Below are 54955 nucleotides of genomic sequence, written 5' to 3'. Positions count from 1 at the left end.
TGGTCGCGGCGCGACCGCGCTGGTCGTCGACGGGCGGCCGATCAAGCTCGAGGGCTCGGCCAACCATCCCGCCAGCCTGGGCGCGACCGACCTGTTCGTCGAGACCGCGATCCTCGATCTCTACGACCCGCAGCGGCTGCGCGCGCCGGCGGACCCCGAGGGCATTTCGGGCTGGCCGATGCTCGAGCGCACGCTGATCGCACGGCTGGCGGGGTCGGCGGGCGCGGGTGCGGTGCTGCTCACCGGGCGGCTGACCTCGCCGACCCTGCTCGCGCGCATTGCGGAGGCGAAGACGCGGCTGCCGGGGCTGCGCCATGTCCGTGCCGAAGTGATCGACGACGATGCCGAGCGCGGTGGCGCGCAGCTGGCTTTTGGCCGGCAGTTGACGATGCGGCCTCGACTCGCCGAAACCGACGTGCTGGTGCTGCTCGATGCCGATCCGCTCGGGCCGGGGCCGGACCAGATCGCGTTCGCGCGCGGCTGGGCGGATCGCCGGCGCGCGGCGGGCAAGCCGCTGCGCACCTATGCCGTTGAGCCATCGCTGACCCAATCCGGCATCTGTGCCGATCGGCGCACGGCCTTGCACCCGGCGTTGATCCCCAACGTGCTGCTGACGGTCGCCGCTGCATTTGGGGCGGGCGGCGCTGTGCCCGCATTGCCGTCCGAGGCCCATCAATTCGTCGTCGGGCTGATTGCCGATCTCAAAGCCGCGCAGGGCCGCGCCCTCGTCATGATCGGGCGCGGCCAGTCGGTCGAGGCGCATTCGCTGGCGGCGTGGATCAACCATGCGCTTGCCGCCCCCGTCGACTGGATCGCGCCGGTCGATCCCGATCCGTCGAGCCACCATGAAAGCCTCGCCGATCTCACCCGCGACATGGCGGCGGGGCGGGTGACGTCGCTGATCATGCTCGACGCCAACCCGGTGCTCCACGCGCCGCCGTCCTTCGGTTTCGCCGACGCACTCCGGCGCGTGCCGCTGAGCGTGTCGTTCGCCGCCTTCCCCGACGAGACCGCGATGGCGACGACCTGGCGCGCGCCGCTCGCGCATGGTCTCGAAGGCTGGGGCGACCTGCGCGGGCCCGACGGCAGCGCCAGCCTCGTCCAGCCGATGATCAAGCCGCTGTTCGGGGCGCGCTCGGCGCTGGCGGCGCTCGATCTGGTCGACGCGGGCGGTCCGCGCATCGACGAGCATGCGCGCGTGCAGCAGCAGTGGCGTGCGCAGGCTGGCGGCGATCCGGATCGCTGGTGGCGCGACACGCTGGTCGCGGGCGTCATCGCGGATACGGCGACAAAGGCCGAGACGCCGGACGCGCCCAAGCTCCTGCGTCCCGCGCCGGGCCGCACGCCCGTCGCGATGATCGTCACGCTGCCACCATCGCCGACGCTATGGGACGGGCGCGGCGCGACCAATGCCTGGGCGCAGGAATGTCCGGATCCGGTGACGCGCCAGATGTGGGGTGCGCCGCTGCGGCTGTCCGCCAACGACGCCGCGCGGTTCACGCTCGCGGAGGCGGACCTTGTGTCGCTGGGCGGCGTCGAGGTCGCGGTCACGATCGTGCCGGGACAGGCGGACGGCGTCGCGACGCTGCCGCTCGGCCATGGCCGCCGCGCGGGCGGTCCGATCGCAGTCGGGCGCGGGACGCTCGGGCCGGGTGCGGACGGCTTTCGCCTGCGCGGCCCGCGCGGTGGCTGGACGAGTGCGCCGCTGACGCTCACCGCCACCAGCCGCCGAGCCTATGTCCCGCGGAACCAGCGCGACTTCGAACTCGATGGCGAGATCAAGAAACTCTATCCCGTCGTCCGCCCTGGCCAATCGACGGACAAGCCCGCGCCGCACCCCTCGCTGCTCGGCGCCGGGCCGCCGCGGCCGCCGGCCGCGCCGCAATGGGGAATGGTGATCGACGCCTCGGTGTGCATCGGCTGCAACGCCTGTGTCGTTGCCTGCCAGGCCGAGAACAATGTGCCGGCGATCGGACCCGACCAGATCGACCGCGGCCGCGACATGCACTGGCTGCGCGTCGACCGCTATCAGCACGACAAGGGCGGCGGTTTCCAGCCGGTGCCGTGCATGCAGTGCGAAACAGCACCGTGCGAACCGGTCTGCCCGGTCGAGGCCTCGGTGCACGATGCGCAGGGGCTCAACAACCAGGTCTACAACCGCTGCGTCGGCACGCGGACGTGCCAGGCGAACTGCCCGTATAAGGTGCGGCGGTTCAACTTCCTCGACTATGCCGGCGCCGAGCTGTGGGGCGAGCTCGATCCCGCGCCGGCGACCGCGCAGCGCAACCCCGATGTCACCGTGCGGTCGCGCGGGGTGATGGAGAAATGCACCTATTGCGTGCAGCGGATCGAGACGGTGGTCCACGAGGCGGACGCCTCCGGCACGCCGATCGGTCGGGTGGTCACCGCCTGCCAGGCGGCGTGCCCGACACAGGCGATCGCATTCGGGGATATCGGCGATCCGGCGTCGGATGTCGCCAGGCTGCGCCAGGATCCCCGCCACTATGCGCTGCTCGAGGAGCTCGGCACGCGGCCGCGCACGACCTATCTGGCGAAGGTCGTCAATTATGGCCCCGGTCCTGGGGGCGAGGCGTGACGCCTGTCACTCACCGTTCCCCGGCGAAGGCCGGGGCCCAGGCCCGCACTTTCGAATCTGCGCCGCCCGACAATAGAATGGGCCTGGGCCCCGGCCTGCGCCGGGGAACAAGCAAGGGGGTCGCGCGATGACCGACGCCGCCCGCTGGCTGTTGCCGTCGATGCTGGACATGCAGGCGATCACCGATGCCGTCTGCGCGCCGCTCACCGACCGGCGCGCCGGCAAGCGCTGGTGGATCGCGGTGCTGGTCTCGCTCGGCGTCACCGGGCTCGGCGCGATCGCGGTAGGTGTCTCGCTTGCCTACGGCCCCGGCATGTGGGGCAATAATTCGGCGGTCGTCTGGGGCTTCCCGATCGCCAACTATGTCTGGTGGATCGGCATCGGCAACGCCGGCACGTTGATCTCGGCGCTGCTGCTGCTGACGCGGCAAACATGGCGCAATGCGATCAACCGCTTCGCCGAGGCGATGACGATCCTCGCGGTGTCGATCGCCGGGCTGTTCCCGATCCTGCATCTCGGCCGCCCGATGTACGCCTATTGGCTGGGACCCTATCCCAGCACGATGGGTGTGTGGCCGCAGTGGCGCTCGGCGCTGGTCTGGGATTTCTGGGCGATCCTCTCCTATCTGCTGTTCTCGCTGATCTTCTTCTATCTCGGGCTGATCCCCGACCTGGCGACCTTGCGCGATCGGCCCGGCGACAGGGGCTGGCGTCGCATCTGGGGCGTCGCCGCGCTGGGCTGGCAGGGGACGCCCGGCCAGTGGCGCGCACACCAGCGCCTGCAGCGGACGATGGCGGTGATCGCGACGCCACTAGTCTGCTCGGTCCATTCGATCGTCGGGCTGGATTTTGCCGCCTCGCTGATGCCGGGCTGGACCGAGAGCATCTTCCCGCCCTATTTCGTCGTCGGCGCCTATTTTTCGGGTTTCGCGATGGTCGTGCTGCTCGCACTGGTGATCCGCGCGACGCTGCGGCTGGAGGGCGTGATCCGCCCCAATCATCTCGACGCAATGGCCAAGATGCTGCTCGCTGCCGGATCGATCATGCTGCTCTCCTACGGCAGCGAGTGGATGTCGTCGCTGTGGACGGGCGAGGCGGCCGACCTGCGCTTCCTCCGCTTCAGCTTCACCGGCCCCTATTCGGGCATGACCTACGGCATGATCCTCGGCAATTGCCTGCTGCCGCAGCTGTTCTGGTCGCCCGCGCTCAGGCGCTCGACGCCGGTGCTGGTGATCGTGTCGCTGGGCGTGCTGGTCGGCATGTATTTCGAGCGCATCCTGATCCTCTGCAACACGCTGTCGATCGGCTACGAGCCGACGATGTGGACGCTGTACGTGCCGACGATCGTCGACGGGCTGATCCTGTTCGGCACCGGCGGGCTGTTCGTGCTGCTGTTCCTGCTGCTCGCGCGCGTCATCCCGCTGGTGCCGATGTACGAGATCCGCGAACTGGCGGAGAGCGCGCGATGACCGCGCTCGCGCTCGCCAGCTTCGCGCATGAGGCGCCGTTTCGCGAGGCGGTCGCGCAGGCGCGGGACGACGGGCGGCGGATCGTCGGGCTGTGGTCGCCGATGCCGATCGAACTGGGCGAGATCGGCGAGGTGGAAGCCTATCCGATCGCCTGGATCGCGATCGCCGCGGGGCTGCTCTCGGCGGCCGGCTTCTACGCGTTCATCTGGTGGACCGCGACGCAGGCCTACCCGTTCGACAGCGGCGCGCGGCCGCTGCACTCCTGGCCGGTGTTCCTGATCGCGCCGATCGAATTCGGCGCGCTCGCGGCGGGGATCGCGGGCATGCTCGCCTTCGTCGTGCGGGCGAGGCTGACGCGGTTGCACGACGGCGCCTTCGATCTCGACGAGGTGGCGCGCGCCTCGTCCGACCGATTCGTCCTTGCGCTCGCCTGCGACGAGGACGATGCGCCCGACATCATCCGGATGCTGACGGAAGCCGGCGCGGTGCACAGTCGGATGGTGACGCGATGAAGGCCGCGCTGCTCGCCATGCCGCTGCTGCTCGCCGGCTGCGACCTGTCGATGACCAAGCAGGCGCGCCACGACGCGCAGGGCGGCGCGACCTTGTGGCAGGATGGGCCGGCGGCGAGCGACGACGCGCCTGCCGGGACGGTCGCGCAGGATCAGCCCGCGCGGGATGCCGCCGCGACGACGCCGCCGCACGTCACGCCCGCGCTGCTAGCGCGGGGCGAGGATCGGTATCGGATCTTCTGCACGCCCTGTCACGCCGAGACGGGCAACGGCCTCGGCCGCGTCGTCCAGCGCGGTTTTCCGCGGCCGCCGGCGTTCGGAAACCAAGACAATCCGCGCCGCACCGCCGACGCGATCACGCGCGGCTATGGCGCGATGTACCCGTTCGCCGATCGCATCGAGCCCGACGACCGCTGGGCGATCGCCGCCTATGTCGAGGCGCTCAAGACGCTCCAGCCGGGGCAGGGCAAGTGAGGGTGGCGTCGCTGCTTCGCGCGCTGTTGGGCGCGGCGGCGGTCGCCCTGCTCGCGATCGCCGATCCGCGCGCTGCGGCCGATGGCTGGCGGGCGGCCTTCCTCCTGCTGAGCGCCCCGCCGATCGGCGCGGTGGCCTTGCTGCTGATCGCGCGCGTCGTCGGCGCCGATTGGGATGCCGCGCTGGTGCCAATGCTGCCGGCGATGCCCTGGCTAGGGCTGCTCGCGGTTCCGGTGGTGATCGGACAGGCGCTGTTCCACCATCCCGAGGGCCACCTCCAGCTGTGGCTATCGCCTATAGCCTTCGCCGTCCGATCGGCGCTGGCCTTATTGGTCTGGTCGTGGATCGGCCGTGCGCTGAGGCGGGGCACGCTGACGCAGGCGGGGCCGCTGCTCTTGCTGCACGGGCTCATCGTGTCCGTGATGGCCTATGATTGGCTGCTCGGCGTCGCACCCGCGCAGCCCGAGTCCGTGGCGCCGATGGTGCTCGCGGTGATGCAGATCGGTGGGTCGGCCGCTCTGGCCTGCGCGGCAGGCCTGGGAACGGTGTCGCAGCGTCGCGATCTCGCTTATCTGCTTGTCGCCTGCGCGCTCGGGCTGAGCTATTTTCTCTACATCGACTTCGTCATCGTCTGGTTCGGCAATCTGCCCGCGCATGTCGGCTGGTATGTCGATCGTCGGACGTTGCCAGCCGCGCTGCTGCCGGGCCTCGCGCTAGTATTCGGGCTGATCGCGCCGATCCTGCTGATCGGACTGAGCCGCAGCGATGGCGCGCGTGGCTGGGCGGGGCGTGCGGCGTTGCTCGCGCTCGGGCTCATTGGGGTGTGGATCGTCGCGGGGCCGGGTGGCCGGATCGGGCTGGCCATGGGGCTGGCGGCAACATTGGCGGTCGGCGGACTGGCGCGGGAGGCGTGGGCATGAGCCAGGACTATGAGGGCTGGAGCGTCCGCGCCAAGCCGGCGGTGATCGCTCTGGCCGTCTTCGTGATCACGCTGGTCGCACTCGTCGTCGTCACCGGTACCTTTTACAACCATCGCTACGCCGCGCAGACGCGGGCGGTGCCCGAGCATTTCGCGGCGCCCGTGCTCGAGACGATCGACACCGCGCCGAGCGACTGGCGCCAGGTCCAGGCACCGCGGCCGCCGGCGGCGATCGGCAATGCGATGGCGGTGACGGCGGCGCAGGGCGATGCGCTATGGGGTAAGCCGTGAACCGCGCGGCGATTCTCGCAGTGGCGCTGCTCGCAAGCCCCGTGGCCGCCGCACTGACCCCCGCCGAACTGTCGCGCGTCGGCGCGACGCCGCCGACAGGCGCGGTGCTGCCGGCGGGGCTCGGTTTTGTCGACCAGCGTGGCGCACGCGTCACCCTTGCCAATGGTTCGATGCCGACCGTGCTGCTGTTTGCCGATTACAGCTGCAAACATATCTGCGGCCCCGGCATCACGCTGACCGCGGGGGCGCTGCACGATGCCGCGCTGGTGCCAGGTCGCGACTATCGCATGGTGGTGATCGGGCTCGACGGCGACGGGCCGGCGGTGGCGCGCCGGCTGATCGGCGAACGGCTGCAGAGCCTGCCGCGCGAGGCGCGGAGCGTGGAACTGCTGACCGGCACGCCCGCGGCGATCGCGATCGCGGAAAAGGCGCTCGGCTATCACGCCGAATATGATGCCGAGGCCGATCAGTTCGCGCACGACGCGGCGCTGTACGTCTTTGCGCCGACGGGCACCCTGGCCGCGCTGTTGCCGGAGACCGCGACCACGGCGCCGCAACTGGCGTCCGCGATTGCGCGTGCCAAGCTGGATGCCGCCTATGTCGCACCGTCGCCCAAAGCCGACGACAGCCTCGCGGGGCGGATCAGCGCGATCTGCTACGGGTTGGCCGCGGCGCAGGGAGTCTATGCCAAGCCCGCGATCCTTGCGCTGCGTCTTGGCGGGATCGCGCTGGTCGCGGCGTTCGCCGGCTTCCTGGCGTGGAGCCTTCGCCGGCAGCGGAGCGCCGTCTGATGCTTGAATCCGCCTCCACCATCGCGCCGTCGGTCGATCGCATCTTCTGGGTGCTGGTCGGCTTGAGCGTCGTCATCATGACCGTGGTCGGCACGCTCGTGCTGTCGTTCGCGATCAAATATCGCGCTGGCACCAAAGCCTATCGCGGGCCGCTTCCCGACTGGATGAGTCGCGAGGTGGAGATCGGCTGGACGGTGGCGACCCTGTTCGTCGCGCTGTTCGTCTTCTGGTGGGCGGTGTCGGCGCAGCTGCCGCATTTCCTGCTGCCCAAGCGCGCGCTCGAAATCCACATCGTCGCCAAACAGTGGATGTGGAAAGCGCAGCACCCCGAGGGGGTGCGCGAGATCGACGCGCTGCATATCCCGCAGGGCGTGCCGGTGCGGCTCGAGATGACTAGCCAGGACGTGATCCACAGTTTCGGCGTGCCCGCCTTCCGGATCAAGCAGGACGTGCTGCCGGGCCGCTATACCGCGACCTGGTTCGAGGCGACCAAAGCCGGAGACTATCACCTGTTTTGCACCGAATATTGCGGCACCGACCATGCCCGGATGACGGGCACGATCACCGTGATGCCGCCCGAATCCTACGCGACCTGGCTCGCCGCGCAGCCGCATGGCGAGGATCTGGCCGGGGAGGGCGCGCAGCTGTTTACCAAATTCGGCTGTTCTGGGTGCCACGGTGCCGGCGCCCGCGTGCCGGCGCCGCCGCTCGCCGGGCTCTACGACCGACCGGTGACGCTCGCCGACGGCAGCACCGTCACCGCCGACGAGGATTATCTGCGCACCAGCATCCTGCGCCCCGAGGCGCAGGTCGTCGCCGGCTATCCGTCGGTGATGCCGAGCTATCAGGGTGTCGCGAGCGAGGAGCAGGTCGTCGCGATGGTCGCCTATATCAAGGCGCTCGAGCAGGGCCGGAGTGAAGCGCGATGACGGGGCCACGATGAGAAGCGACGACACCGGCCTGCTGGCGCGCGAACCCGGCGAGCGCACCTATCTGACCGAGGGTACGACGCTGCGCTCGTGGCTGCTCTCGACCGACCACAAGCGGATCGCGATCCTCTACGCGGTCTCGATCACGATGTTCTTCTTCATCGGCGGCGCGGCGGCGACCGTGATCCGGCTCGAGCTGTTCACCCCCAAGGGCGATCTCGTCACCGCCGACACCTACAACCGGCTGTTCACGCTGCACGGCGTGATCATGGTGTGGTTCTTCCTCGTCCCCTCGATCCCTGCGACGCTGGGCAATTTCCTGCTGCCGCTGATGATCGGTGCCAAGGACGTCGCCTTCCCGCGGCTCAACCTGATGAGTTGGTACCTCTACGTCATCGCCGGCTGCTTCACGCTCGCCGCACTGCTGCTCGGCGGGGTCGATACGGGGTGGACCTTCTACACGCCCTTCTCGACGCTCTACTCGAACAGCTATGTGCTGCTCGCCGCGTTCGGCATCTTCGTCGTCGGTTTCTCGTCGATCGCGACCGGGATCAACTTCATCGCCACCGTCCATCTGCTGCGCACCAAGGGCATGACCTGGATGCGGCTGCCCTTGTTCTGCTGGTCGATGTACGCGACCAGCCTGGTCATGGTGCTGGCGACGCCGGTGCTGGCGATGGCGATGGTGCTGATCTGCGCGGAGCGGCTGCTCGGCCTGCCGATCTTCGATCCGCGCGCGGGCGGCGACCCGCTGCTCTTCCAGCACCTATTCTGGTTCTACAGCCATCCGGCGGTCTACATCATGATCCTGCCGGCGATGGGCGTGGTCTCGGAGATCATCGCCTGCGAGGCGCGGCGGCGCGTGTTCGGCTACCAGTTCATGGTCTATGCGATGCTGGTGATCGCGGTGATCGGTTTCCTGGTGTGGGGCCATCACATGTTCGTCTCGGGACAATCTCCGTTCGCGAGCATGATCTTCAGCTTCCTGAGCTTCGTGATCGCCGTCCCTTCCGCGATCAAGGTGTTCAACTGGACGGGCACGCTCTATCGCGGGACGATCCGCTTCTCGGCACCGATGCTCTATGCGCTGGGCTTCGTCGGGCTGTTCACGCTGGGCGGGCTGACCGGCCTGTTCCTCGCCTCGATCCCGGTCGACGTGCATCTGTCCGACACCTATTTCGTCGTCGCGCACTTCCATTACATCATGGTCGGCGGATCGGTGTCCGCCTTCTTCGGGGGGCTGCATTTCTGGTGGCCCAAGATCACCGGGCGGCTCTATTCGGAGACCTTTGCGAGAAGCGCGGCGCTGTGGCTGTTCTTCGGGTTCAACTTCACCTTCTTCCCGCAATTCATCCTCGGCTATCTCGGCATGCCGCGGCGTTATCACGAATACCCGCCCGAATTTCAGGTCTGGAACGTGATGTCGTCGACCGGTGCGGTGGTGCTTGCGGTGGGCTATCTGATGCCGCTCTTCTACCTGGGCTATTCGCTCTTCTACGGCGAGCGCGCGCCCGACAATCCGCATCAGGCGACCGGTCTCGAGTGGACGACCACGTCGCCGCCGCCGAAGCATAATTTCCTCGTCTTCCCCGTCGTTCGGACCGAGGCCTATGCCTATCATGATTGGGACGAGGCCCCGGGCAAAGCCGACGAGACGATGCAGGACGAACGGGCGTGAGTGGCGCCCGATTCCCCGGCGGGCGCCCAGAGACGCACGCCTCGCGCTTCGCAGCGCTGGGCCCCCGCCTGCGCGGGAGAACGGGCGGAGTGTGGCGGTGAGCGTCGCACCCCCCACGCCAATGCTGGTCGAGCCGTTCGAGCAGGCCGACCGCCAGCACGAGGCGATGGTGTTCGGGCTGTGGCTGTTCCTGGCGACCGAGATCCTGTTCTTCGGCGGCTTCTTCTTCCTCTACGCCGTGGCGCGTCTGCAGGACCCGGGCGGGTTCGCAGTCGGCGGCCATAAAGCCAATCTCCTGCTCGGCACGATCAATACCGTCCTGTTGATGAGCAGCAGCGCAACGCTGACCGTCGCCGAGCGTGCGATCAAGGCCGAGTGGCGGCGCGCGGCCCGCGTGGCGATCGTCGCGACGCTGATTCTCGGCACCGCCTTCCTGGCCGTCAAGGGCTTCGAATATCATGAGGACCTGTCCGAGCATCTTTTCCCGACGGTCCCCGGCTTTCCCTTCACCGCGGTAGGCGCGATCCGCTTCTGGTCCTTCTACTGGCTGATCACGCTCATCCATGCGGTCCACCTGACGATCGGGCTGGCGTTCGTCGCGCGGCTGTTGTGGCTCGACCGGCTGGGGACGCTGGGGCCGCGCTGGATGGTGGCGGAGGTGACGACGCTCTACTGGCATCTCGTCGACATCGTCTGGCTGCTGCTGTGGCCGCTGCTTTATCTGATCGGGCGGTGATGGCGGAGGATCGGCCGCCCGACGCTCGCACGATCGTGCTGAAACCGCTGCTGGTCTGGGCGGCGCTGTTCGGATTGGGCGCCATCAGCCTCGGATATGCGCTGGTTCCTGGCGCGCCGCTCAAACCGCTGCTGTCTCTCGCGATCGTGCTGGTACAAGCGTCGCTGGTGCTGGGCGCGTTCATGAAGCTCGGCAAGGCGAGCGCGCTGGTCCGGATGACTGCGCTGATCGGCGTCGTCTGGCTGAGCTTCCTGTTCCTGATGGCGTTCGCGGACCTGGCGACGCGCTGAGCGGTTCGCCGTTCAGGGGCGCGTTGCGGGCGGGGGGGCATCCCCGATCGCCATGATCAGCTTGGTCAGCAGATACAGTCGCGGCGTCACCGTCGTGAGATCGAGATATTCGCGCGCGCTGTGAAAGCCGCCGCCGACCGGGCCCAATCCGTCGAGCGCGGGGACGCCCGCGGCCGCAGCCAGCGCGGATTCCGACGCGCCGCCGTTTCCAGCCATGCCGAGCTCGCGCCCGAGCCCGGCATAGATCGCCTTGGCCTGACCCGCGAGCCGCTGCGTTGCCGGGTTTTCGGGCAAGGGCGGAAAGGCGGGCGTGGTCGACACCTCGACCGTCGTGTCCGGCACGAGCGTCTGCTTGGCCGATGCCGCGAAGGCGGACTGCACGGTTGCGAACTGGTCGGCGCTGCGCACGCGATAGTTGATGTCGGCGCTGGCGAGGTCGGGGATGACGTTGACCCGGTCGCCCGCCTTGAGCGTGGTCAGGTTGACGGTCAGCCCGTCGCCCGACTGCGGGAAGCGGTCGATCGTCTTCAGCTGGTGGATCAGCTCGACCGCGGCGTTGCGACCGTCCTGTGGTGCGACGCCGGCATGCGCGGCGCGGCCGTGGACGGTGAGGTGGATCGTCGCCGATCCCTTGCGCCAGACCGTGATCGCATCGGGCGCATCGCCCGGTTCCATGTTGAGCTCGACATCGGCATCGTGAAGCAGGCGGTCGATCAGATGACGCGTGCCGGGCGAGCCCTGTTCCTCGCTGGTTTCGATCAGCAGCGTGATCCGCTTGTAATTCCGCGCGCCAAGATCGTGGAGCAGCTTGAGTGCGACCACGGCCTCGATCGCGCCGGCCTTTTCATCGGAGACGCCGGGACCGTAGGCCCGTGCACCGTCGCTTCGATAGGGTCGCTCGGCGGCGGTGCCGGCGGGGAATACCGTGTCGACATGTGCGATGATCAGGATGCGCGCGCTGCCGGTGCCATCGATCCGCGCGACAACATTGTCGCCGAGCCCCGCGGCCTCGGCGGCGACCGTCTCGATCGTCGCGCCGAGCGCGCGCAGGCGGGGCACGAGCAGCGCCTGGACCTTGGCGGCACCGGCGGCGTCCCCCGTGCCGGAGTCGATGTCGACGGCGCGTTCGAGCAACGCGAGCTGGTCGGCGCGGGCGGCGGTCGCGGCAGCCAGCACGCGCGTGTCGGGCCTGGCCATGGCCGCCTGCGCGATGCCGGCTGCGAGCAGCATCCCGACCATCGTCCGTGTCCGTCCGCTTCCCCGCATCGCGCTACTCCCCGCCCCAAGACGATCGCGACGATCGCCGACCTGCGTCACAATGTCGAGCGGCAGCGTCCTGTCCTACAGGCCGAGGTCGCTCAGCCCCGGATGATCGTCGGGGCGGCGCCCCTGCGGCCAGTGATACAGCCGCTCGTCTTCGCGGATCGGCAAGTCGTTGATGCTGGCGATGCGGCGCTTCATCAGCCCGTGTGCGTCGAATTCCCACAACTCGTTGCCATAGGAGCGGAACCAGTCGCCGCGCGAGTCATGCCATTCATAGGCGAAGCGCACGGCGATCCGGTCGTCGCGGAAATCCCACAGCTCCTTGATCAGCCGATAGTCCTGCTCCTGCGCCCATTTGCGGGTAAGGAACGCGACGATCGCGTCGCGGCCCTGCAGAAACTCGGCACGGTTTCGCCACTGGCTGTCGACCGTATAGGCGAGCGAGACGCGGGCAGGATCGCGGCCGTTCCATGCGTCCTCGGCGAGCCGCACCTTGCGCGCCGCGGCCTCGGGCGATGCGAAGGGCGGCAGCGGCGGACGCTCGGTCTCCGGCGTCACGCGCCGACCCCCGCCAACGGCCCGGTGCCGTTGAACTTGCCGGCCTGATAGTCTTGGATCGCCATGCCAATCTCCTCGCGCGTGTTCATCACGAACGGTCCGTGCGACACCATCGGCTCGCCGATCGGATCGGCGTGGCCGAACAGCAGCGTGGCGTCGGTCCCGGCCTCGACCAGCACGGTGTCGCCATCGTCGTTCATCCGCACGAGGTGCCAGCGGTCCACCGCACCGCCGCCGACCGCGATGCGACCCGCGACCACATAGAGCAGGATGCTTCGTCCCTTGGGTGCAGGCAGTTCGACGCGCGCGCCGGCGGACAATTGGAGTGTCGCCATGAAGACGCCGGTCAGCGATGCGATCGGCCCGACGACGTCGTCGAACGTGCCGGATGTCAGATACAGCATGCCGTTGCCGTCCGCGATCGGAATGGCGGGGATCTGCTCCGCTTGGACGCCGGTATAGGCAGGCGTGGTCATCTTGAGGCGGGCGGGCAGGTTGACCCACAGCTGCAGGATCTCGAGCGCGCCGCCTTGCCGTTTGAACGACGGCGGCGACACCTCGGCATGGATCAGCCCCGAGCCGGCGGTCATCCACTGGACGCCGCCTGCCTCGATCACGCTCTCATGGCCGCCGGTATCGTGGTGCGCGAGATTGCCGGTAAGGATGAAGGTGACCGTCTCGAAGCCGCGGTGCGGATGTGGCCCGAACGGCAGGCCATCGTTGCCCGGCCGATAGGTTTGCGGGCAGTGATGGTTGAGGAACAGGAAGGGGTCGACCTGCTCGAGCCCAGGGCCGGGCACCGGACGCCGCGTGGTGAGGTCGCCGATGTCGTCGCGGAGGGCGGGGTAGGCGCGGGCGATGCTGCGGGGCGTCATCACGGTCTCCGGCGTGTGTGTCGCGCCCGAATAGAACGAACGCCGGGATGGCGGAACCGCAAAAGGCGGATGACGCGGCGCCACGCGGCGAGAGGCCGGGAGATTGCGACGTCTCGGCCGCGATGGATCGGATCATGTCTGGCGGAGCCGGCGCGCGATCCCTACATCGTCGCAGATAGGAGACTTGCCGTGATCTACCGTTCCCATCGTTTGGCGTCTGCCCTCGCTCTTGCCCTGGCGCTGGCCAGCACGGTCGCGATGCCGGCCGATGCCCGGCGCGGCGGAAGCTTCGGCAGCCGCGGCTCGCGAACCTATTATGCGCCGCGCCCGACCTATAATGCGAGCCGGCCGGTGGCGCCGATCGAGCGGTCGATGACGCCGCGGACCCAGGCCAGTCCGGCCTATGCGCCGAGCTTCGGCTCGCAACCCAGCTATCGCCCGGGCGGCCGCTTCGGCGGTTTCGGCGGCGGGCTGTTGGGCGGCCTCGTCGCCGGCGGGCTGCTTGGTCATTTCCTTGGCGGGGGCATGGGCGGCGGCGGCTGGGGTTCGAGCGGCGGTGGTGGACTGCTGGCCTCGCTGATCCAGCTCGCCCTGCTCGGCGGGATCGTCTGGCTGGTCATCGGCTTCTTCCGTCGACGCTCGGCGGGGCAGAGCGGATCCGCTCCGGGCGGCTTCGGCGGCGCCAGCGGCTTCGTCCCGCAGGCGGATGGCGGGCCCTGGGGCGGCGGCGGCGCACAGACGCAAGGCTATGCCGCACCGGCGACGGACATCCCGCTGAGCCAGGCCGATCAGGCCGCGTTCGAGCGGCTGCTGATCGACGTGCAGGACGCATTCGGCCGCGAGGATTATGCGCGGCTGCGCCAACTGACCACGCCCGAGATCATGTCCTATCTGTCCGAGGAACTCAGCCAGAACGCGACGCAGGGCGTCCGCAACGAGGTAAGCGGGACGCGGCTGCTCGACGCCGAGGTTTCCGAAGCCTGGCGCGAGGCGGACGCGGATTATGCGACGATCAGCCTGCGCTACGAAGGTATCGACGTGATGCGGAATCGCACCACCGGGATGATCGTCAGCGGCTCGGCCAACATGCCGAGCGAGACGACCGAATTGTGGACGTTCGTCCGCGATCGGGGCGGCGTCTGGAAGCTGTCGGCGATCCAGGATAGCTAGGGGCGTGATGTCTGGAACGACGCGACCGACCAAACACGCAGGTCTGCGGCCAGACCGCTAGGAAAATCGCAGCCCCCGTAGTAGGGGCGGGCGATGCAGAGACCAAAAGGCAAGTGGCGCGCCGATCACGACGCCCGCGTGGTGCGCAATATGCACGAGATCGAGGCGTCGGTTACGCGCCTGAATGACGAAGATCTTCTGGATCTCCATGATATTTTCGCGGGAGACCCCGGGTCGCCGCTCGATATCCTCGCCGCCGCCGAAATGAGCCGGCGCGATCTGAAACCCTGATACGGGCGTCTCACCGCGCTGGCGCCCGCGGCTATGCCACCGCGCCGATGCGCGCGACCACGTCATGCTCGCCGATCACCGCGATCCCGTGCCCGCCTTTGCGCAGCGCCGCGGCCTTGGCGAGCAGCCGGGACCGTCGTTCGCCCTCGAATGGCGACGGCGGTTCGGCCAACACCAGCAATGTCGTCGTTGCCCCGACCGACGACACGATCCTGCCGCCGGCGGCGGCAAGGCGCCGGGCGAGGCGGCCGTCGCGCGGCTCGCCCGCGATCGCGATACGCTCGCCGCGCAGCGGCCCTATGGCCGCCGGGGTCGGCGCCGGGCCGGGCTTGGTCGTGGGTGCCATCCAGCCAAGAAGGTCGATCCCCGTATGGTCGATGGCCTTGACGATCACCATGCCGGCCGCGCGCGCGTCGCTGAGCGCGTCATGATGCTTGTGGGCAACGCCCAGATATTCGGACAGGACGTTCAGCCGGTGGCTCGGCAGATCGGGCCAGGCGCGTTTGGCGACGCGCACGCTGTCGAGCCAGCGCGTCTCTATGACCGGCCGATCGTGGACGCGGCAGGCAGCCGCCAGCGCACCTTTGTCGAAATAGCTGTGGGCGACCGTGATGCGGTCCGACAGGTGCCCGTCGAGGAGGCCGTGAATATCCGCAAAGGTCGGATGCCCGACCACATGGTCGGGGCCGATACCGTGGATGCGGATGTTGAAGTCGTGGAAATCGTCGCAGGGATCGACCAGCGTCTCGTAGCACCATCGTTCGCGGCCGCCGGCGAAGCCGACGATCCCGACCTGGCATATGCTGCTCACGCGCGAGCAGGCGGTCTCGACGTCGATCACGACGAAGTCGACGGATTGCGGGATCGGGGCGGCGGGGTCTGACAGCGAAGGCTGCGTCGTGACGGTCATGTCCACGACCTAGCAGGCCCGGGGGCGATCCGCAGCCGGGAACCGGGGATCGCCGCCGTTCTCCGTTCGCCGTTGGTCAGGCGGAGCGATCGAACGCCCAGCGCAGCGTGCCTGCGACGCCCAGGGTGCCGGTACGGATCAGGGGGAGGCTCAGACCGGCAGGCGGCAGACCATGCATCCGCTGCGCCCAGGCGGGGAGCAGATCGACGCCGGCTTTCAGGATCAGCCGCTGCATGGGTTCTGCCATCGCATTGCTGGCGCGTTGCTCGAGCACGAGCCGCGCGACCTCGCGGGTTCGGTGGTCGGCGCGCAACCGGCCTTTGGTCTCGGCGACGAGCCGCTCCGCGGCCGATCGCGAGTGCGGCGCCCGGGCGGCGCCGAGCGCCTCGGCCACCTGCGCCATCTCGGCGAAATAGCGGTCCTGATCGCGCATCGACATGCGCGGCTCGGCATAGCGGATCCAGCCGTCGAGAAAGCTCTTCGCGCCGGTGACGTGGACCCAGTCGAGCAGATCGGGATCGTCGGCGGCATAGGGCGTCCCATCGGGCAGGGTGCCGCGGACACGGTGGTGGATGGATCGGACCAGCGCGATCGCGTCCTCCGCATCCGATTTCGATCCGAACGTCGTCACCGCAATGAAGCGGGCGGTCCGGCGCAGCCGGCCGTGCATGTCGCCGCGAAAAGTCGAATGGTCCCATACGCCAGCGAGCACCGCCGGGTGCAGCATCTGCAGCAGAAGCGCAGCAATGCCGCCCGCCATCATCGACGTCACGTCGCCATTGACCCGCCAGGCGACGGACTGCGGGCCGAACAGGCCGTCGGCGCGGCGCTCGACCGGCCGTTCTCCCTGGGCGCGATCATTGAATAAGGAGGAGACCTCGGCAGCGATCGATCGGCGCAGCGGTTCGGTCAGGGCTCTGATCACTGCATATATGTCCTACGCCAACCGGGGCTTCGCGTGGCGACAACGGCTCAAGGTCGGCCGGAGTGCCGTCGCCGCGGACGGCGGCGCCCATCGCACCGGATCACGACGGCACGGCCATGCAGGTATCGGTGACGCGATGACGGGCCTGCAACCCAGGATCCTCGCGCGATCCGGCCCATGCGACCGGATCGATGACCGGCGGTCCCGCATTGAACGGCGGGAACCCGGAGGCGATGATGACGAAATTCGGATATAAGCTGATGACCGAGGAACATGGTCCGAAGGCGCTGATCGACAATGCGGTGCGCGCCGAGGCGGCGGGCTTCGACTTCGTCTCGATCTCGGATCATTTTCACCCGTGGCTCGAGGCGCAGGGGCATGCGCCTTTCGCGTGGAGCGTGCTCGGCGCGATCGCGCATGCGACGTCGCGGATCGGCATCGCGACCGGTCTCACCTGTCCGATCATCCGCTATCATCCGGCGATCATCGCGCAGGCCGCCGCCACCATCGCCCTGATGAGCGACAACCGCTTCACGCTCGCGGTCGGTGCCGGCGAGCGGCTCAACGAACATGTCACCGGCGCGCGCTGGCCGTCGATCCCCGAGCGGCACGCGATGCTGGGCGAGGCGATCGAGATCTTCCGCACGCTCTGGCAGGGCGGCGTGCACAGCTGGAAGGGCGAGTATTTCGTCGTCGACCACGCCCAGCTCTATGACCTTCCCGACGCGCCGATCGACATCGTGCTGGGGGTGAGCGGGCCGGCATCGGTGGCGCTGGCAGTCGACAAGGCGGACGGAATCATGACCACCGAGCCGAGCGGCAAGCTGGTCGACGATTTCCGCACGAGAAAGCCGGGCTCGGCCTATTCGGAAGCGGTGCTGTCCTACGCCGAATCCGAACAGGCGGGCCTCGACCAAGCGCGTGAGACCTTTCGCTTCTCGGCGCTCGGCTGGGCGGTGAACAGCGAGCTGCCGACCGTCGCCGGATTTGAGTCGGCGAGCGCATTCGTCCGGCCGGACGATCTCGCGGATGCGATCGCGGCAGGCCCGGATGTCGACGTGCATCTCGCGCTGATCCGCAAATATGTCGATGCGGGCTACGACCATATCGTGCTGACCTGCCCCGGCCAGCAGCAGGCGCGCTTCATCGACTTCTTCGAATCCGAATTGCGGCCGCGGCTGTAGGCGTCCTCCTCGGCGACCGCTGCGCATGAACAAACGCCCATCTTGGTCAACGGCATAGGCGCGCGAGGACCCCATCGGCAGCCGCCGCGTTTGGAGCTGGTCCGCCTGGAAGGCAGGGCGCCTGCCAGCGAAGGAACACGGGACGATGACGGACAAGATCTATGATGGCGTCGGGCGCCGCACCGTCCTGGCCGGTGCCGGCGTCGGGTTCGCCCTTGCGTCGGCAAAGGCGGTCGCAGCGCCCACGATGCCGGCTGCGGCGCCGATCGACGAGGGTTCGAGCACAGGCGGCCATATCAGCTTCCCGCCGATCCACGCCGACACCGAACGGCCGGACGGCACCCCGCCGAACCAGGATCCACCCGCGCGCCGCGTCGGCTTCGCGATCGTCGGCCTCGGGCGCCTGGCGCTCGAAAACATCCTGCCCGCCTTCGCGCAGTGCAAGCATGCCAGGCCGGTCGCGCTGGTCAGCGGCGATCCGGAGAAGCTACAGACGGTCGCGGCGCAATATGGCATCGCGCCGTCGGCCTGCTACGACTACGCGGGCTTCGACCGCATCCGCGACGATGCGGCGATCGAGGCGGTGTACATCGTCCTGCCCAATGCCCTTCACCACGACGCCGTCGTTCGCGCCGCGCGCGCGGGCAAGCATGTCCTGTGCGAGAAACCGATGGCGACGTCACCCGCTGAAGCGCGCTCGATGGTCGAGGCGTGTGCCAAGGCGGGCAAGCGGCTGATGATCGCCTATCGCTGCCAATATGAGATCAATAATCGCGAGCTGTCCAAGCGCGCGCGGGCCGGCGAGTTCGGCCAGATCCAGCTGATCGATGCGATCAATACGCAGAATCAGGGCGATCCCGCGCAGTGGCGACAGAAGAAGGCGCTGGCGGGCGGCGGCTCCTTGCCCGATGTCGGGCTCTATTGCCTCAACACCACGCGCGCGCTGCTCGGCGAGGAGCCGACCGAGGTGCAGGCGACGATCTACAGCCCGTCGGGCGACCCGCGCTTCGCCGAGGTCGAGTCGACCGTGTCGTTCACGCTGCGCTTCCCTTCGGGAGCGGTCGCCAATTGCGCATCGAGCTATTCGGCCCACGAGCATCGCAACCTGCGCGTGATCGGCACGAAGGCGGTCGGCGAGATCGAGAATGCCTTTGGTTACGAGGGTCAGAAGCTCCATATTTCCAAGCGAGAGGGCAAGGCCGAGAGCGACAGCGCTTTGTCCTTCGGCCAGAAGAACCAGTTCAGCCTCGAGATCGACCATATGGCGGAGTGCGTCCGCTCGGGCGCACGGCCGCGCACGCCGGGCGAGGAAGGGCTGCAGGATCAGGTGATCATGGCGGCGATCTATGAAAGCGCGCGGACCGGCCGGCCGGTCAAGCTCGCCGCGGAGACACAGGTCGACGCGTTCCGCGGGCCGATGCCGGCGGACGCCTGACCAACTTTCCGCCACGCAATTTAAGGACGGCGCCCGCCGCGGCGTCCGTCTGGAGAGAAATGTTGCCCGATCCCGGCCAGACTCCGCATTTCGACGCGCCGCCGCCCCGGCGTGATGCCGACGGCTATCTTCCGCTCGAAGGCTATGGAGCACTTGGCGACGGCCGGTCGCTGGCGCTTGCCGGGATGGACGGTTCGATCGACTGGTGGTGCGTCCCCAATCTCGATTCCCCGCCATTGTTCGACCGGCTGCTCGATCCCGACACCGGCGGCTATTTCGCGATCACGCCGAGCGAACCCTGCCGGATCGACCGCGCCTATCGCACCGACAGCAATGTGCTGGAGACAATCTTCACCACGGCCGGTGGCCGCGCCAAGCTGACCGAGTCGATCAACAGCGGGACGGCGGGGCGGCTGCCATGGGCGGAGCTCGCGCGGCGGATCGAGGGGCTCGACGGCCATGTCCGCTTCGATATCCGGGTCCGTTTCGGGCGGCGCGCATCCGCGGTCAATCCCTATACCTCGATGATCGGCGGACAGCATGTCTTCCATGCCGGCCGCGTGCTCGGCATCTTCCGCCTCAGCGACGAGGTGGCGGTCGAGACGCTCGACGACGACGGGCTGGTCGCGTCGCTGTCGGTCGCGCCAGGCGAGCGGCGCGTCGTTGCGATCGTGGCGGGCGCGGACGAGCCGCTGGTCGTTCCCGCGATCGCCGAAATCGACGCGCGGATCGATATTTCGGACCGCGAATGGCGACAATGGTGCGCCAACCTCGCCTATCGGGGGCGGCATCGCGACCTGCTCGTCCGCTCGGCGCTTGCGCTCAAACTGCTGCTCTTCTCGCCGAGCGGCGCGATCGCCGCGGCGGCGACGACCTCGCTTCCCGAGCGGATTGGTGGCGACAAGAATTACGACTATCGCTTCGCCTGGGTGCGCGACGCGGGCTTTACCATCAAGGCGTTCCTCGCCGTCGGTGCGCAGGCGGAGGCGAAGGCGGCGTTCACCTGGCTGCTCAAGCGGCTCGAGCAGCATGGCACGCAGGTCTGCTATACGCTCGGCGGCGACCGCGTCGATCCGGTGCGCACCTTCGACGTGCCGGGCTATCGCGGGTCGACCCCGGTGGTCACCGGCAATGCCGCGACCGCGCAGCATCAGCATGGCGTCTATGGCGACATCTTCGGCACGGCGGCGCGCTTCGTCCGGGCGGGCAACATCCTCGACGCCAACAGCGCGCAGATCCTCGTCCGCATTGCCGACGAATGCGCCGACCGCTGGCGGCAACCCGATGCCGGCATATGGGAACTGCCCGAGGCGCGCGATTACACGATGTCCAAGCTGAGCTGCTGGCAGGCGCTCGCGCGCGCCGTGGAGCTCGCCGATACGGGGCAGCTGCCGACGACCTATCGCGATCGCTGGGCGCGCGAATGCGACAGGATTGCCGAGTGGATCAACACGCATGGCTGGTCGGACGCGCTCAAGGCCTATGTCTTCTATCCGGGCTCGGAGCGGATCGACGCATCGATGGCGCTCGCCGTGCGCTTCGGCTTCGACGGTCCCGATCGTCTCGCCAGCACGCTCGATGCGATCGATCGGTCGCTCGGCGCCGGTCCTTATCATTATCGCTATAGCGACGCGAAGGACGAGGAGGGGTGTTTCCTCGCCTGCTCCTTCTGGATGATCGAGGCGCGCGCGCTGCTCGGCCAGCACGACCGGGCGGAGGCCGCACTCGACCGGCTCGTCGCCGCGCTCGATCGCGGCGTCGGGATCTATACCGAGATGGCGGACCCGACGGACGGCACCTATCTCGGCAACCTGCCGCAGGGCCTGACGCATCTCGCACTTGTGATGGCAATCACCGCACTGACCGGCGAGCCGACGGGCTGAGATCGCCCGAGCCGCGTGCGGACGACCTTATCGCCGGAGGATCATCATCAGATTGTTGGCCGGCATCGCGACGATGCGCTGGAGCGCGAGGCCCTCCGCTTCGGCGCACGCCGCGATGGCGTCGACCGTGCGCAAGCCCCAGCGCGCATCCCGCATGCGAAGATCCGCATCGAAGGCGGCGTTGCTCGGGGCGAGCGGCCGATCGGCCTGCCGGAACGGTCCGTAGAGGCAGAGCGGCCCTCCGGGGGGCAACAGGCGGCCGGCGCCGCGCATCACGCCCTGCGTCGCCGACCAGGGGCTGATATGCACCATGTTGATGCACAGGATCGCATCGACCTGCGCAATCGCCGCAAGCCCGGTCTCGGCGTCGAGATCGAGCGGGGCGCGGAGGTTGGGCAGCGGATCGGCCGCGATCCAGCCGGCGATCGACTCCCGCGCCGCCGCCGACGGATCGGAGGGCTGCCAGTCGAGCGCCGGCAAAGCGCGCGCGAAATGGAGCGCATGTTCGCCGCTTCCGCTGGCTACCTCCAGGACGAGACCGTTCGGCGGCAGCTCGATCCGGAGCACGTCCAATATCGCATCGCGGTTGCGCGCCACCGCTGGCGACGACCGACGCGGATCGAGCGGCGGCGCATCCATGGTCAGGCGGCGGCCGGGTCCGCGGGGGCGAGCTTGTCCTGTGTCCGCGTGTCGAAATCGCGCGCGTCATGGCGTTCGTGCAGCTGTTCGGCGGGGTCGCCGGTGATCCGATTGACCATGCGCCCACGCTGCACCGCGGGGCGCGCCGCGATCGCCGCCGCCCAGCGCTGGACGTGTTTATAATCCTGGACCTGGAGGAACTCGCCCGCATTATAGGCCTGGCCCAGAACGAGATTGCCGTACCACGGCCACACCGCGATGTCGGCAATCGTATAAATGGCCCCGCCCAGATACTCGGTCTCGGCCAGACGCCGATCGAGCACGTCGAGTTCGCGCTTCACCTCCATCGCGAAGCGGTCGATCGCATATTCGATCTTGATCGGGACATAGGCGTAGAAATGGCCGAAGCCGCCGCCAAGATAGGGCGCGCTGCCCATCTGCCAGAACAGCCAGGACAGGCATTCGGCGCGGGCCGCGGTCTCGGTCGGCAGGAAGGCAGCGAATTTCTCGGCGAGATGCATCAGGATCGCGCCGGACTCGAAGATGCGGATCGGGGTCGGGCCGGAGCGATCGAGCAGCGCCGGGATCTTCGAGTTGGGATTGACCGCGACGAAGCCCGAACCGAACTGGTCGCCCTCGCCGATCCGGATCAGCCAGGCGTCATAGTCCGCGCCGCTGTGCCCGAGCGCGAGCAATTCCTCGAGCAGGATCGTCACCTTCTGGCCGTTGGGCGTCGCCAGCGAATAGAGCTGCAGCGGGTGCGTGCCGACGGGCAGGTCCTTGTCGTGCGTCGCGCCCGCGATCGGGCGATTGATGTTGGCGAACTGGCCGCCATTGGCCTTGTCCCAGGTCCAGACGGCAGGTGGCGTGTAGGCGGTCTCGGTCATGATCTGCTCCGCTGGGTCCAATTCGCCCGCTCTATCGCCTCGCCGCGCATTCGGTCCACCCGTTCGGTCGTTTGTCGCGCGCAATCCCTGCTTGTGCGTCCGCCGCGGCGCAGGGCTATGGAGAGCGACCAATAGGAGGATCGATCGCATGTCACAGCTTCCCCCCGCCTTCGCCGCCGGCGGCGTGGCCGTCGTCACCGGTGCCGCGAGCGGAATCGGGCATGCGGTCGCCTCGCGGCTGCTCGGGCTTGGTCTCAAGGTCGCGCTGGCGGACCTGGCCGGCGAGATGCTCGACCAGGCGGCGCACCGCCTCGCGGGGATCGGCGAGGTGTTCGCGGTTGCGACCGATGTGTCGTCGCGACCGCAGGTCGAGGCGTTGCGCGATGCGGTCGTCAGCCGCTGGGGACCGGTCTCGGTGCTGCTCAACAACGCCGCGACCGGCGCCAACCCTGGCATGCCCTGGGCGCAGCCGCGTGGGAGCATCTGCTCGGCGTCAACCTAATGGGGGTGCTCCACGGCGTTCAGGCGTTCGTGCCGGCGATGGTCGAGGGCGAGCGGCCGGGGGTGGTGATCAACACCGGATCGAAGCAGGGCATCACCAGCCCGCCCGGCAACCCGGCCTATAATCTGTCGAAGGCGGGGGTGCGCAGCTACACCGAATCGCTGGGGCAAGCGCTGCGCGAGGCGACCGGCACGCGCGTCTCGGCGCATCTGCTAATTCCCGGCTTCACCCACACGGGTATGACCGGTCGCGCGGAAAAACCCGATGCCGCCTGGACTGCGGAGCAGGTCGCCGACTTCGCGCTCGAGCGCGTCGGTGCCGGCGACTTCTACATCCTGTGCCCCGACAACGACGTCGATCGCGCGACCGACGAGAAGCGCATGCGCTGGGCGATGGACGACATCATCGAGAACCGCCCCGCGCTGTCGCGCTGGCATCCGGACTATAAGGCGGCGTTCGATCGCTTCATGGCGGAGGGCTGACTTGGCGACGCGGGCCCGGCATTCCCGCGCAGGCGGGCATCCTTAGCGTGCGTCACGGGTCACGCGCCGCATCGTCAATTCCGGAACGCGTCCGGGATGCCGGCAAAGGCGCGGGCCGTGCCCGCTCAATCCTTGGGCGTCACCCAGACGTCGACCGGGGTGATGAACTTGCCCGGCGCCGGCTTGCCGATGTCGACCCGCTGCGCGGTGACGCGCTCGCCCGTCTCCAGCGTGAAGTCGGTACCAGCATAGGGCCGGCGGCCGAACAGGAAGGTCTGGATCGGCTTGCCGGTCGCGGTGCTCATGATCGTGGCTTTGATGCTCATTGCGCCGCTGATAGCGAAGCCTCGCGGGCTGTCGACCGATCCCGTGACTTATCCCCAGTCATGATCGCCGCGAGCGTCACCGGCGCATAACCATGGACGTCGACGCCGACGTCGAATTGACGAAGCACCGGCTTCAGCCGGCCATGGCTGTGGCCATGCAGGTTGATCGCGCCGCGATGCTGCCCGTTCCAGCTGCGGAACGGGTAGTGGCACAGCACGAGGCGATGCCCGTCGTGCTCGATTTCGGCATAGTCGCCGACGCTCGACCAGCCGGCCGCCGCGAGCGTTGCGTCGGTATCGTTGTTACCGCGCAGCAGATGCTTGGTGCCATTCAGCCGCGCGAGCAGCGCGGCGACGTCGGCCGGACGTCGCGCGACGTCGCCGAGATGCCAGACCTCGTCGTCCGCCGTGACGGTCGCGTTCCAGCGCGCGATCAGCAGCGCATCCATCTCGCCCGTATCCGCGAACGGCCGGCGCCAGATGTTGATCGTGCGATGGTCGCCGAAGTGCGTGTCGGCGGTGAAGAAGGTCGTCATGTCCAGTAGAGGATCCGTGCCGCCGGCAGCGCGTCCGCGATCCGCCGTTCGAAGAACCCGCGCAGCGCGCGCATCGTGTCGGCATCATAGACCTGCTTCTCGGTGCCGAACTTGGTCCGCTTGGTCACGCGCTTGTCCGCGCCCATGTCGAGCGCCGAGCCCGGATACCAGCTATCGAGCATCGCCTTCGAGCCGGTGGTGAAGCGGTGGGTGATTAGCTCGACGGTGAGGTCGGCCACCCCGTCGAGCGCCGCGCCGGCGGCATCGATGAGCGCGCCATAGGCGTCCTGCCAGCCCTCGGCGGCGATGATCGGTGCGATGGTGAGCCCGACCGGATAGCCGGCCTCCGCCATTCGGCGCAGCGCCGCCAGCCGCGCGGCGACCGGGGCGGTGCCGCCCTCGAAACGGGCGAAGGCCCGCGGATTGATCGAGGCGCGCATCCGTGTCCGGCCGCCATGGTCGAGACCGAGGAGTGGTTCGACGTCCGCGAATTTGGTCGTGAAGCGCAGCTGCGCGGCGGCGTCCCAGCGGCCGAACCAGGCGATCGCGGCGGACAGGGATCCGGTCAGCGGCTCGATCGCCAGCGGATCGGTGTAGCAGGAGGCCTCGAAGGTCGTGCCTTCCAGTGCGCGCGTACGGCTGCGCGAGGTGATCATGCCTTCGCCGAGATAGGCCGGCAGCCCCGTCAATATCTCGTCGAGATTGGCATAGGCGCGGGTGATCGGCGGTCCCTTGAGCGAGCCCGCGAGATAGCAATAGCTGCAATGCGCCGGGCAGCCTTCGGCAAGATCGACACGCCAGTCGGCGCTCGGCGCGATCGGCTGCAGCCGGAGTTTGGACGGCGGTGCCACGACCACCGCCAAGGTCCGCTTGGCGTCGGCATAGGCCTGTTTCGGATCGTCGGGGACGGCGAGGTTGAGCCGGTCGCCCGGCAGTTCGACGACGGCGATGCCGAGTGCCGCCGCCCGCTCGACGATCGCGCGGCCATGCGCGAAGGCCTGCGCCGCGCGCGTGATCAGGACGCGTCGTGGCCGCCAGCCAGGACTGCTCGGCGCACGCGAAGGACGGGGAGTCTGCACGAAATCCGAACGAGCCTGAAAGCCGGATGTTCAAACGCCGCGTCGTGGCGCCGTTGCCGGCGCACGCCTAGTCCAGCGATTTCATCTTGCCGTCGGCCCAGCTCTTGCCCGCGTCGCCACCCATAACAGCCAAGCGATGAAGCCCGCGGACGGATCGCTGTTCGAGTTCCAGCCGTGCGTGCCGGTCTGCTTGTCGACCTCGTGGCGCGCGAAGAAGCTGTGCATCGCCTTGACGTCGGCGGCATCGAGCGCCTCGCGCTCGGCAAGCTGGTGCGCGCGCTTGACGCCGACCTCGGTGCCGCCGCGATCGAATGTCGCGCGCAACCGCAGCCCGCGGCGCGCGGCGGCGGCCATCTTCAACGTCGGACGAAAGACGGTATCGGGCATCTGCGGATCCTCTCGGCGAAGTCGGTCGGTCGGATCGTTGAACGGTGTTGATCGGAAAAAGGGTTCCTCGGGCGCCATCGTCTCGATGCCGCTTGGCCCGCGGCTCTTCGCATCGGTCCGCGCGTTGTACCGCTTCCGCAGCTGGAGACGCGCATGACCCCGTTGGACATCAACACCGCGACCGCAGCCGAGCTCGACGCCGCCGACGGGTTTCGCGGTCACGGCTTCGAGATCGTGCGGTATCGCGAGGAGCGCGGCCGCTTCACCGATACGCGCCAGCTCGACGAGGTGCCGGGCTTAACGGGCGTACTTTCCGACCGCCAGCGCCGCGGCGTCTCGGTCGGTGCTAGCGGCGCTGCATGACCGTCACCGTCTGGCACGATGGCGGCTGCCCCTTATGCCGGCGCGAGATCGCGCTGATGCGCCGGCTGGACCGGCACCGGCGGATCAGCTTCGTCGACGTGCAGGACGGCGCGAGCCAATGTCCGCTCGACCGCGCGTCGCTGCTGGCGCGTTTCCATGCCGAAGAGAATGGACAGATGCTGTCGGGCGCGGCGGCCTTTGCCGCGATGTGGCGGGCGATCCCGCTGTTGCGCCCGCTCGGGATCGTGGCGCGGAGCCCCGTCGTGCTGGCGGCGCTCGAGCGCGCCTATCGGCTCTTCCTGCGGCGGCGGCCGGCGCTGCAGCGACTGGCGCGTCGTCTCGAAGGCCGGGTGGCATGATACGCCCGACGCCGGAGCAGGCCGCGCCTGGGCAGGAGAGCGTCTGGGACTTTCCGCGCCCGGCGATCGCGCAGCCGACCGCCGCGCATCTGGTGGTCCTGCTCGCCGGCCGGACGATCGCCGAGACCCGACGCGGCGTACGCACGATCGAGACGAGCCACCCGCCGACCTATTATTTCCCTCCGGCCGACGTCGCGCCTGACGTGCTGCGACCCGCGGGCGGCGGCAGTTTCTGCGAGTGGAAGGGCAGCGCGGTCTATTTCGACGTCGTCGTCGGCGATCGGTTTCTGCCGCGCGCCGCCTGGTCCTATCCCGATCCGTCGCCTTCCTTCGCCGCCATCCGCGATCATGTCGCCTTCTATGCGACCGACATGGAGGGCTGCTTCGTCGATGGCGAATGCGTCGTGCCGCAACCCGGCGGCTTCTATGGCGGCTGGATCACCTCGGCGGTGGTCGGGCCGTTCAAGGGCATCCCCGGTAGCCGTTTCTGGTGACGACCGCGGTGGTGATCGGCGCCGGCGGCGGGATCGGCGCGGCATTGGTTGCGGCAATCTTGGCGTCCGGTCGGTACGCGCATGTCCATGCGCTCGCGCGCGATCCGGTCGCGAGCGGCGGCGTGCTGGTCGGCGGCACGCTCGACGTCACCGACGAGGACAGCATTGCGGCGGCGGCAGGCGCGATCGCGACGCCGATCGATCTGCTCCTCGTTGCGACCGGCATCCTGCACGAGGGAGGGCGGATGCCCGAGCGCGCGCTACGGGAGCTCGACGGCGCGGCGCTGGCCCGTATCTTTGCGATCAACACGATCGGCCCGGCGCTGGTGCTCAAACATTTCACGCCGCGGCTGGCGAAGGACCGTCGCGCGGTCGCGGCGACGCTGTCCGCGCGGGTCGGCAGCATCTCGGACAATCGCACCGGCGGCTGGTATGGCTATCGAGCCTCGAAGGCGGCGCTCAACATGATCGTCAAATCCGCGGCGATCGAGCTGGCGCGCGCCAGGCCGGAGGCGATCTGCGTCGCGCTGCATCCGGGGACGGTCGATACCGCGCTGAGCAAGCCCTTCCAGCCGCGCGTCCCGAAGGAAAAGCTGTTTTCGCCCGAACTGGCGGCGCGCCAGCTGCTCGACGTCGTCGACGGGCTGGGCACCGCCGACACGGGGCGCGTCTTCGCATGGGACGGCCGGGAGATCGCGCCCTGATCGCGGGGGCGCGCGATGCGCGCGCGCTCCGGCCATCGTCACCGTTTGCGGACGAATTCCGCGCGTAGCACGAGGCCTTTGATACCGTCGTAGCGGCAATCGATCTCCTGCGCGTCGCCGGTCAACCGGATCGACTTGATCACGGTGCCCCGCTTGAGCGTCTGACCCGCGCCCTTGACCGCGAGATCCTTGATCAGTGTGACCTGATCGCCGTCCATGAGCAGGTTGCCGACCGCGTCGCGCACCAGGATCGCGGCGTCCGCTGGCGGCATCCGCGCCGCGCGGTCGCTGGCGGGCATCCATTCGCCGCTGGCCTCGTCATAGACATAGTCGTCGTCCGCCATGCTATTGCTGACTGTTGCCCGCGCTGTCCGACGCGTCGGTCTCGCGGTTGGCATGCGAGGTCATGCCGGTCGCATCGGCGTCGTCGAGCATCTGCTCGTCGGCCGACGGCTTGGGCGCGGCCTTGGGCTTCGGCGCGACGGGCTTCGGAGTGGGCGCCGCGACCGGCTCTGGCTCTCGGACCGGTTCCGGCACGACCGGCGCGGGCGTTTCCGTCGTCTGGTTTTCGGGTTCCGGTTCGCGCTGCTTGTGGCAGCCGCCGAGCAACAGGCCGGCGACGGCGACGACGAGGAGGGGCGTGCGGATCGACATAAGGCGCGTGTCCATCAGTTGGATGCCGTCATCTGCTTGGCCCGATCGGCGCTGGTCGTCAGCCGGTCGGCGAGCTGGCCGTCCCAGCCATAGGGATCGCCGAGAAAGGTCATCTTGCCGTCGGCGCTGGCGTAGGCGGTCCAATAGAACAGATAGACCGACACCGGATCGCCGAGCGGCGCGCGCACCGTCTGGCCCTTCGCGAGCGCGGCGTCGATCGCATCGCTGGTCCACAGCGGATCGGCCTGCAGCATCAGCTTGGCAAGCGCGACCGGATGAGCGAGGCGCACGCAGCCATGGCTGGCAAGCCGGCTGTTGCGATCGAAGGTGCCCTGCGTCGGCGTGTCGTGGAGATAGACGCCATAGGGGTTGGCGAAGTCGAACTTGACCTTGCCGAGCGCGCTGCGCTTGGGGCTCTGCTGCAGCCGCGCGCTGCCGCCGGTGCCGATCACGCTGAAGCCGTGCGCCCTGAGATAGCCGGGATGCGCATGTTCTTTGGGCCACAGCTCCTTGGTCGCGATCGAGCTCGGCACGTTCCAGGGCGGATTGAACACGATGCTGTGGATCGTCGAGGACAGCATCGGCGTCTCGTCGCCCGGCCGGCCGGTGACCGCGCGCATCGACATGATCGGCTTGTCGGCGTCGAACACGGTAAGCACGGCGGCGGCGATGTTCACCTGCACGCGGTGCGCAGGCAGCGTCGCCGGCAGCCAGCGCCAGCGCTCCATATTCGCCTCGATCTGGCGGACGCGATCATGCGCGCTGACGTTGAGCGCGGCGACGGTGGCCGCGCCGAGCGTGCCGGTGGGCTCGAGCCCGTAGCGGCGCTGGGCACGCTGGACGGCGGCGACCAGCGCGTCGTCATAGCGGTCGGCCCCGGCGGCGAGGCCATGATCCTCAATCGCGAGCCGCGCGCGCAGCGCCGCGACACGCGCGCCGCTGGCGCCCGGGGCCAGATCGGGGCCTGCCTCGATCGGGCGCCAGCCGCCGGCCTTGTCGATCCCGCGGTAGCTGGCCAGCGCCTTCTTGAGCGTATCATAGCCCGACCAGGGCGGCGGCAGCGACGCGATCCAGGCGGACAGCCGGTCGGCGCGAACCGCGGCAACGAAGGCGGCTCGCGGATCATAAGGCGGCGGCTTCAGTCCCCAATTGCCCATGAAGTCCGAGTCGGCGAGGCGGCCGTGGTGGAGCGCGCTGGCATAATCGAGCGCCGCCCGCACGACCGCGTCGGGATCGGCATCCGCGGGCGCCGCACTGGTCTGCCCGCCGGCGGCGATCCCGTCGGCCGCGGCGCCGTCGAGCATATGGCGGAGCTGATCGAGCTGCTCCGTGCTCAACGACGGCATCGGCGGGGCAGGCGCGACGACCGGGGGCGGCGCGACCGGCAATGCCGCAGGCGGCGAAGTCGCATTGTCCGGCAATTGCGTCGCCGCCAGCAGCGCAGGCGCGAACAGCGTAGCCGACAGGGCACGACGCAGGACAGGCTTCACGCGCAACTTCCAATCACAATAATAGGCGATGACGCCCTGCCAGATCGCCGCCGGGCGACGATCTGGACGGACGCCTCAGATGGCATGCCTAACGGGTCGACGCGTCAGCGCAAGCCGCACGATCAGTCGCGCCGTATGCCGGCGACCATCCGCTCCCAATTGCCGTGCGCAATGGCGTGGCGATCGGTCTCGGACAGATCCGCCGCGTCGAGGAACCGGCGCGCGCCGGAGTTCGGCGTGAATCGATAGGGATAGTCCGACGAGAACAGGATGCGCTCGGGACCGAGCACGTCGAGCGCCCAGCGCAGATAGCGTTGGCTCCACATCCCGCTCGGGGTCACCGAGACATGGCGCCGAAACGTCTCGGAGATCGGCCGTTCGAGCGTGGTGACGCGCGACAGCCCGTCGATCCGTTCGAGATAGAATAGCACCACCTCGCCCCAATGGCCGGTGATCAGCTGGAGGTCGGGATAGCGGTCGAACACGCCGGCGAGGATCATGCGCAGGATCTGCACGCCGGTCTCATAATGCCAGCCGAGCCCGAAGGTCGCGAGCGCCGCGTCGACATCGTCGCCGAAGCCGCTGTACAGCGCGTCGCGCACGGCGGGCACGGGCGCCTGCGGATGGATGTAGAGCGGCGCACGCAATGCCGCCGCGGCCTCGAAGATCGGCCAATTGTCGGGATGATCGAGATTGCGGTCGCGCGTCCGGCCGAACAGCATCGCGCCGTTCAGACCCAGTTGCGTCACCGCACGCCGCAACTCTGCCGCCGCCGCCTGCGGATCGGGCGTGGCGAGCGTCGCGAGACCCTGCAGCCGGTCCGGCCAGCGGCGGACGGTCGCGGCGAGCAGGTCGTTGCTCGCGGTCTGCTGCGCGACCGCGTCGCCGGGTTCGAGACTGTGTACGCCGGGTGCCGTCAACGAGAGCACCTGCACGTCCATGCCGGTCTCGTCCATGTCGGCGATGCGCCGCTCGGCCAGATCGAGTAGCCGCGCACCGATCTCGCCGCGCTCGTGATGCTGCAGACCCGGGTCCTGCCATCGCGGATCGAGCGCGTGCCACGCTGCGAGCACGTCGGGGGTAACGAAATGCTCCTCGAGCCCAATGATCTTCAATTCGCGTCCTTTCATCCTATGCGAACGGTCGCCGTTCCTGAGGAACGCACCGCCTCGTTTCACGGTCACCTAAGATAGAGCGAAACGAAGAGGACAGCGTTCCGTTCGCGCTGGCGTCCACGCTGCGGCAAACCGATGACAGCCCGACGGCGCGTGTGCGGTCGGCGCTATATCGGCGATGCGGATGATCCGACGCCAGGCGACGTCGGCGCCGGCTTACGCGTTGACGGCGCGGCCAGGAATGTGGCACTCGCCGCTCAGATCGCACGACGTTGCCCCGGATTCGAAATCGCGGGCACACAGGCGGTCCGATCGGCGCCAGGCCGGTGATGTGCGGGTGTAGCTCAATGGTAGAGCAGAAGCTTCCCAAGCTTACGACGAGGGTTCGATTCCCTTCACCCGCTCCATAAAAACCATTTCAGACAGCATTCTAGGCGTGGATCATGGTGCGGGACGTCCTGCCGCCCCGTCGCTCGATCCATATTCGTGATGCGCGGTCGGCGGCGCGGTGCCGCATTCAATCGGCCGCGCAGGCCCGCGGCTCGTGGCCGAATTTCGGCGCGCCCGATGGGACCAGACCAAATCCGCGGGTAATCAGCGTCACGTCGGCGTGGCCGAGCGGCGCGATGAACTGACAGCCAATGGTCGTATCGGTCTGCCAGACGACGATCGCGATCGCTTCGCGGTTCGTCGCATAGCGGAGTTTGACGACGGCCCCCATGGCGATCTGGCCGTTTACCGCGGCGCGGAACCCGGATGAGGAGACGTCCATCAGCGCGGCCGGGAAATGCATGCAGCCCGCCGCTTCGACATACACCTGCTGGGCGCAGGCGGTCCGAAACGTCGACCGCTCGTCTTTGATGATTGTCACCGGCGCGTTCATATCGGTTTCCTCGGCCACCCGCGGCCGGCCTAGACGGCAATCTCTAAGGAAGTGCGAACTGCGCCGCCGTCGTGGCCGGATGCTGCGATTGGCGCTTCGGTCGCCTCACCGTCGCCTGTCCCAGCCCGATACAGGCGCCGCCACGGCATGGTTGAGATGCCCGCCTTCACAGTCATGATGGCGGCAGATCAAGCAGGGAGTCGGGATATGGTGACGATGCGCTCAATCGAAGTGGCCAGTGACCGGGTCAAGGACATTCGGTCGGTCGTGCCCGTCGGGACCGAACATTATGTGCTGGTATCCCGCGGCAGTGTTCACATCAACGTGCGGACCAGCGATGATCGCTTATTCCGCACGCTTGAGGACCAGTTGAGGCCCGCGTCCTGCGCTCGACAGGATGGCGCGCCCTTCCGGGCCTGACGGCTGCGTGCCGCGGGGTAAGAAGCCCGCTGGCGGCAGGACAGCAACCAGCGGGCTTCATGCTGAGGGTGCAGCGGGACTGCTCTATCGCGTGAGGGGTGAAGACGCGCTTAACGTCTGGTGTCGGGGTCAGAAGATCCGGCTCACCGCCCATAGGATCGGCACCCAGAGCATGATGGCGATCGGGCTCGCATAGATCATCCCCCGGATTGCGCTGCTCCCGTTCCCGGTAACGCCGTCCGGCTTGCGCGCGGCGGCAGGCGGCGCGGACGACAGGCGCGCTTCGCAGCGGGTGCGCCACGGCGCGGCGCCGGCCTTCGGCGCATAGCTCACATAGAGTTTATAGCTTGCCGACGCCATCTTGCCTCTCCGCGTCTGTCGCGCCTGGATGCGTCGAGAAGACATCCCGGAGCGTGGTCGCGCAAGACCGATTTAGGTCGCGCGACCAATGGATGAGTGGCGACGGCCGCGGCAGAGCGACGCGTTGCGCAACGCCGCCTGTCAGCGCGGCGCGGCGGATCGTGCGCGAACGGAGGCAAGGCCGGCAGGACCCCTAAGCCTGTCGTCATAGAGGGCGAAGAGCCTCTCGCCCCATGCGGCGGGCGAGAGGCCAAGCCCGCGCGTATCCGAGAACGCCTTCGCCGACATGTCCGCGATCGTTGCGTCGTCGGCCGCCAGCCGCGCGATCTGTGCGGCAAATCCAGACGTATCGAGCGGATCACATGCGAAGCCGGCGCCGGCCGCGACGATCTCCGGCGCCAGCATCGCCGTCTTCTGCACGATGACCGGCAACCCGCTCCACATCGCCTCGACGGCGACCAGTCCATAGGGCTCGGGGTAGCGGCTTGGCATCAGGAGCAGTCGAGCTTGCGCCGCATGTTCGGCGATACCGTCGCGTGATTGCGCGCCGAGGAAGCGCATCTCGGGATAGCGCGCGGCCAGATCGCCGCGCATCGCACCGTCGCCGATCACGCGCAGCGTCACGCCCGCCTTCCGCGCGGCCGCGAGGGCAAGGTCGGGGCCCTTGGTCGCCTCCAGCCGTCCCACGAACAGGATATCGCGATTGTCCTCGGCGGCGATGCGCCCGCGGCAGAAGGCGGTGACCGGGTTGGGCAGCGTCGCGATGGCGCCCGCCGGTATCCCGCCGCGGCGCAGGAACGGGGTCATCGCGCCGTGGGGCACGAGCACCGGCGGCGACGTGGCCGGATCGTAGAAATGGCGTTGGATCAACTGCCGCGCGACACGCCAAAGCTTTTCCGCATAGCTTCGGCGATCGCAGGATGCCGCGACGCAGCTCGGGCTGAGCGGGACATGCGGGCACACCCTCCCGGTCTTGAGAAAGGAAAAGCTGCCGTTGGGGCAGACCAGGAAGAAGTCGTGCGCCGACAAGATCAGCCGATCCCGCACCGGCGCCAGGGCCTCGAAGATCGCCGGCGAGAGGATCTGGCTCCAGCCGTGGAGGTGGTACACCGTCCCCGGCGTGTCATGCGCGGCGATCCACCGCGCGGTCATGTCGCGCGCCGCCCGGTTATATAGTCCGGACAGGAAGGCGCGGGCGGGGTTGGCGGCGCGGAGCCTCCGCCGACCCAATGCGACGATCTCGACCGCGTCCGCCAGCAGCGCCGGATTGTCGCCCATGTCGCCGGTGATCAGCGTCACCGCCATCCCCCGCGCGCGCATCAGCCGGATCGATTCGAGGGCCACCGCGGTCGCGCCCCCCGCGGGGTGCGAAAGATCGTTGAGGACGACGAGGCGATCTGGATGGCGGTCCGCCATGCCGCGCGTCACGGCCTAGCCGATCTCGCCATATCGATAGCTCTTGCTCGCGATCGCCGGCCCGAACTCGATTTCGAGGAGCAAGCGCGGACGTTCCTTGCAGGTCATGCCGACATGGAAGATGAAGGGGTCTTCGGCGAACCCCGTGCCGGCCGGGCCGGTCAGGACATGGAACCGGTCGTCGCCATAATAGGCACGAAGCTCGGCTTCGTCATGGCCCACCATGAGCGTGTATTGGTGGCGGATCTTCCGCTTGTGATGGCTGCCCGCGATATAGGCATGCGGCCCCGACATCCGATCGACGTCGGTGAGATAGAAGAAGAATTTGACCGTCCGGAAATCGTTCAGATCGAAATGATATTTGTCCTGAGCCGCGGCATGGAGATCGGCTTCGGCGACGCGCTTGCCGGGAAAGCTCCACCACAGCCGCGTACGGATATGGTGTGGCGTGCCGCCGATATAGCCTTCCGCGATCGCACGGATCAGCGGATCGGCTTCGATCTTCGCGATCGTCGGGCATTCGTGGATCCGGTCGAAGAAATAGGCGGCGATGACGTCGCGCGGACGCTCGGCGTTCACCGCGTCGATATCGCCCGCCAGGAAGCTGCGGATCGGCGCCGCGCGCGTCGTGCACGGCGTCTGTTCGGCGAACGCCCGGATGGCGGCGACATCGCTCGCCGACAGCGTGAGGCGCGGCGAGACGCCGTCGCGCTCGAGCTCCGGAACGATCCGGTCGGGCGCGTCGACGTGCAGTCGGGAGGACAAGGTCGGCGGCACGGATCGCGGCGCTGCCCGCCGCAGCTGGCGCTCGACCTGGCGGACGAAGAGCACGCGACCGCCCAAGAGCACGAGGACCCAGGACGGGCGCTCGCGCATATAGGTCCAATAGGTCGGCAGTCTCGCCAGCACGCGCTGGAGCTTGTTAGCCATGCGCCGTCACCGCCGCGCGGAGCGTCCGCATCAACGCCTGCGTGCTCGCCCGCGCCTCCGCGATCAGCGCATCGCGGCGGTCGAGGTCGACGCCGTCCGCGATGATCGCGTCGAGCCGGTCGGCCGTCTCGGTCGCCGTCGAGCGCTTGGGATCGAGCAGGCGATCGGGATGGCCGAGCATCTCCATCTGCCCGACCATCTTGGCGTCCCACGCCAAAGCGAGCCCGGGAATGGCGGCCGCGTAGCCGACGATCAGCGCGTGCAATCTGTGCGCGACGAGGCCATGGAATTCGCCGATCAGCGAGACCAGCTCGGCCGCGGATGTGCAGGTCGGGGCAATCCGCCCCTTGCCGCCGGTGGCCGCGACAAAGCGCGTTTCGATCGCCGCGGCGAAGCGGTCGTCTTCGATCGTGCCCGTCGTGAAGCCGACCACCACATGGCCGCGGCGGGTGAGTTCGGCGGCGAGCGCGCAATACCATTGTTCGATCGCGCGCGCGGACCATGTGTCGCGCCCATGGTAGCGCAAGGCCGTCGGCGAGGTGAGGCACAGCCCGATGTGCGTCGGTCCGCCGCGCCTTGTCGGCGTCGCGGGGAAATGCGCAGAGAGCGTCAGGGCGGGATCCGGGGCGATCGTCACCGCGGGTAGCGTATATCCGCTCAGCTCCGCATTCCACAGGTCGCGCGCGCGATCGTCGCGGACGCTGATGCCGGAGAGTCGTGCGGCGGACAGTCCCTCACCAAACAACCGCCGGCCGGCGCGCGACCAATGGGGCGATACGCCGACGGCGTGGATGGCGACGGGCAGGTCGCGTTCCGCCGCCGCACGCAGTGCCGCTGCGATCTTCTTGGGAAAGTTGAGGTCGCTGTCGGCAAAGATCCCGCCGCCGCCGATCACGATCGCGTCGGCATCGGCAAGCAGAGAACGCCGGCGCGGCATCAGCCGGCGGCCAACGAGGCGATCGAGCATCCGCCCCGCCACCATCTGCCGCAGCGATCCCGGCAATGCCGCCAGGATCGCCAGCGCCGCGACCCGCATGCCACGCGTGCCCGCGCCGGTCTGCGGCGCGTCGCGTCCGGCAAGATCTTCGGTGACGACGGTTGCCGCCGCGTCGGCTGCCCGAAGCTCGGCGGCGAGGCATTCCGCTATCAGCTGGTCGCCGAGATTGGCGCCATGCCGGACGTTGAAAACGACTATCTTCATCGGTGTCGGTCTTGCGCAAGCGTGTCATACATCCGCTTGAGCGATCCGGGAGGTGCCGCGTCGGTCATTTTGTATGCCTGACCGGCTTTGGCCATGCGCGCAATGCCTATCGCGAGGTCGGCGCATCCTTTGCGTCAAACCGTTGGGCGCGCTTTAGGACGCCGATGGCCGCGCACGCCGTCGCTCGGCTCCGGTGCATATGCTTGTTTGCTTGCAAGCGCTGTCCCTGTCGCATTAACCTGATATCACCCTAGGCCGAGAGGACGAGGCGAGGCTTGAGCGAGGCGGCGACGTGAAGCGCGAATATGCCGGCGAAGGACCGTCCAGCGTATCGTCGTGCCGGGCGTGGGGTCACGCGGGCGCATCCGGGCCAGCGCGACGGCGAGGTGCGGCGGACGCCTGCCGTCCGGGGTCGGTATATCTTGAGCACCCTTGATCTCGGCCATCATCGGCGGAAACCTCGTCTTCCTGCTGATGCTGTATCTCGGTGCGCGCCGCCTGGGCATGCTGTTCGATTCCGGACTGTCGGATTTTTCGATGGATAATGGCCGTATCTTCGTGTGCGGCGACATCCACGGATGCATCGAACCCCTGCTCGCATCGCTCGACGCGGTCGGCTTCGACAAGGAGCGCGATCACCTCTACGCGCTGGGCAATCTCGTCGATTGGGGCCCGGCCAGCCCGGCCGTACTCGCGCTGCTCGACGAGCCCTGGTTCAGCAGCACGCTCGGCTATCACGAGATGCTGTTGCTGGACGCCGCGACGGGCAATTACCACCAGCATGCCCGCAACGGCGGCGTCTGGTTCGCCTGGCGCTCGCCGGAAGAACGCGCGGCCTGCGTCGCCAAGGTCAAGGCCCTGCCGGTGGCGATCACGGTGATCACGCCGAGCGGCCGCAGCGTCGGTCTGGTGCACGCGGATGTCGCCGGAGACGATTGGACGCGTTTCTCCAGCCGACTCGAGGAGCCCGAGATCCGGGCGTCCGCGCTCACGGTGGGCGAGCGCGCGAAGATCGCGAAACAAGGTGGAACGTTCAAGCCGATCCGCAATATCGATCATGTCTATGTCGGGCGCACAGCGGCAGACGAGCCTTTGAGTGTCGCCAACATGTCCTGGATACCAACCGAATGCCTGTCGACCGGACGGATCCTGATCGAAGAACTCGTGTGACCGATCATGGATCGCCCGAGGGCATCCGCTAAACCGCGATGGCGAAACGAAAACGCGTCCTGACAGCGACGCTTGCCGATGGCTACGTCAAGACGATCGGCCCGACGGCGGTGCCGTTCACGCATTATTGGCGGATCGTGGCGCATCTCGGGGGCGGGCGGACGGAGGTCTTTTGGGGCCATGCCAAGTCGCTCCGCGAAGCGACCGGCAAGTCCCGCGCTACCGCAGACGCGGCACGGCAACGCGGGTGGGAAGGCTACGACTTCGAGGTCGTCGAACTGGTCGAGCGATCGGCATAATTTCGACGACGGGAGCAAGCGGCGCTTCGCGCGTTGTAGCGGCACCTCTCGCGAGGGTCTTGCCGCTCCCACAGAGGATCATGCCTTGCCGAACTCTCCTGCGCCGAACTCATCTGCGCCGAACGCGTCCGCGTCGGACTCATCCGCCAGCCCCGTCCTGCAGCCGGTCACTATCGGTGATCTGACGCTGGCCAACCGCATCGTCATGGCACCGCTGACGCGCAGCCGCTCGGACGAGCAGGGCGTGCCGCCCGCGTTCGCTGCCGACTATTATGGGCAGCGCGCCGACGCCGGCCTGATCATCACCGAGGCGACCAACATCTCCGCACAGGCGCGCGGCTATGCGATGACGCCCGGCATCTGGTCGGATGCGCAGGTCGCGGCATGGCGGCCGATCGTGGACGCGGTTCACCGCCGCGGCGGCTTAATCTTCCTCCAGCTCTGGCACACCGGGCGCATCTCGCATCCCGATCTCCACGACGGGGCGCTGCCGGTCGCGCCGTCCGCAATCAAGGCGGAAGGGCAGGCGTTCACCAACGACGGCATGAAGGACTTCGTCACGCCGCGCGCGCTCGAGACCGACGAGATCCCCGCAATCGTCGAAGACTATCGCCGGGCGGCGACACAGGCGAAGGCCGCCGGGTTCGACGGCGTCGAAGTCCATGCCGCGAACAATTACCTGCTCGAGCAGTTCATCCGCGACAGCACCAACCAGCGCACCGACCGCTATGGCGGCTCGATCGAAAACCGGCTGCGCTTCCCGCTCGACGCGGTGCGCGCGGTGGTCGACGTCTGGGGGCCCGGCCGGGTCGGCATCCGCATCTCGCCGGCGACGACCGAACCCGGCAAGACGCCCCTCGATGGCAGCGTGATGCAGACCTATGGTGCGTTCGTCGATGCGCTGTCCGCGATCGGGCTGCTCTACGTCCACGACATCGAGGGCGTCACCCAGCAGACCCGCGACGTGCCCGACGATGTCGACTTCCACGCCCTGCGCAAGCGCTTCTCCGGCGCCTATATCGCCAACAACCAATATACGCTCGACCTCGCTGAGAAGACGCTGGCCGAGGGCGACGCCGATCTGTTCAGCTTCGGCCGCCCGTTCCTCGCCAATCCCGATCTCGTCGCGCGGTTGCGGACGGGCGCGCCGCTCGCCGAAGCCCCCAAGCAATATTGGTATGGCGGCGGAGCGGTCGGCTATTCGGACTGGCCGGGGATGGACGGGCAGATCGTCGTGACGGGCGACGAGCGCTAGGCGGCGCCGCACCTCTCTCCTGTGCCGCTTGCCCGCTTTGCGCTATTCTGCGGGCAATCAAAGCATAGGAGAGAGTCGTGGACCACATCGCTCTGGATACCGCTCCCGCAGCCGACGCGCCGCAGCATGCGCCCCAACCCCGCTCGCCGTTCAAGGCGCGCTACGGCAATTTCATCGGCGGCGCGTTTGTCGATCCGGTCGAGGGGCGGTGGTTCGACAATGTCTCGCCGATCACCGGCGGCAAGATCTGCGAGATCGCGCGGTCGGGCGCCGCCGACATCGACAAGGCGCTCGACGCCGCCCACGCGGCGAAGGACAGCTGGGGCCGGACCAGCGCGGCCGAGCGCGCGCTGATCCTCAACCGCATCGCCGATCGCATGGAGGCCAAGCTCGATCTGCTCGCGCTCGCCGAGACCTGGGACAATGGCAAGCCGATCCGCGAGACGATGGCCGCCGACCTGCCGCTTGCGATCGACCATTTCCGCTATTTCGCGGGCTGCATCCGCGCGCAGGAAGGCGGCATCTCGGAGATCGACGCCGACACCGTCGCCTATCATTTCCACGAGCCGCTGGGCGTCGTCGGGCAGATCATCCCGTGGAACTTCCCGATCCTGATGGCGGTGTGGAAGCTCGCCCCCGCGCTCGCCGCCGGCAATTGCGTAGTAATCAAGCCTGCCGAGCAGACCCCCGCCTCGATCATGCTGCTCGCCGAGCTGATCGGCGACCTGCTGCCGCCCGGCGTGCTCAACATCGTCAACGGCTTCGGGCTCGAGGCCGGCAAGCCGCTCGCCTCGTCGCCGCGGATCGCCAAGATCGCCTTCACCGGCGAGACCACCACCGGCCGCATGATCATGCAATATGCCAGCCAGAATCTGATCCCGGTGACGCTTGAGCTCGGCGGCAAGTCGCCCAACATCTTCTTCGCCGACGTGGCGCAAGAGGATGACGACTTCCTCGACAAGGCGCTCGAGGGCTTCACCATGTTCGCGCTCAACCAGGGCGAGGTCTGCACCTGCCCGAGCCGCGCGCTGGTCCATGAGAGCATCTACGACCGCTTCATGGAGAAGGCGATCGCGCGCGTCGAGGCGATCGTGCAGGGCAGCCCGCTCGACCCCGCCACGATGATCGGCGCGCAGGCCTCGTCCGAGCAGCTCGAGAAGATCCTGAGCTATATCGACATCGGCACGCAGGAGGGCGCCACGCTGCTCACCGGCGGCAAGCGCGCGGATCGCGGCGGTGCGCTCAGCGACGGCTATTATGTCGAGCCGACCGTGTTCGAGGGTCACAACCGGATGCGCATCTTCCAGGAGGAGATTTTCGGGCCGGTGCTGTCGGTCACGCGCTTCAAGGACGATGCCGACGCGCTCGCGATCGCCAACGACACGCTGTACGGGCTCGGCGCCGGCGTGTGGACGCGCGACGGGTCGCGCGCGTACCGCTTCGGGCGGGCGATCCAGGCCGGACGGGTGTGGACCAACTGCTATCATGCCTATCCCGCGCACGCGGCGTTCGGCGGCTACAAGCAATCGGGGATCGGGCGCGAGAACCACCGGATGATGCTCGACCATTATCAGCAGACCAAGAACATGCTGGTGAGCTACAGCCCCAAGAAGCTCGGCTTCTTCTGATGGAGGCGCCGCCACGCGTGGGCGCCACCGCGGCGGCGCTGACCCTGCTCGCCGAGATCGTCGCCGACCACGGCCCGGTGATCTTCCACCAGTCGGGCGGCTGCTGCGACGGCTCCTCGCCGATGTGCTATCCCGAGGGCGATCTGCTGATCGGCGATCAGGACGTGCGGCTCGGCGAGGTCGGCGGGATGCCGGTCTATATCGGGCGGCAGCAGTTCGCGCTGTGGGAGCATACCCAGCTGATGCTCGATGTCGTGCCGGGTCGGGGCGGCATGTTTTCGCTCGACAATGGCCGCGAGCAGCGGTTCCTGACGCGGTCGCGGACCTTCGATGCGCAGGAACTGGTGGCACTGGGCGATGCCGACGCGTCGCGCTGAGCGCTCATTCCCGCGCTGGCGTGATTGCAGACGCGCCGCGTGACCGTTGCGCGCTGCGTTTATGCATCCCGGATCAAGGACGGGATGACGGAGGAGCGGCGCCAGCCAAGCCGCGCACGATCAGCGTCAGCGCGGCGTGCTCGAGTGCCGTCGCATCGTCGGGGAGCCCGCCGTCGAGCGCCAGCGTCGCCATGCCATGGACCCCCGACCAGCAGGCGAGGGCGGCAGCGTCGAGATTGACGGGCGCCAATTGCTGCAAGCGCCGCACCATCACGCCATAGGCATTGTCGTCGGCGGGGGGCGGGCCGCCGTCATGACCCGCGAACATCAGCCTGAACAAGGCGGGGTTGGCGCGGGCGAAGGCGATATAGGCCTCGCCCTGCGCGACCAGCGCGGCGACCGCATCGGCGCGCTGGTCGGCATCGAGAAGCACGGCCTTGAGATCGTCGAAGCCGCGCATCGCCACCGCGGCGAGCAGCGCCGCCTTGTCGCGGAAGTGGCGATAGGGCGCCATCGCCGACACTCCGGCATCGCGCGCGATCGCGCGCAGGCCGACATCCTCACCGCGTTCCAGTGCGTCGAGTGCGATCGCGATAAGCCGCGCGCGCAGATCGGGGGGTGTCTCATCGGCCATGTTTACAGCGTACACTTTCTTCGCTATGTGTACATCGTAAGCAGCAAGGAGCCGCGCGATGCAAGCCGCGATCAATCGCCAATCGGTCGATCTTTCCGACTATCCGGATCTCGTGATGATCATGCTCGGATTTCGCATCCGGACGATGCGCGGCCTGCTCGCCATGCTGCGGATCGGGCCGGGCCTCGCCCAGATCGCCCGCCAGCAGCCGGACGGCCTGCTCGCGCATGAGGGCATGATGTTCAGCCTCCTCCACTTCGGCTTCCGCCAATATTGGCGGGACCTGGACGCACTCGAGGCCTTCACGCGCAGCGAACCGCACGCCGACTGGTGGAAGCGCATCCGCGAACTCTCGGCGGGGGCTGGCTTCTGGCACGAGACCTATCACGCCCGCGGCGGGGTCGAGGCGCTCTACGTCGCGATGCCCGATCCGGTGGGGCTGCAGCATTTCGCGCCCGCGCGGCAACCGGTCGGCCGCTTCATGTCCGCCCGCGCCCGCGTCCAGGGCGGGGCCGAGCCCGCCATCGCCTAAGCGACGGGAACGATGGCGCTTTGCAGCCGCCTGTTCGTGAACTAGCCTGGCAACACAGGCAGTAGGAGCGGTGACATGGCGCGGTTCGATCCCGATGCGGCAACCGCCGCCTATATGGCGACGCTCTCGCCCGCGGCGCATGCCAAGGCGATCGCCTATACGCAGGGCGGCCATTGGATGCTGCTGTGGGGCTGGCTGATCGGCATCGCGGCGGCGTGGGTCATATTGCGATCCGGTCTGCTCGTCCACGCGCGCGCGCGGATCGAGCGGCGGCGGCGCAGACCCAATCTCGCGGTAGTCTGCTGCGTCCTGCTGTTCCTGGTCGCCGACTGGCTGATCGAACTGCCCTGGTCGATCGATTCGGCATGGTGGCGCGAGGGGCAATATGGTCTCACCAAGCAGGCGTTCGGCGGCTGGCTCGGCGAGAACATCCTGTCGCTGGCGATCAGCGCCATCCTATCCGCGCTGATCGGGCTCGCGGTCTATGCGCTGATCCGCCGCGCGCCGCGGTGGTGGTGGGCGTGGTCCGGTGGGGTGGTCGTGCTCATGCTGGCGGTGATGATGATCCTCGGCCCCGTGCTGATCGAGCCGCTGTTCAACACCTATACGCCGGCGCCGCCCGGGCCGACGCGCGATGCGGTGGTGGCCCTGGCCAAGGTCAGCCACGTGCCGTCGGACAAGATCTTCGTGTTCAACGGCTCGAAACAGTCCGAACGCTATACCGCCAACGTCTCGGGGCTGTTCGGTTCGGCCCGGGTGGCGATGAGCGACACGATGTTCGCGCAGGGCGCCGACATCGCCGAGGTGCGCGGCGTCGTCGGGCACGAGATGGGCCATTATGCGCGCGGCCATGTCTTCTGGGCCGTGGTCGTGCTCGGCGTCCTCTCGGTGGTGATGCTGTGGATCGTCGCTCGCCTGTTCCTGCCGGTGCTCGGCTGGATCGGCGAACCGCGGATCGCGGGTATCGCCGATCCGGCCGGCCTGCCGATCCTGATCGCGATCGTGTCGACGCTGGGGCTGCTCGCCACGCCACTGACCAATACGCTCACGCGTCTGCAGGAAAGCGATGCCGACCGCTTCTCGTTCGAGCATGCGCATGAGCCCGACGGCCTGTCGAAGGCGCTGGTCAAGACGATCGCCTACCGCGCGTCGTCACCCTCCTGGCTGGAGGAGGCGATCTTCTACGATCATCCAAGCGTCGAGCGCCGCGTCCACCGCGCGATGGTCTGGAAGGCGCAGCATCCCGAGCTTGTCGGCAAATAGCGCGCGATCGATCCAGCGTGGCCGGAGCGATCGCGCGGTCGTTCGCCGGGCCTAGCGGGCGACGGCGCGCCCGGCGAACAGGCCGAAGCCGGCGATGATCACATAGCAGACCGCGGGCACGGCGAGGGCGATGTGCAGCCCCGCCACGTCCGCGAAATGGCCGGTCAGCGGCGGGATGATCGCCCCGCCGACGATCGCGGTGGCGAGCACGCCCGATCCTTCCGCCGCGCGCACGCCGAGGCCCTGCGAGGCGAGGCTGAAGATCGTCGGGAACATGATCGAGTTGCACAGACCGATGGCGAGCAGCGCCCAGCCCGAGACGCCGCCGGCGCTGTTCGCCGACAGCAGGATCAGCAGGATCGATCCGGTCGCGGCCCCCGCCAGCACCTTGCCGGGCGAGGCGACGCGCAGCAGCCACGATCCGATGAAGCGGCCGACCAGCGCGCCGCCCCAATAGAAGGGGACATGCTTGCCGGCGCTCTCGGCGTCGAGGCCGAGCGTCGAGGCCTGTTCGAGATAGCTCACGATCAGCGAGCCGATCGAGACCTCGGCGCCGACATAGAGGAAGATGCACAGCGCCCCGAAGGCGAAGCGCGGCTGGGCGAGCAGCGTGAAGGCGTGGAACATCGAACCGGTCTGGTCCTGCGCCTCCTTGAGCCGGTTGCGCCGCGTCCAGACCACGCCCGCGACGATCAGCAGCGCCAGCGCGAGCCCGAGATAGGTGTGCACCACGGTGCGCGTCTCGGCCATGCGATAGGCGGCGAGCGCCGCGCCCTCGAGCTTCGAGCCGTCGACTTTGGCGAGCGAGCCCAGGATCACGATCGCGCCGACATAGGGGAAGATCGTCGTGCCGAGCGAGTTGAACGCCTGCGCGAAGGTGAGGCGGCTCGAGGTCGAGGCCGCCGGCCCGAGCAGCGAGATCAGCGGATTGGCGACGACCTGGATGATGGTGATGCCGGCCGCGAGCACGAACAGCGCGAACAGGAACACCGGGAAGGAGGCCGAGGCGGAGGCGGGGACGAACATCAGGCAGCCCGCCATCATCACCAGCAGGCCGATCGTCGCGGTGCGCATATAGCCCGCCTTGCGGACGATCGCGGCGCCGGGGATCGAGAAGACGAAATAGGCGAAGAAGAAGGCCGACTGGACGAGCAGCGCCTGCCCGTAGGTCAGCGTGAACAGGTCCTTGAGCTTGGGGATGATCACATCGTTGAGGCTGGTGATGCCGCCGAAGATGAAGAACAGCGCGAACACGAACCAGCGCAGGTCGGGCGCATCGATGCCTTCGCTTGCCGCGCGCGCGGCGGCGGGATCGTTTGCCGGATCGATCGCCCCTGTCGTCTGTATCATCTCGCTCCCCTGCTTTTCACGTCGTTGCGATCTGCGCGCTTACGCAAAGCAGGCGGCCCTGTCGAAGCCGATTATTCGCGGGCACGCCGGATCGGGACGTCGGCGCCATATTGGGTGGGCAGGTCGGGGCGGCGCGACGGATCTCAGATCTCGATTTCCATGCCGACGACGACGATCTGCCGCGACGGAATGCAGAAGGACGCGCCGTTGGGCGAGGTGTTGCGCTGCATCGTGACGAACAGCCGTTCGCGCCACGGCGCCATGCCCTCGACCTGCCTGCTCGCGATGACGGTTTCGTGGCCGATATAATAGCTGACCTCGCCGAGCTCGTCGCGTGGGATGCAGGTGCGCGCGGCGGCGACGCCGGCCGGGATGTCGAGCGGCTCCATGAAGCCGTAGTTGAGCAGCACGCGCTCGAACCCGTCGGCGAGGAAGGTGACCGTGGCGCGGTCGTCGGCGGTCACGAACGGGATGTCCTTGGTCACGACCGACACCAGCAGCACGCGCCGCTGTAGCGCGCGGTTGTGGCGGAGGTGATGCGACAATGAGAGCGGGATGCCGGTGGGTGCGGCGCTGAGGAAGGCGGCGGTGCCGTCGAGACGCACCAGCTTCTCCTCGCGCATCGCGCCGACGAAGGCGGCCTCATCCTCGCGCTGATGCGCGCGCGCGCGCTCGACGAGCAGCAGGCCTTTCCGCCAGGTCAGCATCAGGAAGGCGATCGTCCCCGCGATCAGCAGTGGAAACCAGCCGCCCTCGAGCAGCTTGGTCGCATTGGCCGAGAAGAAGACCAGGTCGACGATCAGGAAGGCGCCGTTGACCGCGGCGACGGCGATCGGGTTGAAGCCCCAGCGCAGTGCCACCAGCGCGGCGAGGAAGGTCGAGATGACCATCAGGCCTGCCACCGCGATCCCATAGGCGCCGGCCAGCGCATCGGACGAGCGGAAGATCAGTACCGCGGCCAGCGTCGCGACCGCGAGCATCCAGTTGGCGAACGGGACATAGACCTGTCCCGCCTCGTCCTGCGCGGTGTGGCGCATCTGCAGCCGCGGCAGGAACCCCATCTGCATCGCTTGCTGGGTCAGCGAGAACACGCCCGAGATGATCGCCTGCGAGGCGATCACGGTCGCCGCGGTCGCGAACGCGACCAGCGGATAATGCGCCCAGCCGGGCGACAGGCGGAAGAAGGGGCTGGCCGCCGCCGCCGGATCGGCGACCACGCCGGCGGCCTGCCCGAGATAGTTGAGGATCAACGCAGGCAGCGCGATCGCGAACCACGCGATGCGGATCGGCATCCGGCCGCAATGGCCCATGTCGGCATACATCGCCTCGCCGCCCGTGACCGCGAGGAACACCGCGCCGAGCGCTGCGAAGCTGACCGCCAGCGGCGCGTGCGCGAGATATTCCAGTGCCGGCGCGGGCTCGAGCGCGATCAGCACCGCCGGGTGGTGGACGATCGAGGCGAAGCCGAGTGCGCCGATCGCGAGGAACCAGACCAGCATGATCGGGCCGAACAGCCGCCCGATGAACGCTGTACCCTTGGTCTGGACCGCGAACAGCACGAGCAGGATGATCACGGTGATCGGCAGCACCAGCCGGTCGAGCGCCGGCGCATCGACCTTGAGGCCCTCGACCGCGCTCAATACCGAGATCGCCGGCGTGATCGCCCCGTCGCCATAGAGCAAGGCCGCGCCGACCAATCCGACCACGAGCAGATAGCCTCGCCACGTCCCCGCCCGCGCGTCGCGGGCGTTGAGCAGCGCCAGCATCGCGACGACCCCGCCCTCGCCGCGATTGTCGGCGCGCAGGATCAGGATCGCATATTTGAGCGAGACCACGATCAGCAGCGACCAGATGATCAGCGACACCAGACCGATCGCGGCGGCGGCCGGCGACAGCCCCGAGCCCGCCGAAGATTGCAGCGCGACCTTGAAGGCGTAGAGCGGGCTGGTGCCGATATCGCCATAGACGATGCCCAGCGCCGCCAGCGACATGATCGCGGCGCTGCCATGCTTGCGGTGGGAGGCGACGACGGTCCTGTCAGCATTTCGTGCGGTGTCGGGTGTCATTGCGGCTCCAACCACGGCGTTCGGCGCGCTCTCGTCCGCTGCGGGCGGCCGGCGACCGGCTCCCTACAGACGACCGAAGGCGCATTATGATCCGGGCAGGTCGGCGCACCGCCGCGTCGATTAACGCAAGGAATGAACGGCCTGCACTACGAGCCGTGCCGCTACGCGCGATCTTTTGCTTTATGTTAGCCGTGCCCCTACATGGGTCGCAGCGCGCCGCGGTGCCGAGCTTTCGATCCTGGCCATCGACATGCGCGCGACCTTCCTGCTCCGATGCCGGATCAGAGCGTTGGCCCACCGGCTCGAACGCCGGCAGGAGCACGATATGGCCAAGAGCGAGCGCAAGGGCAGCAAGGAAATCCGCAAGCCCAAGAAAGCCGCACCGGCAAAGGCGAACGCGTCCAACCCGTCGGTCAAGGGCATCGCGGCCCCGACCAAGAAGGGCTGAGCCGTCCATCGCAGGCGCCCGCCGCCCGTCCCCATCCTCCCGCCGAAAGACCCTCGATGCTGATCCGCGCCGGTTACGATATCCGCTTCGAGACGACCCGGCCCGTGCCGACGCTCGCCAATCTGAGCGTCCACGCGTCGCGCAACAAGGATCTGCGGACCGCGCAGCGGATCATGTCGGTGCCCGATGTTCCGCTCTACGATTATATCGACAGCTTCGGGAATATCTGCACGCGACTGACGATCCCGGCCGGCGGCATCACCCTGTCCACCGGCTTTGTGATCGAGGATCCGTTTCTCCCCGACGAGGTCGCACCAGACGCGCAGCAGGCGCGCGTCGAGGATCTGCCCGACGAGGTGCTGATGTACCTGCTCGGCAGCCGCTATTGCGAGACCGACCTGCTGTCGGACATCGCCTATGCGCAATTCGGCTCGATCGCGCCCGGCTGGGCGCGGGCGCAGGCGATCATGACCTATGTCCACGAACGCATCCGCTTCGACTATCAGATGGCGCGTCCGACCAAGACCGCGTGGGATGCGCATGAGGAGCGGGTTGGGGTGTGCCGCGACTATGCCCATCTCGCGATCGCGCTCTGTCGCTGCATGAACATCCCGGCCCGCTATTGCACCGGCTATATGGGCGACATGGACTTGCCGGCGCTGGTCGGCGACATGGACTTCTCCGCCTGGACCGAGGTCTATCTCGGCGGACGCTGGTACACGCTCGATGCGCGTCACAATTACCCGCGTCGCGGCCGGATCCTGATGGCGCGCGGCCGCGACGCCACCGACGTCGCGCTGACCAACACGTTCGGGGCGGTCACGCTGTCGCGCTTCCAGGTCTATACCGACGAGGATCGGCTCGGCGTCGTCCAGCCCTAGGTGCAGCTGCCAGCGGCGTTCGATGATCCGGGGCGCGCGGCTAGGCGGGGCTGATCGTCTGTCGACAGTGGATCTGGTCGATGCGGCTCGCAATCGCTGCCCAGGTGAGCAGCACCTGCCCGGAGGCGCCCTGCATCTGGCGCCGCGCCGCGTCGGCAGCCTGCTCGCCGAACCGCGCGATCAGGCCGCGCGCCATGGCTTCGACGGGGTCGCCCTTGCTGTTGCGGACCATTTCGACGCGTGGCCCGTCAATCCGCTCCTCCAGCGAGTCGATCGCGGCGGCGAGATGGGCGGCGGCGACGTGCTCGCCCAGCTGGTCGAGCTGCGCGAGATGGCCGAGCAACTCGCCATGCAGGCGCGTGATGGCCGGAAGGCTCAGCTGCGGCAACATCATCGATGTGCCTCTAGGCGCGTACCGTCCACATTCGGCTCCATCTCGGCGAAACGCGTTCTTCTCTCACCGACAAAAGCGAGTCAAGATCGACCAATGGACAGTCGCGTTCGCTTGATACGCGCACGCATCGCTAGTATGCGGTAAGAGAAACTGCCCTAATATCCACCAAGAATTACCGAAATAAGCCAATCTGTCGAGAGACTTACCATGTTTCAGGCTGGGCATGTGCTGATCGATGAGCTGGGCCGTCTGGTCAGCATCGACCGTGGCTTCTGCGCTATCATGCAAGCCGAGCCGGCGATGCTGATCGGGCGCGCCGTGCTGAATGTGACCGCGCCGGCCGACCGCGCCGAATGCGGCGTGGCGATCGCCCATTTGCGCGCCACGCACACCCCGTTCCGGATCTCCAAGCGCTTCATCCGCGACAATGGCACGCTGGTCTGGGTGGTGAATTCGGTGTCGATGGTTGAGGGCGGCGACGGTCCGGGGACGATCGTGGCGACGATCGACCCGATCGTCGCCAGCAGCGAGCCACGCGCGCCGGCGCGATTGCTCGATTGCGCGCGACTTCTCGTCACCTGCCGCGAGGATCGCGCGGTGGTGCTCGATCCCGCCTTGATCACGGACACCGCATGGGATGTGATCCTCGCCGCCTATATCGCCGAAGCCGAAGGCCGCGCGATCAGCGTTGCCGGCCTCGCTGCGGCACTTGATCTGCCCGACTCGCGCGCCGGGCGCTGGATCGACATCCTGCTGGGCAAGGGGATCATCGAGATCGAGATCCGCGCGGCCGACGCGCATTCGGCCAAGGCGTTCCGTTTGACCGGCGACGCCCATAGACGGCTGGAAACGCATCTGGCCAAGGTCAACGATCTGCAAAGCGGTCGGCAGCGCCTGTCGGCCTGACGGCGCGCGCCCGAGAGTGTTGGCGGATCAGGGCGCGGTTTCATCCGAGGTTTCGCGGTCGGGACTTGCCGGCGCGTCGGTCGCAGCGATCGTCTCGTCCTGATGCGGAGTCGCCTCCGGATAGGGCATGATCCCGCGCCCGGACGGATCGGCGGTGATCGTCGTCTGCGTCGGGAAGGCGAACTCGATCCCGGCCTGGTTGAAGGCACGCAGGATCCCGAGGCAAACCTGGCTGCGCGCGTCGAACACCTCGTTATAGTTGGACGAGGCGACGTCGAACTGCAGCTCGTAGTCGAGGCTGGAATCGCCGAAGCCGATCATCCCGACGCGCACCACCTTGCACTTGGGCACGGCCGCGACGAGCGTGCGCAGCATGTCGGGGATGCGATCGCAGACGTCCTCCGACGTATAATAGGTCACGCCGAGCGAGAGGATCATCCGCCGCCGGTCGAGCCGGGCGAGGTTGAACAGCTCCTTCTCGAGCATATAGGCGTTGCCGACGACGACCTGCTCGCCGGTGACCGCGCGGATCCGCGTCGTCTTGAGCCCGATCGCCTCGATATTGCCCGAAATGCCATTCCACTTGATGCTGTCACCCTTGCGGAACGGGCGGTCGAAAATGATCGCGAGCGCCGCGAACAGATCCTTGAAGATGCCCTGCGCTGCGAGCCCGATCGCGATGCCGCCGACGCCGAGGCCCGCGACGAGGCCGGTCACGTTGACGCCGAGATTGCCGAGCACGAGCACCAGCGCGAGCGAGAACAGCGTGAACGAGACCAGGAAGCGGATGATGCCGGTGGCCGACGCCAGCGCACCATGGTCCTGGTCGGTCATGCCGGCGCGATGCTCGACGAAGCCGAGCGTCAGCTCGCGCAGCCAGACCGCGGCCTGGAAGGTCAGCGCGACGGTGAACAGGAATCCGATCGTCTTGTCGAGCAGCGGCGGCGTGTCGGCATAGCCGTCGACCAGCCGCGCGGCGACGACGACTAGGAACCAGAAGCTCGTCTTGCTGGCGACGCGGCCGACGATCGTCTTCCAGTCGACCAGCGCGGCATTGTCGCGGCACAGCCGCTGGGCGAGCTTCTGCACGAACAGCAGCGCCGCGACCAGCACCGCACCGACCGCGAGCGCGACAACGATGCGGAGCGCATTGGCCGAGAACCACGTCGCCGTCTCGGCGACGAACATCCGCGCCTGGCTGGCGACATCGGTCGGCGGGGTGAAGACGTGGGCGGGAAAATTGGGTTTGGAGGCGGTTGACGACATCAGGCGGCCTTGATCGCGCTCGTCTGCACCAGCGCGTCGAGAAAGGCGATCAGCCCGCGCTCGGCCGGCGACAGCCAGCGCGTCGCGCGCGGCAACCGTACCGGTGCCTCGTCCTCGAGTCCGCCGGCCTTGGCGAGTTCGATCAATGCCGGGTGGACATAGCTTTTGCGGCTGATCGCGGGGGTGTTGCCCAGCGCCTCGGCGACCGGCGCCAGCACCGCCTTCAGGCCGATGCCTTCGGCGCCCGCCTCGACGATCGTGCGGTAGGCGATCACGCTCGCCCCCCAGGTGCGGAAATGCTTGGCGGTAAACGGTCCGCCCGAGGCCTCGCGCAGATAGTCGTTGACGTCGCCTGAGGTGACATTGTGCCGCTCGCCCGCGTCGTCGAGATATTGGAACAGTCGCTGGCCGGGCAGGTCCTGCACGCGCTTGACCACCGCGGAGAGCCGGCGGTCCTCGATCGTCAGCGTCTGCGTCTTGCCCGATTTGCCGAGATAGCAGAGCTTGAGCTTGCCCCCGGTCACCTTGGCGTGACGGTTGCGCAGCGTGGTCGCGCCGAAACTGCCATTGTCCCGCTGATAGGCGTCGTTGCCGACGCGGACATGGCCCAGGTCGAGCAACCGCACGACCGCGGCGACCGCGGTGCGCTTGTCGACGCCGCGCACCGCGAGGTCGCTGTCGACCTGGCGACGGACGAGCGGCAGCGCATGACCGAAATCGACGCAATGCTCGTATTTCGCCGCGTCCTGGGCGGCACGGAAGTCGAGATGGTAGCGATATTGCTTCCGGCCCTTGTCGTCATAGCCGATCGCCTGGATGTGGCCGTCGGCGCTCGGGCAGAACCAGCAATCCTTGTAGGCGGGCGGCATGCCGATCGCGTTGAGCCGGTCGATCTCGTCGCGGTCGGTGACGCGCGTGCCATGCGCGTCGAAATAGGCCCAACCGCGCCCGGCCTTGCGGCGGGTGAGGCCGGGCAGGTCGTTGTCGACATAGACCAGGCTGGGATTCGTCATCGCTCCTCGCCGCTTCTCGTTCAGCTGCCGGGCCAACGCGATCGGGCGCGCTATCGTTCCGGTGCGCACGGAACGCGGTCTGGCCGCCATCCGTTTGATCGCCGACCATCACGGCCCAGCAGGAGACCCGCCATGCCCATGATCGACAAGTCCAAGGTGCTCATCCTGGCCACCGACGGCTTCGAGCAATCCGAACTGTTCTCGCCGCGCGCCAGCCTGCTCGATCTCGGCGCCGAGGTGACGCTGGCCTCGATCAAGACCGATCCGATCCAGGGAATGGAGCACGACACCGAGAAGGCGGCGACGATCACACCGGATCTGGTGCTGAGCGAGGTGAATGCCGCCGATTACGACGCGCTGCTGATCCCGGGCGGCACTACCAATCCCGACAAGATGCGGCTCGAGGCCGAAGCGCTGCGCATCGTCCGCGACTTCTTCGCCGCCGACAAGACGGTGGCGGCGATCTGCCACGGGCCGTGGCTGCTTGCCGAGGCCGACGTGATCGACGGGCGCACGCTGACCAGCTGGCCCTCGGTCCGCACCGATCTGAAGAATGCCGGCGCGACCGTCGTCGACGAGCAGGTCCATGTCGACGGTCGGCTGATCACCAGCCGCAAGCCTGATGACATCCCCGCCTTCACCGAGGCGCTGATCAAGTCGATCGAGCGCGATTGAGCCGGCTCGTCCGCCGTTTCCACGAGCGTGGGACCTGATGGGGCGGCGCCCGACGATTGGCGCCGCGTCTATGAGCGCGGATCAGGTCCGAGACGACGAGTAGGCGCCGGCAGTCCTCGTTCAGCCGAGCGCCTCGCGCGAGACTGTCGGGTGACCTCGATGTCCCCGGCGGCGGGCCCAGGTTCGCAGGATCGCCCGCTGCGCCGGCCGCTCGACGAAACGGTACAGTCCGGCCGACATGATCAGCACCAGCCCCAGATAGGCCGCGATCAAGGCCGGCGGCACGTTGGCGGCGTCGCGGACCAGGACCAGCTTGAACGCGAAAAACAGCAGGAAATGCGACAGGTAGGTCGCATAACTGATCTCGCCGAGCCAATGGATAGCGCGTCCGGCGAGCACGTGGCGCGGGCGCTCGGCGCCGAGCGCAAGCGCGAGCAGCAGCGCGGCAAAGGCGAAGGGCAGCGCCAGCGCTTCGGGCGCGCCCATGCTCCATGCGGCGAGCGTCAGCAGGCCGACGACCCAGCACCCCATCTCGGCCCGGGCGGCACCCCGCCAGCGCGCCCATAGCGTCGACAGCATCGCGCCGCAGCTGAACTCCGCCAGGCAGCGCCACAGACCGAATTGCGAGATCGAGGACCCGAGACCGCCCTGCGCGAGCGTCATCAGCGCATAGAGGCCGAGCAAAGGCAGCGATGCCGCGGCGATCAGCAGCGAAGTTGGCACCCGTCGCGTCGGCAGCGCAAGCACCGCCAGCGGGGTGAGCAGATAGGCGGCCCATTCGGCGCTGATCGACCAGGCGGGGTCGTTCCACAGCAGCGCATCGGACCAGCCCCAATCCTGAATCATCGCGACGTGCAGCGGCAGCTGCGCGAACGGAAAGCGGTCCGCCTGCCGGCCGGTCGCGAGCAGCAGCAGCGCCAGCGCCGTCCCGAATGCCAGCATCACCGCGTGCAGCGGCCAGATCCGCGCAAGCCGGCGCACGAGGAAATCGGCGGTCGCCCCGCGGCCGCGCAGCCGCGCGCCATAGTTGAGCCAGATCACGAAGCCGGACAGCAGGAAGAAGATGTCGACCGCGAGATAGCCCTTGGCGAGCACCGCGATGACGCCTGCCGGCAACCAGCCGCGGCAGGCGAGGCGGATATGGTAGAGCACCACCGCCCAGGCGAACAGGCCGCGCACCGAGGTCAGCGGCCGGAGCTCGCGCCGCGTCATGCGGGCATCGCGATCGTCGGTGCGGCCCCTGCCGCCGCGCCCATCGCGATGCGCGGCCGTTCGGGGCGGGTGCGGCGGACGTAGGAATCGAGGCCGATCTCCGCGGCGATCAGCATGTAGACGAACGGCTGGAAGGCGATCGCGATGAACAGCGAGCCGACCAGATAGACGAGATGGCCGCTCTGCAGCGCGGTGGCGAGCGGCGCGATCCACCGTTCGTCGGCACCCGTCGCGCTGCGGAAGCGGCGGCGCAGCAGCTCGAGCCGGACCAGGCTGGCGACATGGAGCAGCACCCACAGCCCCAGGCCGAAGAAGCCCTGTTCGCCGAGCATCTCGAAATAGGAGGAGTGATAGGCCCGCGCTTTGTCATATTCGACCGAATTGGCGCCCAGCGCCTCGCCATGATTGTCCTTGAGGTGCAAGGTGATGTGGTTCTGGAGATAGGCCGCGAAGCCGCCGCCGGCGGGATGATCCTGGACATAGTTCCACGTCCAGCCCCACACAGCGATCCGCGTCGAGGCGGATTCGTCGGCCTGATAGCCCTGGATCGTGTTCATCCGCTGCGTATAGGCGGCAGGCAGCAGCGGAACGGCGCACAGCAGCGCGATGGCCATGCCGCCGATATAGAGCAGCCGGTGCTTCGAATCGCGCAGACCCATCACCGCGACCAGCGCGATGCAGATGAGGCCGGTGCGCGTCGCGGTTCCGATCGGGATCAGCAGGCAGGAGAAGACCAGCGCCAGGCTGAACAGCCGCACCATCCAGCTGCGCGGAAAGATCGTGCCATATTTGGCGAGGAACAGGATCGTCGGAATGATCGCGACCGCGACGGTGGAGATCGTCGAGCCCTCATAAAGCCCCGAATTGTCCGTCAGCCCCAGGTTCAGCGTGCCGTAGCCACCGCCCCCCAGCATCGTCTTGATCCCGCCGACGACGATGATCGACGAGGCGGACAGCACCATGAACAGCAGCAGCCCTTCGAGCCGCAGCCGGGTGCGCAGCGTGAACGGCAGGAAGATCGCGAACACCAGCGCCTTCCACACCCAGCCCCATTTTTCGAGCGCCGGCAGCGGGAAGTCGGCGTTGAACGTGGTGTAGCCGCACCAGGCGAGCAGCAGGATCAGGATCGCCTGCCGCACCGAGAGCCGCGTCCCCGCCTTGTCGTCGACCGCGACGAAGCCG

Annotated in this window: 60 protein-coding genes, 1 tRNA gene and 1 pseudogene (1 of these 62 cut by a window edge); 34 read left to right on the top strand and 28 right to left on the bottom strand. The window is 68.1% G+C overall.

Going from position 1 to position 54955, the window contains the following annotated elements; all coding sequences use genetic code 11:
- The 11 genes from Q0326_RS16500 to Q0326_RS16450 all read left to right on the top strand — a co-directional run.
- Positions 1-2596: the 3' portion of a 4Fe-4S dicluster domain-containing protein gene (locus Q0326_RS16500; RefSeq protein WP_298692565.1), read on the top strand. The gene continues 188 nt to the left of window position 1, outside the view; only the last 2596 of its 2784 coding nucleotides appear in the window; its start codon lies off the left edge, out of view; the stop codon is at positions 2594-2596.
- A gap of 127 nt (positions 2597-2723) precedes the next feature.
- Positions 2724-4064, top strand: a complete 1341-nt coding sequence (gene nrfD, locus Q0326_RS16495) for an NrfD/PsrC family molybdoenzyme membrane anchor subunit (protein ID WP_298692563.1) — start codon at positions 2724-2726, stop codon at positions 4062-4064.
- A complete protein-coding gene (locus Q0326_RS16490; protein ID WP_298692562.1) occupies positions 4061-4576 on the top strand; it encodes a DUF3341 domain-containing protein in 516 nt (171 codons plus the stop codon). Before nrfD ends, Q0326_RS16490 begins: the two co-directional genes overlap by 4 nt.
- Positions 4573-5049: a cytochrome c gene (locus tag Q0326_RS16485; protein WP_298692560.1), complete on the top strand. Its 477-nt coding sequence runs from the start codon at positions 4573-4575 to the stop codon at positions 5047-5049. Before Q0326_RS16490 ends, Q0326_RS16485 begins: the two co-directional genes overlap by 4 nt.
- Before the next feature lie 2 nt (positions 5050-5051).
- Positions 5052-5969, top strand: a complete 918-nt coding sequence (locus tag Q0326_RS16480; RefSeq protein ID WP_298692558.1) for a hypothetical protein — start codon at positions 5052-5054, stop codon at positions 5967-5969.
- On the top strand, positions 5966-6259 hold the full coding sequence (locus Q0326_RS16475; RefSeq protein WP_298692556.1) for a hypothetical protein: 294 nt from the start codon (positions 5966-5968) through the stop codon (positions 6257-6259). Before Q0326_RS16480 ends, Q0326_RS16475 begins: the two co-directional genes overlap by 4 nt.
- Positions 6256-7050, top strand: coding sequence for a hypothetical protein (locus Q0326_RS16470; RefSeq protein ID WP_298692554.1), 795 nt, complete (start codon positions 6256-6258; stop codon positions 7048-7050). Before Q0326_RS16475 ends, Q0326_RS16470 begins: the two co-directional genes overlap by 4 nt.
- Positions 7050-7979: a cytochrome c oxidase subunit II gene (gene coxB / locus Q0326_RS16465; RefSeq protein WP_298692552.1), complete on the top strand. Its 930-nt coding sequence runs from the start codon at positions 7050-7052 to the stop codon at positions 7977-7979. The genes Q0326_RS16470 and coxB overlap by 1 nt, the downstream gene beginning before the upstream one ends.
- 10 nt (positions 7980-7989) lie before the next feature.
- Positions 7990-9657 (top strand): cytochrome c oxidase subunit I, encoded by a 1668-nt coding sequence (gene ctaD / locus Q0326_RS16460; RefSeq protein ID WP_298692549.1) that lies wholly within the window; start codon positions 7990-7992, stop codon positions 9655-9657.
- A 97-nt stretch (positions 9658-9754) separates the two neighbouring features.
- Complete coding sequence (locus tag Q0326_RS16455) at positions 9755-10393, top strand: cytochrome c oxidase subunit 3 (RefSeq protein WP_298692546.1); 639 nt, start codon at positions 9755-9757, stop codon at positions 10391-10393.
- A complete protein-coding gene (locus Q0326_RS16450; RefSeq protein ID WP_298692543.1) occupies positions 10393-10683 on the top strand; it encodes a cytochrome C oxidase subunit IV family protein in 291 nt (96 codons plus the stop codon). The genes Q0326_RS16455 and Q0326_RS16450 overlap by 1 nt, the downstream gene beginning before the upstream one ends.
- A 12-nt stretch (positions 10684-10695) precedes the next feature.
- Here the strand turns inward: Q0326_RS16450 and Q0326_RS16445 are convergent, their stop codons facing one another.
- The 3 genes from Q0326_RS16445 to Q0326_RS16435 all read right to left on the bottom strand — a co-directional run bounded on the left by Q0326_RS16445 (position 10696) and on the right by Q0326_RS16435 (position 13379).
- A complete protein-coding gene (locus Q0326_RS16445; RefSeq protein WP_298692541.1) occupies positions 10696-11913 on the bottom strand; it encodes a glutamate carboxypeptidase in 1218 nt (405 codons plus the stop codon).
- 111 nt (positions 11914-12024) lie between these two features.
- Positions 12025-12504: a nuclear transport factor 2 family protein gene (locus Q0326_RS16440; RefSeq protein WP_298692539.1), complete on the bottom strand. Its 480-nt coding sequence runs from the start codon at positions 12502-12504 to the stop codon at positions 12025-12027.
- Positions 12501-13379, bottom strand: coding sequence for a pirin family protein (locus Q0326_RS16435; RefSeq protein WP_298692537.1), 879 nt, complete (start codon positions 13377-13379; stop codon positions 12501-12503). Before Q0326_RS16435 ends, Q0326_RS16440 begins: the two co-directional genes overlap by 4 nt.
- A gap of 189 nt (positions 13380-13568) precedes the next feature.
- Between Q0326_RS16435 and Q0326_RS16430 the strand changes: the two genes are divergently transcribed.
- Positions 13569-14549 carry a TIM44-like domain-containing protein gene (locus Q0326_RS16430; protein WP_298692535.1) on the top strand — a complete coding sequence of 327 codons (981 nt, stop codon included), beginning with the start codon at positions 13569-13571 and terminating at the stop codon, positions 14547-14549.
- A 150-nt stretch (positions 14550-14699) separates the two neighbouring features.
- Positions 14700-14840, top strand: a complete 141-nt coding sequence (locus Q0326_RS16425) for a hypothetical protein (protein ID WP_298692533.1) — start codon at positions 14700-14702, stop codon at positions 14838-14840.
- A gap of 31 nt (positions 14841-14871) precedes the next feature.
- Here Q0326_RS16425 and Q0326_RS16420 read toward each other — a convergent pair whose 3' ends face one another.
- Both Q0326_RS16420 and Q0326_RS16415 read right to left on the bottom strand, forming a co-directional pair.
- Positions 14872-15750 carry an exonuclease domain-containing protein gene (locus Q0326_RS16420; RefSeq protein WP_298692532.1) on the bottom strand — a complete coding sequence of 293 codons (879 nt, stop codon included), beginning with the start codon at positions 15748-15750 and terminating at the stop codon, positions 14872-14874.
- Between the two features lie 76 nt (positions 15751-15826).
- The gene (locus Q0326_RS16415; RefSeq protein WP_298692530.1) at positions 15827-16675 is read right to left on the bottom strand and encodes an oxygenase MpaB family protein; all 849 of its coding nucleotides are present in this window, start codon (positions 16673-16675) and stop codon (positions 15827-15829) included.
- A gap of 236 nt (positions 16676-16911) precedes the next feature.
- Between Q0326_RS16415 and Q0326_RS16410 the strand changes: the two genes are divergently transcribed.
- From Q0326_RS16410 to Q0326_RS16400, 3 genes are all read left to right on the top strand, one after another.
- Entirely contained in the window at positions 16912-17859 is a 948-nt protein-coding gene (locus Q0326_RS16410) for a TIGR03557 family F420-dependent LLM class oxidoreductase (protein ID WP_298692527.1), read from the top strand.
- A 145-nt stretch (positions 17860-18004) separates the two neighbouring features.
- Positions 18005-19294: a Gfo/Idh/MocA family oxidoreductase gene (locus Q0326_RS16405; protein WP_298692524.1), complete on the top strand. Its 1290-nt coding sequence runs from the start codon at positions 18005-18007 to the stop codon at positions 19292-19294.
- A 59-nt stretch (positions 19295-19353) separates the two neighbouring features.
- Positions 19354-21177: a glycoside hydrolase family 15 protein gene (locus Q0326_RS16400; RefSeq protein WP_298692522.1), complete on the top strand. Its 1824-nt coding sequence runs from the start codon at positions 19354-19356 to the stop codon at positions 21175-21177.
- Positions 21178-21204: 27 nt separating this feature from the next.
- Here the strand turns inward: Q0326_RS16400 and Q0326_RS16395 are convergent, their stop codons facing one another.
- Together Q0326_RS16395 and yghU are read right to left on the bottom strand one after the other, a co-directional pair.
- A complete protein-coding gene (locus Q0326_RS16395; protein WP_298692520.1) occupies positions 21205-21816 on the bottom strand; it encodes a DUF938 domain-containing protein in 612 nt (203 codons plus the stop codon).
- A gap of 2 nt (positions 21817-21818) precedes the next feature.
- The gene (gene yghU, locus Q0326_RS16390; RefSeq protein ID WP_298692517.1) at positions 21819-22703 is read right to left on the bottom strand and encodes a glutathione-dependent disulfide-bond oxidoreductase; all 885 of its coding nucleotides are present in this window, start codon (positions 22701-22703) and stop codon (positions 21819-21821) included.
- Here yghU and Q0326_RS16385 point away from each other — a divergent pair.
- A pseudogene (locus Q0326_RS16385) lies at positions 22702-23687 on the top strand (SDR family NAD(P)-dependent oxidoreductase). The gene yghU and the pseudogene Q0326_RS16385 overlap by 2 nt on opposite strands.
- A 125-nt stretch (positions 23688-23812) precedes the next feature.
- Here Q0326_RS16385 and Q0326_RS16380 read toward each other — a convergent pair.
- From Q0326_RS16380 to Q0326_RS16365, 4 genes are all read right to left on the bottom strand, one after another.
- Entirely contained in the window at positions 23813-24013 is a 201-nt protein-coding gene (locus Q0326_RS16380) for a hypothetical protein (protein ID WP_298692513.1), read from the bottom strand.
- The gene (locus Q0326_RS16375; protein ID WP_298692511.1) at positions 24010-24549 is read right to left on the bottom strand and encodes a metallophosphoesterase family protein; all 540 of its coding nucleotides are present in this window, start codon (positions 24547-24549) and stop codon (positions 24010-24012) included. The genes Q0326_RS16380 and Q0326_RS16375 overlap by 4 nt, the downstream gene beginning before the upstream one ends.
- The gene (locus Q0326_RS16370; RefSeq protein WP_298692508.1) at positions 24546-25628 is read right to left on the bottom strand and encodes a spore photoproduct lyase family protein; all 1083 of its coding nucleotides are present in this window, start codon (positions 25626-25628) and stop codon (positions 24546-24548) included. The genes Q0326_RS16375 and Q0326_RS16370 overlap by 4 nt, the downstream gene beginning before the upstream one ends.
- An 81-nt stretch (positions 25629-25709) precedes the next feature.
- Entirely contained in the window at positions 25710-26015 is a 306-nt protein-coding gene (locus tag Q0326_RS16365; RefSeq protein WP_298692506.1) for a hypothetical protein, read from the bottom strand.
- A gap of 153 nt (positions 26016-26168) precedes the next feature.
- Here Q0326_RS16365 and Q0326_RS16360 point away from each other — a divergent pair, with 153 nt between their 5' ends.
- From Q0326_RS16360 to Q0326_RS16345, 4 genes are read left to right on the top strand one after another with little or no spacing between them, the layout of a single operon-like run.
- Complete coding sequence (locus Q0326_RS16360; RefSeq protein ID WP_298692504.1) at positions 26169-26378, top strand: helix-hairpin-helix domain-containing protein; 210 nt, start codon at positions 26169-26171, stop codon at positions 26376-26378.
- Positions 26375-26737 (top strand): DUF393 domain-containing protein, encoded by a 363-nt coding sequence (locus Q0326_RS16355; protein ID WP_298692501.1) that lies wholly within the window; start codon positions 26375-26377, stop codon positions 26735-26737. Before Q0326_RS16360 ends, Q0326_RS16355 begins: the two co-directional genes overlap by 4 nt.
- Complete coding sequence (locus Q0326_RS16350) at positions 26734-27231, top strand: DUF427 domain-containing protein (RefSeq protein ID WP_298692498.1); 498 nt, start codon at positions 26734-26736, stop codon at positions 27229-27231. The genes Q0326_RS16355 and Q0326_RS16350 overlap by 4 nt, the downstream gene beginning before the upstream one ends.
- The gene (locus Q0326_RS16345) at positions 27228-27935 is read left to right on the top strand and encodes an SDR family NAD(P)-dependent oxidoreductase (protein ID WP_363304280.1); all 708 of its coding nucleotides are present in this window, start codon (positions 27228-27230) and stop codon (positions 27933-27935) included. The genes Q0326_RS16350 and Q0326_RS16345 overlap by 4 nt, the downstream gene beginning before the upstream one ends.
- A gap of 38 nt (positions 27936-27973) precedes the next feature.
- Here Q0326_RS16345 and Q0326_RS16340 read toward each other — a convergent pair whose 3' ends face one another.
- The 4 genes from Q0326_RS16340 to Q0326_RS16325 all read right to left on the bottom strand — a co-directional run bounded on the left by Q0326_RS16340 (position 27974) and on the right by Q0326_RS16325 (position 31194).
- Entirely contained in the window at positions 27974-28279 is a 306-nt protein-coding gene (locus Q0326_RS16340; protein WP_298692495.1) for an alkylphosphonate utilization protein, read from the bottom strand.
- A 1-nt stretch (position 28280) separates the two neighbouring features.
- A complete protein-coding gene (locus tag Q0326_RS16335) occupies positions 28281-28589 on the bottom strand; it encodes a hypothetical protein (RefSeq protein ID WP_298692493.1) in 309 nt (102 codons plus the stop codon).
- Between the two features lie 14 nt (positions 28590-28603).
- Positions 28604-30079 carry a L,D-transpeptidase family protein gene (locus Q0326_RS16330; protein WP_298692491.1) on the bottom strand — a complete coding sequence of 492 codons (1476 nt, stop codon included), beginning with the start codon at positions 30077-30079 and terminating at the stop codon, positions 28604-28606.
- A 122-nt stretch (positions 30080-30201) separates the two neighbouring features.
- Positions 30202-31194, bottom strand: coding sequence for an amidohydrolase family protein (locus tag Q0326_RS16325; RefSeq protein WP_298692488.1), 993 nt, complete (start codon positions 31192-31194; stop codon positions 30202-30204).
- 333 nt (positions 31195-31527) lie between these two features.
- Between Q0326_RS16325 and Q0326_RS16320 the strand changes: the two genes are divergently transcribed.
- A tRNA-Gly gene (locus Q0326_RS16320) sits at positions 31528-31601 on the top strand.
- A 110-nt stretch (positions 31602-31711) separates the two neighbouring features.
- Here the strand turns inward: Q0326_RS16320 and Q0326_RS16315 are convergent.
- Complete coding sequence (locus Q0326_RS16315; protein WP_298692485.1) at positions 31712-32077, bottom strand: hypothetical protein; 366 nt, start codon at positions 32075-32077, stop codon at positions 31712-31714.
- Positions 32078-32224: 147 nt separating this feature from the next.
- On the opposite strand from Q0326_RS16315, the gene Q0326_RS16310 reads away from it, so the two are divergent.
- A complete protein-coding gene (locus Q0326_RS16310; RefSeq protein WP_298692483.1) occupies positions 32225-32497 on the top strand; it encodes a hypothetical protein in 273 nt (90 codons plus the stop codon).
- A 129-nt stretch (positions 32498-32626) separates the two neighbouring features.
- Here the strand turns inward: Q0326_RS16310 and Q0326_RS16305 are convergent, their stop codons facing one another.
- The 4 genes from Q0326_RS16305 to Q0326_RS16290 form a co-directional block, all read right to left on the bottom strand.
- Positions 32627-32857, bottom strand: a complete 231-nt coding sequence (locus tag Q0326_RS16305; RefSeq protein ID WP_298692481.1) for a hypothetical protein — start codon at positions 32855-32857, stop codon at positions 32627-32629.
- A 141-nt stretch (positions 32858-32998) separates the two neighbouring features.
- Positions 32999-34273 carry a glycosyltransferase family 4 protein gene (locus Q0326_RS16300; protein WP_298692479.1) on the bottom strand — a complete coding sequence of 425 codons (1275 nt, stop codon included), beginning with the start codon at positions 34271-34273 and terminating at the stop codon, positions 32999-33001.
- Between the two features lie 15 nt (positions 34274-34288).
- Positions 34289-35203 carry a phytanoyl-CoA dioxygenase family protein gene (locus tag Q0326_RS16295; protein WP_298692476.1) on the bottom strand — a complete coding sequence of 305 codons (915 nt, stop codon included), beginning with the start codon at positions 35201-35203 and terminating at the stop codon, positions 34289-34291.
- Entirely contained in the window at positions 35196-36404 is a 1209-nt protein-coding gene (locus Q0326_RS16290; RefSeq protein WP_298692473.1) for a polysaccharide pyruvyl transferase family protein, read from the bottom strand. The genes Q0326_RS16295 and Q0326_RS16290 overlap by 8 nt, the downstream gene beginning before the upstream one ends.
- Positions 36405-36836: 432 nt before the next feature.
- Here Q0326_RS16290 and Q0326_RS16285 point away from each other — a divergent pair, with 432 nt between their 5' ends.
- The 5 genes from Q0326_RS16285 to Q0326_RS16265 all read left to right on the top strand — a co-directional run bounded on the left by Q0326_RS16285 (position 36837) and on the right by Q0326_RS16265 (position 41133).
- On the top strand, positions 36837-37574 hold the full coding sequence (locus Q0326_RS16285) for a metallophosphoesterase (RefSeq protein WP_298692470.1): 738 nt from the start codon (positions 36837-36839) through the stop codon (positions 37572-37574).
- 38 nt (positions 37575-37612) lie between these two features.
- Positions 37613-37873, top strand: coding sequence for a hypothetical protein (locus Q0326_RS16280; RefSeq protein WP_298692467.1), 261 nt, complete (start codon positions 37613-37615; stop codon positions 37871-37873).
- An 85-nt stretch (positions 37874-37958) separates the two neighbouring features.
- Positions 37959-39128, top strand: coding sequence for an alkene reductase (locus Q0326_RS16275; protein ID WP_298692466.1), 1170 nt, complete (start codon positions 37959-37961; stop codon positions 39126-39128).
- 92 nt (positions 39129-39220) lie between these two features.
- On the top strand, positions 39221-40756 hold the full coding sequence (adh, locus tag Q0326_RS16270) for an aldehyde dehydrogenase (protein ID WP_298692606.1): 1536 nt from the start codon (positions 39221-39223) through the stop codon (positions 40754-40756).
- A complete protein-coding gene (locus Q0326_RS16265; protein WP_298692463.1) occupies positions 40756-41133 on the top strand; it encodes a DUF779 domain-containing protein in 378 nt (125 codons plus the stop codon). Before adh ends, Q0326_RS16265 begins: the two co-directional genes overlap by 1 nt.
- A 73-nt stretch (positions 41134-41206) precedes the next feature.
- On the opposite strand, the gene Q0326_RS16260 is transcribed toward Q0326_RS16265, so the two are convergent.
- Positions 41207-41767 carry a TetR/AcrR family transcriptional regulator gene (locus Q0326_RS16260; protein WP_298692460.1) on the bottom strand — a complete coding sequence of 187 codons (561 nt, stop codon included), beginning with the start codon at positions 41765-41767 and terminating at the stop codon, positions 41207-41209.
- Between the two features lie 58 nt (positions 41768-41825).
- On the opposite strand from Q0326_RS16260, the gene Q0326_RS16255 reads away from it, so the two are divergent.
- Positions 41826-42299, top strand: a complete 474-nt coding sequence (locus Q0326_RS16255; protein ID WP_298692457.1) for a DUF4188 domain-containing protein — start codon at positions 41826-41828, stop codon at positions 42297-42299.
- A 75-nt stretch (positions 42300-42374) separates the two neighbouring features.
- Entirely contained in the window at positions 42375-43562 is a 1188-nt protein-coding gene (locus tag Q0326_RS16250; protein WP_298692454.1) for a M48 family metalloprotease, read from the top strand.
- A gap of 51 nt (positions 43563-43613) precedes the next feature.
- Here Q0326_RS16250 and Q0326_RS16245 read toward each other — a convergent pair whose 3' ends face one another.
- A complete protein-coding gene (locus tag Q0326_RS16245) occupies positions 43614-44912 on the bottom strand; it encodes a sugar MFS transporter (protein ID WP_298692451.1) in 1299 nt (432 codons plus the stop codon).
- A 143-nt stretch (positions 44913-45055) separates the two neighbouring features.
- The gene (locus Q0326_RS16240; protein ID WP_298692448.1) at positions 45056-46978 is read right to left on the bottom strand and encodes a KUP/HAK/KT family potassium transporter; all 1923 of its coding nucleotides are present in this window, start codon (positions 46976-46978) and stop codon (positions 45056-45058) included.
- 250 nt (positions 46979-47228) lie between these two features.
- Between Q0326_RS16240 and Q0326_RS16235 the strand changes: the two genes are divergently transcribed.
- Both Q0326_RS16235 and Q0326_RS16230 read left to right on the top strand, forming a co-directional pair.
- On the top strand, positions 47229-47426 hold the full coding sequence (locus tag Q0326_RS16235) for a hypothetical protein (RefSeq protein ID WP_298692445.1): 198 nt from the start codon (positions 47229-47231) through the stop codon (positions 47424-47426).
- A gap of 56 nt (positions 47427-47482) precedes the next feature.
- Positions 47483-48307, top strand: coding sequence for a transglutaminase family protein (locus Q0326_RS16230; protein WP_298692443.1), 825 nt, complete (start codon positions 47483-47485; stop codon positions 48305-48307).
- Between the two features lie 40 nt (positions 48308-48347).
- On the opposite strand, the gene Q0326_RS16225 is transcribed toward Q0326_RS16230, so the two are convergent.
- Positions 48348-48701, bottom strand: coding sequence for a hypothetical protein (locus Q0326_RS16225; RefSeq protein ID WP_298692441.1), 354 nt, complete (start codon positions 48699-48701; stop codon positions 48348-48350).
- A gap of 225 nt (positions 48702-48926) precedes the next feature.
- Here Q0326_RS16225 and Q0326_RS16220 point away from each other — a divergent pair, with 225 nt between their 5' ends.
- Positions 48927-49607 carry a PAS domain S-box protein gene (locus Q0326_RS16220; RefSeq protein WP_298692439.1) on the top strand — a complete coding sequence of 227 codons (681 nt, stop codon included), beginning with the start codon at positions 48927-48929 and terminating at the stop codon, positions 49605-49607.
- Positions 49608-49634: 27 nt separating this feature from the next.
- Here Q0326_RS16220 and Q0326_RS16215 read toward each other — a convergent pair whose 3' ends face one another.
- Both Q0326_RS16215 and Q0326_RS16210 read right to left on the bottom strand, forming a co-directional pair.
- A complete protein-coding gene (locus tag Q0326_RS16215; RefSeq protein ID WP_298692436.1) occupies positions 49635-50873 on the bottom strand; it encodes a mechanosensitive ion channel family protein in 1239 nt (412 codons plus the stop codon).
- Entirely contained in the window at positions 50873-51886 is a 1014-nt protein-coding gene (locus Q0326_RS16210; RefSeq protein WP_298692433.1) for a DNA topoisomerase IB, read from the bottom strand. Before Q0326_RS16210 ends, Q0326_RS16215 begins: the two co-directional genes overlap by 1 nt.
- A 132-nt stretch (positions 51887-52018) precedes the next feature.
- Between Q0326_RS16210 and Q0326_RS16205 the strand changes: the two genes are divergently transcribed.
- Entirely contained in the window at positions 52019-52561 is a 543-nt protein-coding gene (locus Q0326_RS16205) for a type 1 glutamine amidotransferase domain-containing protein (protein ID WP_298692429.1), read from the top strand.
- 120 nt (positions 52562-52681) lie between these two features.
- On the opposite strand, the gene Q0326_RS16200 is transcribed toward Q0326_RS16205, so the two are convergent.
- Together Q0326_RS16200 and Q0326_RS16195 are read right to left on the bottom strand one after the other, a co-directional pair.
- A complete protein-coding gene (locus tag Q0326_RS16200; RefSeq protein WP_298692426.1) occupies positions 52682-53773 on the bottom strand; it encodes an acyltransferase in 1092 nt (363 codons plus the stop codon).
- Positions 53770-54955, bottom strand: a 1186-nt coding sequence (locus Q0326_RS16195) for a DUF5935 domain-containing protein (RefSeq protein WP_298692424.1), incomplete at its 5' end; no start/stop codon positions are given. The genes Q0326_RS16195 and Q0326_RS16200, both read right to left, overlap by 4 nt.

The organism is uncultured Sphingomonas sp. (assembly GCF_937859915.1).
Taxonomy (GTDB): Bacteria; Pseudomonadota; Alphaproteobacteria; order Sphingomonadales; family Sphingomonadaceae; genus Solisphingomonas.
This window is presented reverse-complemented; position numbering and strand designations above follow the sequence as displayed.

Bases quoted from the DNA above. Each gene is read 5' to 3' on its own strand.
- nrfD (WP_298692563.1), top strand. From the start codon at position 2,724: ATGACCGACGCCGCCCGCTGGCTGTTGCCGTCGATGCTGGACATGCAG.
- Q0326_RS16490 (WP_298692562.1), top strand. From the start codon at position 4,061: ATGACCGCGCTCGCGCTCGCCAGCTTCGCGCATGAGGCGCCGTTTCGC.
- Q0326_RS16485 (WP_298692560.1), top strand. From the start codon at position 4,573: ATGAAGGCCGCGCTGCTCGCCATGCCGCTGCTGCTCGCCGGCTGCGAC.
- Q0326_RS16475 (WP_298692556.1), top strand. From the start codon at position 5,966: ATGAGCCAGGACTATGAGGGCTGGAGCGTCCGCGCCAAGCCGGCGGTG.
- coxB (WP_298692552.1), top strand. From the start codon at position 7,050: ATGCTTGAATCCGCCTCCACCATCGCGCCGTCGGTCGATCGCATCTTC.
- ctaD (WP_298692549.1), top strand. From the start codon at position 7,990: ATGAGAAGCGACGACACCGGCCTGCTGGCGCGCGAACCCGGCGAGCGC.
- Q0326_RS16450 (WP_298692543.1), top strand. From the start codon at position 10,393: ATGGCGGAGGATCGGCCGCCCGACGCTCGCACGATCGTGCTGAAACCG.
- Q0326_RS16445 (WP_298692541.1), bottom strand. From the start codon at position 11,913: ATGCTGCTCGCAGCCGGCATCGCGCAGGCGGCCATGGCCAGGCCCGAC.
- Q0326_RS16435 (WP_298692537.1), bottom strand. From the start codon at position 13,379: ATGACGCCCCGCAGCATCGCCCGCGCCTACCCCGCCCTCCGCGACGAC.
- Q0326_RS16425 (WP_298692533.1), top strand. From the start codon at position 14,700: ATGCACGAGATCGAGGCGTCGGTTACGCGCCTGAATGACGAAGATCTT.
- Q0326_RS16420 (WP_298692532.1), bottom strand. From the start codon at position 15,750: ATGACCGTCACGACGCAGCCTTCGCTGTCAGACCCCGCCGCCCCGATC.
- Q0326_RS16410 (WP_298692527.1), top strand. From the start codon at position 16,912: ATGACGAAATTCGGATATAAGCTGATGACCGAGGAACATGGTCCGAAG.
- Q0326_RS16405 (WP_298692524.1), top strand. From the start codon at position 18,005: ATGACGGACAAGATCTATGATGGCGTCGGGCGCCGCACCGTCCTGGCC.
- Q0326_RS16400 (WP_298692522.1), top strand. From the start codon at position 19,354: ATGTTGCCCGATCCCGGCCAGACTCCGCATTTCGACGCGCCGCCGCCC.
- Q0326_RS16395 (WP_298692520.1), bottom strand. From the start codon at position 21,816: ATGGATGCGCCGCCGCTCGATCCGCGTCGGTCGTCGCCAGCGGTGGCG.
- yghU (WP_298692517.1), bottom strand. From the start codon at position 22,703: ATGACCGAGACCGCCTACACGCCACCTGCCGTCTGGACCTGGGACAAG.
- Q0326_RS16380 (WP_298692513.1), bottom strand. From the start codon at position 24,013: ATGAGCATCAAAGCCACGATCATGAGCACCGCGACCGGCAAGCCGATC.
- Q0326_RS16375 (WP_298692511.1), bottom strand. From the start codon at position 24,549: ATGACGACCTTCTTCACCGCCGACACGCACTTCGGCGACCATCGCACG.
- Q0326_RS16365 (WP_298692506.1), bottom strand. From the start codon at position 26,015: ATGCCCGATACCGTCTTTCGTCCGACGTTGAAGATGGCCGCCGCCGCG.
- Q0326_RS16360 (WP_298692504.1), top strand. From the start codon at position 26,169: ATGACCCCGTTGGACATCAACACCGCGACCGCAGCCGAGCTCGACGCC.
- Q0326_RS16355 (WP_298692501.1), top strand. From the start codon at position 26,375: ATGACCGTCACCGTCTGGCACGATGGCGGCTGCCCCTTATGCCGGCGC.
- Q0326_RS16350 (WP_298692498.1), top strand. From the start codon at position 26,734: ATGATACGCCCGACGCCGGAGCAGGCCGCGCCTGGGCAGGAGAGCGTC.
- Q0326_RS16340 (WP_298692495.1), bottom strand. From the start codon at position 28,279: ATGGCGGACGACGACTATGTCTATGACGAGGCCAGCGGCGAATGGATG.
- Q0326_RS16335 (WP_298692493.1), bottom strand. From the start codon at position 28,589: ATGTCGATCCGCACGCCCCTCCTCGTCGTCGCCGTCGCCGGCCTGTTG.
- Q0326_RS16315 (WP_298692485.1), bottom strand. From the start codon at position 32,077: ATGAACGCGCCGGTGACAATCATCAAAGACGAGCGGTCGACGTTTCGG.
- Q0326_RS16310 (WP_298692483.1), top strand. From the start codon at position 32,225: ATGGTTGAGATGCCCGCCTTCACAGTCATGATGGCGGCAGATCAAGCA.
- Q0326_RS16305 (WP_298692481.1), bottom strand. From the start codon at position 32,857: ATGGCGTCGGCAAGCTATAAACTCTATGTGAGCTATGCGCCGAAGGCC.
- Q0326_RS16300 (WP_298692479.1), bottom strand. From the start codon at position 34,273: ATGGCGGACCGCCATCCAGATCGCCTCGTCGTCCTCAACGATCTTTCG.
- Q0326_RS16295 (WP_298692476.1), bottom strand. From the start codon at position 35,203: ATGGCTAACAAGCTCCAGCGCGTGCTGGCGAGACTGCCGACCTATTGG.
- Q0326_RS16290 (WP_298692473.1), bottom strand. From the start codon at position 36,404: ATGAAGATAGTCGTTTTCAACGTCCGGCATGGCGCCAATCTCGGCGAC.
- Q0326_RS16280 (WP_298692467.1), top strand. From the start codon at position 37,613: ATGGCGAAACGAAAACGCGTCCTGACAGCGACGCTTGCCGATGGCTAC.
- Q0326_RS16265 (WP_298692463.1), top strand. From the start codon at position 40,756: ATGGAGGCGCCGCCACGCGTGGGCGCCACCGCGGCGGCGCTGACCCTG.
- Q0326_RS16260 (WP_298692460.1), bottom strand. From the start codon at position 41,767: ATGGCCGATGAGACACCCCCCGATCTGCGCGCGCGGCTTATCGCGATC.
- Q0326_RS16255 (WP_298692457.1), top strand. From the start codon at position 41,826: ATGCAAGCCGCGATCAATCGCCAATCGGTCGATCTTTCCGACTATCCG.
- Q0326_RS16250 (WP_298692454.1), top strand. From the start codon at position 42,375: ATGGCGCGGTTCGATCCCGATGCGGCAACCGCCGCCTATATGGCGACG.
- Q0326_RS16245 (WP_298692451.1), bottom strand. From the start codon at position 44,912: ATGATACAGACGACAGGGGCGATCGATCCGGCAAACGATCCCGCCGCC.
- Q0326_RS16240 (WP_298692448.1), bottom strand. From the start codon at position 46,978: ATGACACCCGACACCGCACGAAATGCTGACAGGACCGTCGTCGCCTCC.
- Q0326_RS16235 (WP_298692445.1), top strand. From the start codon at position 47,229: ATGCGCGCGACCTTCCTGCTCCGATGCCGGATCAGAGCGTTGGCCCAC.
- Q0326_RS16230 (WP_298692443.1), top strand. From the start codon at position 47,483: ATGCTGATCCGCGCCGGTTACGATATCCGCTTCGAGACGACCCGGCCC.
- Q0326_RS16225 (WP_298692441.1), bottom strand. From the start codon at position 48,701: ATGATGTTGCCGCAGCTGAGCCTTCCGGCCATCACGCGCCTGCATGGC.
- Q0326_RS16215 (WP_298692436.1), bottom strand. From the start codon at position 50,873: ATGTCGTCAACCGCCTCCAAACCCAATTTTCCCGCCCACGTCTTCACC.
- Q0326_RS16210 (WP_298692433.1), bottom strand. From the start codon at position 51,886: ATGACGAATCCCAGCCTGGTCTATGTCGACAACGACCTGCCCGGCCTC.
- Q0326_RS16205 (WP_298692429.1), top strand. From the start codon at position 52,019: ATGCCCATGATCGACAAGTCCAAGGTGCTCATCCTGGCCACCGACGGC.
- Q0326_RS16200 (WP_298692426.1), bottom strand. From the start codon at position 53,773: ATGACGCGGCGCGAGCTCCGGCCGCTGACCTCGGTGCGCGGCCTGTTC.